Consider the following 55293-nt stretch of genomic DNA (forward strand, 5'->3'; position numbering starts at 1 on the left):
CCGACTCCGCGTGGCCGACTGAATGCCCGCATAAAGTAAGCCATCCTTAGTGACTTTGACGCTTATGAGCTAAAACTGGCCGTATGCCGGCTTGACCTCCTATGGGGGTCATGTTTCTTGATCTGAGGCCTATAGTGGGTCATGGTTGCTTGCACGCGCCCCCTCATCCCCGTACTGACCGCCTGTGCACTGCTGCTGCCCCCCTCGACCAGCAGCAGCGAGAGCGTGCTGGTCAGCTTGGAAAAGTCCAGCACCGAGTTAGAACTCCGCATCATCATCCCTCAGTTCATACGCGTGCTGGAAAACAGCCACCCCGTGGTGCTGGACGCCGATGCCGATGGTGACTGGAGCGCCCAGCAGCGGCTGGTGGTGGTGTCCAACATGAAGCGCGGCTTCTGCGTCACCTTGCGCATGAGCGCTCCCGAGGTCGACGCCTGGCGCCTGCACACGCCGCAAAGCGGCGGCATCACGCTCGATGCGATGCACGACGGCTACCGCCTGTGCACGCCGCGCCCGGGTCGCTACACGCTGGTGCTGCAACACGAGTTCGAGGCGACGGCGCAAAGGTCCACCACCGGCGCGCTGCGTTGGCCGGTGCGGACCGACATCACGGCACTCTGAGCATCGAACTGTCGCGCGAGCTTCCGAGTTCCGAGTAGAAATTCATGATCGGAATGCGGCTCATGGATGGGGATGAAGCAGGAACGCCGAACCCCTCAGTACACAACGAGGCTTGAGGATGTGCCGGTGGCGAGGGCGTGATCAAGGACAATTCGCATACCCCAACCCGTATGACGCCCACCGTGAACTTTCCTCCAGGGCATCCGACGCTGCTACGACACCCAGTGCCGGATGGGATTCCATTCCCGGTGGAGACCGTGCTCGAACTGCCTGCGGTAGCCTATGAAGTGGAGCAGCGAGACGACTGGTGGATTGTGAGGGTCGTGGTCACCGGTGAAGCCGTTTACCAAGGTCCGGGTCCGGTTGATGTTTTCGTATCCGAAGCGCCATTTTGATGACTGAACATCCGACGTTACTGTGGCATCCCAAACCTGATGGCGTGAACAGCTACCGCGAGACGCCCCTACCGCTGGAGCCTCACGAATACCACGTCATCGAGGTGCACGACTGGTGGATTGTGATCGTGATTGTCAACGGTGAGATGGTGTACGAAGGCGCGGGTCCAGTGAAGGTTTATCGTTCACCAACGCCCTTTTAGAGCAGGGGCTAGAGGGATCATCCGTAGTTCGAACGCCCTTCACCTCTTGGCGGGGATGATGATGTCCTGCACGTTCTTCTCCACCACCGAGCACGCCGAGCAACCACCCCAAACTTTTGAGAATCAAACCAGTAACCGTCCACTGAAGTGGGTCAACTCCAATACACGTCAGGGACGGAGAATCGGCCTGGGGAAATGCTGATCATTCGGCGTCGGCGGGCACGGCCGGTGCATGCGTGAATTGCCCGAGGTTTGGCTTTCGGCGAGTTGACGGCGGTATGCCTAAACGGACATAATTGAGGCGATGTTGAAGCAAGCGCGCAAACCCATCAAATGGGTCAGCTCCGCCAAGCGCGATCTGGATGCCATGCCAGAGGATGTCAAAGACGTCTTCGGCCATGCCATCGACTTGGCGCAAGCCGGCGGCAAGCACCAGGATGCCAAGGCCATGACGGGTTTCGGCTCGGCCGGTGTGCTGGAGGTGGTCGAGGACCACCAGGGAGACACCTACCGGGCTGTCTACACCGTCAAGTTCGCCGGCTGGGTCTATGTTCTGCACTGCTTCCAGAAGAAATCCAAAAGCGGCATCGCAACGCCCAAGCCAGATATGGACCTGATCAATATCCGCCTGAAGGCCGCAAAGCAAGATTTCGAGGTATGGTTGGCACAGCAAGGAGTACGCAAATGAATGCACACAACGACATCACCATTGAAGAAGGTGGCACGAATGTCTACGCCGACCTGGGTTACACCGACGCGGCCGAGATGGCGCGCAAATCCCAGCTGGCCGGTGAGATCGCGCGCGCGATCAAGGCACGCCGCCTGACGCAAGAGGATGCTGCGACGCTGCTGGGCATCGATCAATCCAAGGTCTCGCGCATCACACGCGGCCAATTCCGCGGCGTCAGCGAAGCCAAGCTGCTGGAACTGGTGGCCAGGCTGGGTCACGATGTGAAGATCGTGGTCGGCCCGGTGCGCCGCCGCGCCGGCAAGATCGAGTTGCAGTTTGCCTGAGCTCGCCCCGCAGCATCAGGCTCAACCCAATTTGCGACACGCTTGCCTGTCAGCTGTTGCTCGCATGTGGACCGGTGAGCTGCTGTTGGCGTCGGCGGTGCCCGATGCGATGGCCGCTGCCGTCATAACATCGGTCGACGCCAATCCTCCTGACGGGAAAGCAGCCTGACGACCGTCACATGACCCGTGTTGCCCAATACATCGAGGCCGCCGAGCGCGACAACACGCGCAGGAGTTACGCCTCCGCAATTCGCCATTTCGAGATCGAGTGGAAGGGCCTACTGCCTTCCACGGCCGACGCCATCTCCCGCTACTTGGCCGACCATGCGGCGACCCTGGCCATCAACACGCTGCGCCAGCGGCTGGCCGCGCTGTCCCGCTGGCATACCGATCAAGGTTTCCCCGACCCCACGAAGTCGCCGCTGGTACGCCAGGTACTCAAAGGCATCCGCTCCGTCCACTCCGCGCCAGAAAAGCGCGCGCGCCCGCTGGAACTGGCGGTGCTCCAGCAGATCGATCAGTGGCTCGACGCTGCCATCAGCAATGCCCAGCGCTCCGGTGACCAGCCGGCTTTGCTTCGCCACGCGCGCAACCGCAGTCTGATGCTGCTGGGGTTCTGGCGCGGATTCCGCTCCGACGAACTGGTCAACCTGCGCGTTGAGAACACCGAGGTCACCCCCGGCCAGGGCATGGCCTGCTTCCTGGGCCGCAGCAAAGGCGACAGGCAGTTGCAGGGCCGCGTTTTCAGATGCCCGGCCTTGTCCCGCCTGTGTCCCGTGACCGCCTTCAATGTCTGGGTCGACTTGGCCGGTTTGACCGAGGGCCCGGTGTTCCGCAAGATCGACCGCTGGGGCCATGTCGCCGATGAAAGCCTGCATGCCAACAGCCTGATCCCCTTGCTGCGCAGCCTGTTCGCTGAAGCCGGCGTCGAGTCGCCCGAGGAATACAGCAGCCACTCCATGCGCCGCGGCTTTGCCGGCTGGGCACGTGCCAGCGGCTGGGACATCAAGGAGCTGATGGAATACGTCGGCTGGAAGGATGTCAAGTCGGCCATGCGCTACCTCGATGCGTCGGATTCCAGCCTGCAAGCCCGGTTCGAGCAAGGCCTGACAGCCCTGGCGCCGGCAACTCTGCAGCCAGCGCCGCCTTTGTTGTTGACAGAACAGGCCGACGCTCTGCGCCTGCCGGCCGCAGGAACGACGCCTGTGGCAGTCTTGCGTGTCACGATGGTGCTGACCCGCTTCAGCAAGCAGTCGCGCGGCTTGGCGCTGGGCCACCGGCTGATCGAGCAGACCTGCTTTGAGCGTTTCGCCATGCAGCGCCTGAACGCGAAGGGCACACGCTACGAACTGGCGATTCCCTACCTGTCCCGCGACGTGCTGGATGAGGTGATCGCCACGCTGCTGGATGATATGTACCGCATCGCCGAGGACAACCAGTGCCTGTTGGAGACCTCGTTTCACGAACCCGCCACCGATTCACACTGGGACTGAGGCGATGGGCAGACAGGCAGCCTGGCGGGGTAGTCCCCGCAAATGACAACACTCCATGAGACGGCCTATCCCAGCCTGAAACTCGATCCGACCGCCCGTGAGTTGGCGGAGCAAGATGGTCCGGGCTCAGTTGCTCAACTGCAACGGCATCGCGCCTCCCAAGGCTTGCAGCGAGGACCAGGTGGTGGAGCAGCTGATTGAAGCCCTTTACAAGCTGCGCGACAAGCGCACGGACAGCCTTGCTTCGCTGATGTCGCGGAATTGGCGTGCCCGGTGGTCGGTGGCAACGGCCTCTGAACGGTGAGAAGAGAAGTTTTCCTTGGCAACCATGGGGGAGATCATCGGACAAGATGGCGCTCGCTGCTTAGGAAGCCACGGGTTTACCCTCGCATCCTAACCGGGTCATTTGCACCGAATCTGAGATCACCCCCGACAGCGGCACCAAACAGGATTTTCGGTTCTTGGTGATGCTGCGAGGCAGATCGAGGTAACCATCGGCCAAATTTGTGTGCCACCACTGCAGCTTGAGCATCTCGCCCCGTCCCATGGCGGTCTCAATGGCGAAGCTGGCCAAGGACCAGATGAGCCGACCAGGCCGCAGTTTCGCTTTGATGGGCGCAGCCACGGCGCGCTGGGCCCGCGCTTTGAGGGTACGTTTGGAAAAACTGGCCATGAATGAACTCCAGGAACATGCCTTTCGGCGGTGATGGAGTTCATTGGCGCGAAATTGGCGCGAAACCTCAAGGGCTCGGTCCAAGCGGGTCGTCATGGGATTCGCCGGGAACCTGCGGGCAAGAAAAAACCCCGCAAAGTCAAGGACTTAGCGGGGTTTGGTCTTGGTGGGCGGTGCAGGGTTCGAACCTGCGACCCCTGCCGTGTGAAGGCAGTGCTCTACCACTGAGCTAACCGCCCGAATGATGAATCCGATCTCTCGGAAGCCTCAAATTATAGCGTGGTTTTTTGTCGATTCTGAAAGCTGGAAAACTTTTTAAGAAAAAGTTGGTCTCTATCGCGCAGGCTCAGGCGGCGTGCGACTGTCGCCACACCGTTTTCCCCTTGCATGCCTTGTCCAGATCAAGCAGCACCGCTTCATGCGCCTGCGCTTCTTGTTCGCTGGCCTGGATCACAGGCAACACAATGCAGCTCAGGTCGATCAGAACGATCTCACCACCCTCGGTGTCCGGCTTCTCCAGATCCATCAACAGGGCGTCCTGCCCGCGGGTCATGTTGATGTAGACATCCGCCAGCAGCTCGGCGTCCAGCAAGGCGCCGTGCAAAGTACGACCGGAGTTGTCCACCTCGAGGCGGTCACACAAGGCATCCAGTCCGTTGCGTTTGCCAGGGAACATTTCCTTGGCCATGACCAAGCTGTCGGTCACCTGGCCAATGACGGTTTTCAGCGGCGGTCGACCCAGTCGGTCCAGCTCTTTGTTCAAAAAGCTGATGTCGAACGGTGCGTTGTGGATGATCAGCTCTGCGTCGCGCAGGTACTCCAGCAACTCATCGACGATTTGTCCAAACTTGGGCTTGTCGCGCAAAAATTCGTTGCTGATGCCGTGCACCTTGAGCGCGTCTTCATGGCTGTCGCGCTCCGGGTTGACGTAAAAGTGCAAGTTGTTGCCGGTGAGCTTGCGGTTGAACAGCTCCACACAACCGATTTCAATGATCCGGTCGCCGTTTTCGGCAGACAGGCCCGTGGTTTCGGTGTCAAGGACGATTTGGCGCATGGGCTTTTCTCGTGTGAATCAGACCGAAAGCAGGTCAATGACCTTCTTTGGCGTGGTTGATTGAGTACTTGGGAATCTCAATCGTCACATCTTGCTGCGCCAGAATGGCTTGGCAAGACAGCCGGGACTGCGGCTCCAGACCCCAGGCGCGATCGAGCAAGTCTTCTTCGTTCTCATCCAGTTCGTTGAGGCTGTTGAAACCGTCGCGAACGATCACGTGGCAGGTGGTGCAAGCACACACCATGTCGCAGGCGTGTTCGATGTTGATGTGGTTGTCCAGCAGGGCTTCGCAAATGGAGGTGCCGGCTGGGGCGCTGACTTGCGCGCCCTGAGGACAGTATTCGGGATGGGGCAGTATTTTGATGATCGGCATGGGTTTTCCTGTGCGTCGGCGCTTGGGCGCGGTTCAGACTTCTTCGAGTTTTTTGCCGGCCAGGGCTTGCTGAATACCCCGGTTCATGCGCATGGCAGCAAAGGCCTCGGTGCCTTTGGCCAGCGCGTCGGTGGCGGCTTCAATCACGGCAGCCTCGGTGCTGGTCAGGCTCTGGGCGAGTTGATCCATGAGCGAATCGATGGCTTTGCGTTCGGAGGGTTCCAGCAGATCGGCGTCGGCCGCCAATGCGCTGCGGGTGGCGACGATCATGCGGTCGGCGTCCACACGGGCTTCGACCAGGGCACGCGCCGCAATGTCTTGCTGGGCGGTCGCAAAGCTGTCTTGCAACATGGCGGCGATCTGTTCGTCGGACAGGCCGTAGGCGGGCTTCACATCGACCCGCGCCTCCACGCCACTGCCCTGCTCTTTCGCAGCCACCGACAGCAAGCCGTCCGCATCGACGGTGAAACTGACGCGAATGCGGGCCGCACCAGCGGCCATGGGCGGAATACCGCGCAGGACAAAACGTGCCAGGCTGCGGCAGTCGGCCACCAGGTCGCGTTCGCCCTGCACCACGTGCAAGGCCAGTGCGGTCTGACCGTCCTGGTAGGTGGTGAAGTCTTGCGCCAGCGCGGTCGGAATGGGGCTGTTGCGCGGCACGATGCGCTCGACCAACCCGCCCATGGTCTCGATGCCGAGCGAGAGTGGGATCACGTCGAGTAACAGCAGGTCGCCATCGCGGCTGTTGCCGGCCAGCGCGTTGGCCTGTATGGCTGCACCCAGCGCCACCACCTCATCGGGATTCAGGTTGGTCAGCGGCTCTTGGCCAAAGAACGCCCCCACCGCGTTGCGAATCACCGGCATGCGGGTGGAACCACCCACCATGACGACGCCCTTGACGTCGTCTTTGGTGATACCCGCGTCGCGCAGCACCTTGCGCACCGCCGCCATGGTGCGGGCCGTAAGCGGTGCCGTGCAGGCCTCAAACTGCGCCTTCGTCACCGACTGGTGCAGCGGCTGGCCCGCAATGTGCGCGGTGAACGCCACACTGCCGGCGGGCTCCACCGCTGAAAGCGCTTCTTTGCATCGACGGGCCTCGGCATGCAGTGCAGCGCGTTCGGACGCTGTCAGCGCACCCTCCACGCCTTGCTGTTCCAGCACCCAGGTGGCCAGTGCCTGGTCGTAGTCGTCGCCACCCAGTGCCGAGTCACCGCCGGTGGCCATGACCTGAAACACCCCTTGCGTCAGCCGCAGAATGGAAATGTCGAAGGTGCCCCCGCCGAGATCGTAGATGGCGTAGATGCCTTCAGACGCGTTGTCCAGGCCGTACGCAATGGCGGCGGCCGTGGGTTCGTTGATGAGGCGCAGCACGTTGATGCCGGCGAGCTGGGCGGCGTCTTTCGTGGCCTGCCGCTGGGCGTCGTCAAAGTAGGCGGGCACGGTGATGACGGCGCCGTACAGCTCGTCATCAAAGCTGTCTTCGGCACGGAAGCGCAGCGTGGCCAAAATTTCGGCGCTGACTTCCATGGGCGTTTTGCGGCCTGCTGTGGTTTGCACAACCGCCATGCCCTGATCGTCCACCACGGTGTAGGGCAGTTTGTCTGCGTCCACCACCTGCGCGCGGGTGCGGCCCATAAGCCGTTTCACCGAACTGATGGTGTTGGCCGGGTCAGCCACCTGCGCGGCCAGGGCATCAAAACCAATTTGTCGGCCCGAGCCACCCTGGGCCGGGTCGAGGTAACGCACCACGCTGGGCAAAATGACCTGGCCCTGGGCGTCTGGCAAACACTCGGACACACCATGGCGCACCGCGGCCACCAGCGAATGCGTGGTGCCCAGGTCAATGCCCACCGCCACACGGCGCTGGTGCGGGTCGAGGGACTGGCCGGGTTCTGAAATCTGCAAAAGCGCCATGGGATCGTGTTCTTGTAGGTACTGAAAATCGGGACTGGCATGCTGGGCATAGCGCCAGCATCAGCGGGGTCTATTGTCCCAGTTGATCGAGCCGGTTCTCGACGTCGCGCGTAAAGCGCTCAACAAACATAAGGGCTCTGACCTGCTGGGCCAGTTCAAGAAAGTTGCGCTTTTCATCTGCGGTGCGCTGCAAACCCAGCAGCATCTCCCGGCGCGCCTGTGCCACGTCATCGGCCATGCGCTCCAGATCGTCAACGCCGCTCGCCTCGTCCAGGTCTTCGCGCCATTGCATTTGCTGCATCAAAAACGCAGCGGGCATGGCCGTGTTGTTTTCGGCCTGTATCGGCGCGCCATTCATTTCGCACAGATAGGCCGCTCGTTTGAGCGGATCCTTGAGCCGCTGGTAGGCCTCGTTGATACGCACCGACCACTGCATCGCCTGGCGCTGTGCCAGCGCATCGGCGGTGGTGAATCGGTCCGGATGTGCTTCGCGTTGCAGATCTTTCCAACGCGCATCCAGCGTAGCACTGTCCTGTGCAAACTGCACCGGCACGCCAAAAATCTCAAAATCGTTGGACAACAGGTTCATGGCATGGCGAAAAACGGGGTGGAACCGCTTCGCGGCGGGCCGCAAAGCGAAAAGCCGCCGGCGCACACGGCGCAGGCGGCTTGAGGGGGCTTGCGAAACGGATCAAATCCGGAAGCTCTCGCCGCAGCCGCAGCGGTCACGCTCATTGGGGTTGTTGAAACGGAAACCTTCATTCAAGCCTTCGCGCACAAAATCGAGCTGGGTGCCATCGATATAGGCCAGGCTTTTTGGATCCACCAACACCTTGACGCCGTTGTCCTCAAACACCACATCTTCCGGCGCGATTTCGTCGGCGTATTCCAGCTTGTAAGCCAAGCCAGAACAGCCGGTGGTTTTGACGCCCAGGCGCACGCCAACGCCTTTGCCGCGCTTGGTTATGTAGCGGGTGACGTGCCTTGCAGCAGCTTCAGAAATCGATATGGACATGTGGGTTGCGCCTTGGGTGGGCGTTCAGCGTTGTGCGTGACTGGAACGGTGGCGTTCGGGCGAGGTGGTGCGCGTCAACACGCCACACACCCGCCCGCGCGCCCGACCTCAAACGAGGTGCTTCTTGCGGTAGTCGTCCACCGCCGCCTTGATGGCGTCTTCGGCCAGGATCGAGCAGTGAATCTTGACAGGCGGCAGCGCCAGTTCTTCGGCGATTTCGCTGTTTTTCAGCGCAGCGGCCTGGTCCAGCGTTTTGCCTTTGACCCACTCGGTCACCAGCGACGAAGAGGCAATGGCTGAACCACAGCCGTAGGTTTTGAACCTGGCGTCCTCAATGACACCCGTGCTTGGGTTCACCTTGATCTGCAGCTTCATCACGTCGCCACAAGCTGGTGCGCCGACCATGCCCGTGCCCACCGATTCGTCGCCCTTGTCGAACGAGCCCACGTTGCGCGGGTTTTCGTAGTGGTCAACAACTTTTTCTGAATATGCCATGGTATTTCTCCTTCAATGTGCTGCCCACTGGATGGTGGACAAGTCAACGCCGTCTTTGAACATTTCCCACAGGGGGGACAACTCGCGAAGCTTGGCCACGTTTTCCTTGATGGTGGCGATCGCGTAGTCAATTTCTTCTTCGGTGGTCCAGCGACCAATCGTCATGCGCAAGCTGCTGTGGGCCAACTCGTCGCTGCGGCCCAGGGCACGCAGCACGTAGCTGGGCTCCAGACTGGCTGAGGTGCAGGCCGAACCCGACGACACAGCCAGACCCTTGATGCCCATGATCAGCGACTCGCCTTCGACATAGTTGAAGCTCATGTTCAGGTTGTGTGGCACGCGCTGGGTTTCGTGGCCGTTGATGAACACCTCTTCGATGTCCTTGAGCCCGGCCACCATGCGGTCGTGCAGAGCACGGATGCGCTGGTTTTCCGCATGCATTTCTTCCTTGGCGATGCGGTAGGCCTCGCCCATGCCCACACACTGGTGGGTTGGCAACGTACCCGAACGCATGCCGCGCTCGTGGCCACCGCCGTGCATTTGCGCCTCAATGCGCACGCGGGGTTTGCGGCGCACAAACAGCGCGCCAATGCCCTTGGGCCCGTAGGTTTTGTGGCTGGTCAAGCTCATCAAATCCACCGGCAGGTTCTTGATGTCAATGTCCACACGGCCCGTGGCCTGCGCGGCGTCGGTGTGAAAGATCACGCCTTTTTCGCGGCAAACAGCACCCAGCGCAGCGATGTCTTGAATCACGCCAATTTCGTTGTTCACGAACATGACGGAAGCGAGAATGGTGTCAGGGCGGATCGCGGCTTTGAACGTATCCATGTTCACCAGGCCATCGGCTTGCACGTCCAGATACGTCACCTCAAAACCCTGGCGCTCCAGCTCACGGCAGGTGTCGAGCACAGCCTTGTGCTCGGTTTTCACCGTGATGATGTGCTTGCCCTTGGTCTTGTAGAAGTGCGCTGCGCCCTTCAAAGCCAGGTTGTTGGACTCGGTGGCACCACTGGTCCAGACGATTTCGCGGGGATCGGCACCGATCAGGTCGGCGACCTGATCGCGGGCGGTTTCTACCGCCTTTTCAGCTTCCCAGCCCCAGGCGTGGCTGCGCGAAGCCGGGTTGCCGAAGTGCTCGCGCAACCAGGGAATCATGGCATCCACCACCCGCGGGTCGCAGGGGTTGGTCGCGCTGTAGTCCATGTAAATGGGAAAGTGTGGCGTAGTCATGGCTGGCTCTGTGAAATGGCTGGCGTTGTGAATAGGTCCGGCGCTTTGGCTTTGGCAATGTCGGGCACTCGGCTGACCGCTCGGGTCATCCGGTTGCCTGCCAACAGCCCAGGTGCTTACTTCGAAAAAGCTGCGCCGAGGGCAAACACGGAATTGGGTGCATTGACCCGGATCGGCTTGACCACCGACGGGCTGGAAATGGCCCGCTTGATCATGGGGATGTTTTCAACCACCAGACCCTTGGCCAGCTGATCGTCCACCAGGGATTGCAGCGACACCGAGTCGAGAAAGTCGACCATCTTCGAATTCAAAGCGGCCCACAGCTCGTGCGTCATGCAGCGGTTGCCTTCACCAAGGCAGTTTTCTTTGCCACCGCACTGGGTGGCGTCAATCGGCTCGTCCACCGACACAATGATGTCGGCCACGGTGATTTCTGCTGCCTTGCGGCCCAGTGTGTAGCCGCCGCCCGGACCACGCGTGGACTCGACCAGCTCGTGTCGGCGCAGTTTGCCGAACAGCTGCTCCAGGTAGGACAGCGAAATTTGCTGGCGCTGGCTGATAGCCGCCAGCGTGACAGGACCATTGTTCTGGCGCAGAGCCAGGTCAATCATCGCGGTGACCGCAAAGCGGCCTTTTGTCGTGAGGCGCATTTTCAAGCTCCTTAAATGTTGGCTTGACCGTCGTTGGTTGATTCACGGGAAGAACGCCCCGTGAACCTCTGCTCCGCCCACACTGCCCATGCTCTGGGCCGATACATCGAAGGCTTTCCCGACTGTTTTCGTCGAGTATACAGTAAAACCTAGTGATTTGATCGACATTGTAACGCACTGACGCAGTTTGTCCAAGACAAAATTGGTTTGTCTAGGCCAACTTGTCCAACCAGCGCGGAGCCCCACAGCCAGCGATTCAGCGGCTGGCCGATGGCTCGGGCTCTGTGCCGGCCGCGAAACTGAAGGCCACGCAGGTGCCCGGCCATGCCCATGAAAACGTCACGTCGGCGCCAATTTCGGAAGCACGCAACCGAATGTTGCTGATGCCCCGCCCACCCGATGAAAACGCGTGGTCGGGCGTATCCCCCAGGCCCACACCGTTGTCGGTCACGCTCAGGTGAACGCGCCCCCCAGCAGACCAGGTGCGCACGGTCACGCGGCTGGCACGGGCATGCTTCACCACGTTGGCAAACACCTCTTGCAGGCAGCGAAACAGATGCATCACGCCACGCGCCTCCAGCCCCGGTACGGCCGGCACTTCCTCCACCTGCCAGACCAGCTCGATGTGTGCGGCCTGCAGCGCGGGTCCGATGCGCTGGCGCAGCGTGCCCAGAATGGTGGGCAAATCACCGTCCATGGGCTCCAGGGAATCGAGGGTCATGCGCAGCTCTTCAAGGGCGTGGTTGAGCATGGCCGCCACCGACGCGCTGTCGATGTTTTCACCGCTGCTGCGCACCAGATTGAGTGTTTGAACGAGCTGGCTACCCAGGCCATCGTGCATGTCGCGCGTCAGGCGCCGGCGCTCGGCCTCCAGCACCCGCTGGTTTTCCACCGTACGCAGGCGCTCAAAAACCGCATGAAACTCTTGCTCCCGCTCGCCCACCTGCCGCGCCAGCTCTGCGTTCTGGCGCCCCACGTTTTCCATCGACAGCGCGGTGCGTTGCAACAAGACACTGCCCATGGCAAACATCATGACCAGGCTGCCGGGGGTCATCCAGCGAATGTCCACGTCCCCGGGCAGCCCCATCTGCACCACCAAAAAGTCGCGCAAGCCGGTCACCATGGTGGCCAGCCCCACCACCACCATCAGGCGCTGTTGCACGTCCATACCCCAGCGCGCGCGGTGTATCACCATGAGCAAAGACAACACGCAGACCAGCACAATCACGCCCGTCCAGAGCCGGTACAGCTGGTAGTTCTGCGTCCAGGCCAGCACACCCAGCCAGGCCGGGCCCAGCATCATCATCAGCACCACCAGCTTGCGCACCATGCTCTGGCGGAAATTGAACAACTCTGACATGAACAAATAGGTGAAGCCGCAATAGAGCGTGAAGGTCAGCTTGTGCGCATAGTCCCACCACAAAAAAGGACCCGGCAAAAACACCGGCGTGGACAGCCACAACCGAACCGCCAACACCAGCAGGCCGCCCGCCAGCAGGCCAAACAAGCGCTCTGCAGACTTGGTCCATATCAGCAACGACAGCAAGCCCAACATGAAGGCCGAAGCCGCCACCATCCAGGTCAGGCTCACCTGCCACCAGTGCAGCCATTGGTGGCGCTGCCACAGCGCGTCACGAGGCCCCACCCACACGGGCGACAGGCCACTGATGCGCAAGGCTTGCCCCTTCAACTGAATTTCCAGGCGGTTGTCCGCCCCATCGGCGGCCATCATGTTGGGCCGCAAGGCGATGAAATGGGCCTGGACGCCGGTGTCGACATAGCCTTCGCCACGGGTCCAGGCCTGGGAGGCCACCTCTTCCCCGTTGAACAACACCCGAAAGCGCACACCCACGCGCGGCAGCAGCAAGCCCAAGCCCTGGGTTTCAGCACCGGCCACGTTTTTGAGCGACTCGGGCAGCGCCAGTCGGTAGTGCGCTTCGCCTGCCCAGCGGCGCTGCGCGTCGTCCCACACATGGGGCAGCTGCACCGTTTTTGCGGTATCCCAGGCTTCTCCAGCCAGCACCACCTGCGCCTGCTTGATGGCTTGGGCACCGGGCACACCGCTCACACGCGTCACCAGGGCCAGTCCCACCAGCAAGAGGGTCATCAACACCGCCGCCCACCCATAAGGCGGAATACCCAGCACCAACTGCGCGAGCCAGCGCGGGGGCTTCACAGCAGGCCCCGCTCCTGCGCAATGCGCACCACTTGCACGCGGCTGTGGGCGGCCAGCTTGCGATACAGATTTTTAACGTGGGTGCCCACCGTGGCCGGGGCAATGGCCAATTTCGACGCAATTTCCTTGTTCACGTACCCCTGGGCCAGCAGCTTGAGCACGTCGCTCTCACGCTCGGACAGCAGCACGGCGTCAACCTGTAGCGCGGAAGGCGCCTCTGGCAACGCCGCCTGCACCGAGCGAAATTGCTTCAACAGCATGCGGGCCAGCAGCGGTGAAATGGGCGCACCCCCTTCACGGATTTGCTCAATCGCCAATACCAGTTCTTCAGGCGTGCAACCCTTGAGCACGTAGCCCGTCGCACCTGCCTCCAGCGCGCCCACCAACCGGGATTCTTCGCCAAACACAGTGAACACCAGCAACTCGGCATCGGGCTTGTAGCGTGCCAGCAGCCGCAGCACTTCTTCGCCGCGGCCATCGGGTAGACCCAGGTCGACCAAAAACACGTTGGCGCTGGACGAGAGCGCGTGCCCGCATGCGTGGGCCAGACTGGCCGAATGCCCCAACAGCCGCCACGATGGCCGCTGCAGCAACGTTTGACGCACAAACTGCAGGATCGTCGGGTCGTCTTCGATCAGGTAAATGCGCGTGTCGTCTGCCTGGCTCACACGCTGGGGCGGGGACGTGTCGGTTTCCATAGGATCAGGGCTTGATCGCTCAGACTTTTTGGGCGGGCTTGGGCAAAAGCCTCTCAAGCCACGTTGTCCATGCCTGCGGCGCCAAACAACTGCGTCTTCAGCCGGCTCAACTGGTCGCGCACGGTGGCAGCTTTTTCAAATTCGAGGTTGCGCGCATGCTCCAGCATGAGCTTTTCCAGCCGCTTGATTTCCCGCGCCACGTCTTTCTCGCTCATGTCTTCTATGCTGGCCCGGTGGGCGCTCTCGGCGGCCAGGCGGTCCGCTTCTTTGCCCGCCTTTTCGCTGTACACGCCGTCAATCAGGTCTTTGATGCGCTTGTTGAGCGCCTTGGGTGTGATGCCCATGGCCAGGTTGTGCGCGATCTGTTTGGCACGGCGCCGGTTGGTTTCGTCCATCGCCTTGCGCATCGACTCGGTCACGCGGTCGGCGTAGAGAATCGCGCGCCCGTTGAGGTTGCGCGCGGCGCGGCCAATGGTCTGGATCAGGCTGCGCTCAGAGCGCAGAAAGCCTTCCTTGTCAGCGTCCAAAATGGCCACCAGCGACACCTCGGGAATGTCAATACCCTCACGCAGCAGGTTGATGCCCACCAACACGTCAAACGCGCCCAGGCGCAGGTCGCGCAAGATTTCCACCCGTTCCACCGTGTCCACATCGCTGTGCACATAGCGCACCTTGACGCCGTTTTCGGTCAGGTAGTCGGTCAGCTGCTCGGCCATGCGCTTGGTCAGCGTGGTGATGAGCACCCGCTCGTTTTTCTCCACCCGGATGCGGATTTCCTGCAACACATCGTCCACCTGGTGGGTGGCGGGTCGCACTTCCAGTTCGGGGTCTACCAGCCCGGTGGGGCGCACCAGCTGCTCCACCACCTGGCCGGCGTGGGTTTTTTCGTAGTCGGCCGGCGTGGCCGACACAAACACCACCTGGCGCATGCGCTGCTCGAACTCGTCAAATTTGAGCGGACGGTTGTCCAGCGCGCTGGGCAGACGAAAGCCGTATTCGACCAGCGTGGTCTTGCGGGCGCGGTCGCCGTTGTACATGCCGCCAAACTGGCCGATCAGCACATGGCTCTCGTCCAAGAACATCATGGCGTCTTTGGGCAGGTAGTCGGTGAGCGTGCTTGGGGGCTCGCCGGGCGCGCTGCCCGAGAGGTGGCGCGAGTAATTTTCAATGCCTTTGCAGTGGCCCACCTCGGCCAGCATTTCCAGGTCAAACCGGGTTCGCTGCTCCAGCCGCTGGGCTTCCACCAGCTTGCCCATGCCCACCAGCTCTTTCACCCGGTCGCGCAGCTCTTCCTTGATGGCCTCCACCGCGCTGAGCACCTGCTCGCGCGGCGTCACATAGTGGCTGCTCGGGTACACCGTGAAACGCGGGATTTTCTGCCGCACTTTGCCGGTGAGCGGATCGAATAACTGAAGGGTTTCGATCTCATCGTCAAAAAGCTCGATGCGGATCGCCATCTCAGAGTGTTCGGCCGGGAACACATCGATGGTGTCGCCACGCACGCGGAACTTGCCGCGCGAAAAATCGGCCTCGTTGCGGGCGTATTGCATGCGCACCAGTTGGGCGATCAGGTCGCGCTGGCCCATCTTGTCACCCACCCGCAGCAGCATCACCATCTGGTGGTAACTCTCGGGCTTGCCGATGCCGTAGATGGCCGACACCGTGGCCACCACGACCACGTCGCGCCGCTCCAGGATGCTCTTGGTGCAACTCAGCCGCATCTGCTCGATGTGCTCGTTGATCGCGCTGTCCTTTTCAATGAACAGGTCGCGCTGCGGCACGTAGGCCTCGGGCTGGTAGTAGTCGTAGTAACTGACGAAGTACTCCACCGCGTTTTTGGGAAAGAACTCGCGGAACTCGCTGTAGAGCTGCGCGGCCAGCGTCTTGTTGGGCGCAAACACAATGGCCGGGCGCCCCAGGCGGGCGATCACGTTGGCCATGGTGAAGGTCTTGCCCGAGCCGGTCACGCCCAGCAGGGTTTGAAACACCTCGCCGTCGTTCACGCCTTCCACCAGCTGGCGAATGGCCTCGGGCTGGTCGCCCGCGGGTGGGTACGGCGAAAACAGCTCAAAGGGCGAGCCAGGGAACCGCTGGAACTCACCCTCCAGCGGCGTGGTCGGCGTCAGGGGCATGGGTGTCGGGTTCGTCGGCAGCGGGTGCCGGTTGTTGAGCCACATCGTTGGCAGGGCCCTGGCCGGCAGCGCGGCGCTCCCACACGGCGGGCTTGGCCAGCAATTCCACGTAGCACTGTTCGCCACCGGCCTGGGCGAGAGCATCCAGCGCGGCGGTGAGCGTGGCCGGCGCAAGGGTGGCCGCGGTGTCTTTGTCCGGGCCGAACTTGCAGTCAAAGTCCCAGAAATCGGCGCCTTCGGGCAAGTCGCGGCGACGCTCGCGCTTGATGTATTTGCGAATCTCGTGCTTGACGGCTTCGAGCACGCGGTCCGGGTGTTTGCCCTCGGCGCGCAAGGGGAATGTTTTTCTCATGGAAAGGTCCTTCAAAGGGAATGAGCGCCCTGGGAGGACGAAATCAACCTTCGATTATCGGTGAATCAAGGCCTTGCCAACATGCCGCCTACTCAGTCTGGCAGCACGATCTCGTAACTGCCTTCGTCCAGGCTGCGGTAAGGGCCCCAAACCGCCGCCAACGCGGCAGCCTCGGCCAGTTGCCAGTGCTCAAACAGCATGCGCTCGTCCACCGTGAGCGCCTCCACGTCGGGGGTTTCGCCGTACAAGGCTGCAATGCGCTGGTAGGCCGCATACACAGGCGCCACCAGGGCCGCGTCGCCCAGCGTGGTTTCCAGCGCTTGGCGAAACAGCCGCTCGGCCGCCTGGCACTGCTGGGGCGAGGTGTCATCCGACACGAAGAGTTTGAGGGTGTAGGTCATGGAGCCCAAGGTGGCCCGGCGGGCGCGTTGCACAATGGGTTCATTATCGATGCCGCCCCAACCCATGAACACCACCCGCCCCACGCCCAGCAAAGACGAGATTGCCCTGTTGCCCGAATTTGGCCGCCTGGGCCTGGACCGCATCACACTGGTAGACACGGCTCGGCAGGCCGCAGAGGCCGCTGCTGCGCTGCGCGACCACCCGATCTGGGGTTTTGACACCGAGTCCAAACCGACTTTTTTGAAGGAACAGGTGTCTGATGGGCCGCACATCGTGCAGCTGTCCACGCTGCACCACGCCTGGGTGTTTCAGCTGACAGACCCCGGCTGCCGCGAGCAAGTGGCCAAACTGCTGGCGCACCCCGGCCACACCAAGGCGGGGTTTGGGCTGGGCGATGACACCAAGCGCATTGTGGCCAAGCTGGCCGTGGCACCCGCAGCGGTGCTGGAACTCAACCATGTGTTTCGCGAACGCGGCTATCGCAAAGACATGGGGGTCAAAGGCGCGGTGGCGGTGCTGTTCAACCAGCGCTTCATCAAGTCCAAAAAAGCCGCCACGTCCAACTGGGCCAACCCGCAACTGAGCGAAGGCCAGTTGATTTACGCCGCCAACGACGCCTACGCGGCCGCTCGGGTGTTCCAAGCGCTGGGTCTGCCGGGCTGAACAGAGCTTCAGCGCCGCCGCAGTGGCGTGAGCAGATCGCTCAAGCCGTTGTGGTCAATCTCGTGCATCAGTTGCAGCAGACGGCCCACCTCGCTTTTGGGAAAACCCTCGCGGGCAAACCAGTTCAGGTAGTTGCCGGGCAGGTCGGCAATGGGCGTGCCCTTGTGTTTTCCAAACGGCATTTCCACCGTCAGCAGCCGTTCCAGGTCTTCGGGTTTCATGGCGCGCCCTGCGCCTTGTGGGCCGTGGCCTGGTCCAGCCAGTTGCGCACACTGGCGTTGAACAGCGCGGGCTTCTGGCGCATCAGCCAGTGGCCTGCGTCAAAACCCTGCACGCCACAGCCGGGCGTGGTGCCCAGGGCCGCCAGCCAGCGTGGTGAATGGAACATGAACGGCTTGCGCTTGCCAAAGAAAAACAGCGTGGGCAATTTCGGCCCCAGCACCTGCCCTACCCGCGCCACACCGCGCAAGCCGCCAAAAGAGCCAAACCACTGCATCGCATAAGGGTAGTTCATCTGCCAGCCCATGCGCTCGGGCGCTGTGCGGCAGCCGATGGTGCGCGCCATGAAGCGCGTCATGCGATCGGCCACACCCGGCAACAGCCCGCCCAGCTTCCAGGCCAGCGCCAGCCACAGCTGGTAGCCCGCAATCATGAGTTTTTCTTTCCATTTGAGCGACTTCAAATAAGCGCCCGAATTGGTGTCGCCAATGTCCACCCCCACCACCCGCGCCACCCGGCTGGTGTGGCGCGCGGCGTATTCATAGCCAAAGAAACAGCCCCAATCGTGCAGTAGCAGCGTCACCGGCTCGTTGGGGCTCACCGCATCCACCACAGCGCCCACCAGCGCACACATTTCGTCCACCGACACCGGGCGCGGCGGCTGGCTCAGGTCGAACCCAGGCAGGGCAAAGCGCACGCAGCGGTAGCCGTCGCGCAAACTGGCTACGGTGACGTCCCACAGCGCCGGCGTGTCGGGCCAGCCGTGCAGCATCACCACCGTGGGGCCGGTGCCCTCAATGGTCACGTCCAGGCCTTGTATGGTGCGGCGGTCTTGCATGGTGGGGGTTCCAGGTGTGCGGGGGTGCCGGCGATGGTAGCGCGCATGGGCACGGGGGCAAGGTATTGGCAGTCACCTCGGGCGCTTCAGCGATACTCGCAAGCCATGCACCGCACCATCTTCACCACACCAGTTGTCAACACATTGCTGCGCGGCTTCTCGGTCGCGTTTCTCAGGCTCACCGGGTGGAAAGTCGAGGGTGCCCTGCCCCCCGAGGCTGCCAAAAGCGTGTTCATTGCCGCGCCGCACACCAGCAACTGGGACCTGCCCTACACGCTCATGGTGGCCTTTGCACTGCGCCTCAACCCGTATTGGATGGGCAAGCACAGCATTTTCAAGGCGCCCTTTGGCGGCATCATGCAATGGCTGGGTGGCATCCCGGTCAACCGGGAGCAGTCCAACAACCTGGTGGCTGCCTCGGCCGACGCCATCCGCGCAGCGGACGGACCGGTGCAACTCATCGTGCCACCGGAGGGAACGCGCAGCAAAACCCGCTATTGGAAGACGGGCTTTTATTACATCGCCCTGGGCGCACAGGTGCCCATCGTGATGGCCTACATGGACTACAGCACCAAGCGCAGCGGCTTGGGCCCACTCTTCCAACCCACCGGCAACATGGAAGCCGACATGGCCGCCATCAAAGCCTTTTATGCGCCCTTCAAGGGCAAAAACGCCACCCAGTTCGAAGCCGGCTCAAACTGAGCCGCTGATTTGCGTCGCAGCCTGACCGCTTTATGCACCTGCCCGCACGCCGCCGCCCAAAATTCGAACAAGCGCGAACCTACGAATACCCCGACCACCTGCGCTCAGCCATCAGCGACCTGCCCGCAGCCCCGGGTGTGTACGTGTTTCACGGCCACGAAAACGACCTGCCGCTTTACATCGGCAAGAGCGTCAACCTGCGCCAGCGCGTCCTGTCCCACTTGCGCAACCCCGACGAAGACCGTCTGCTGCGCCAGACACAGCGCATCAGCCACACACGCACGGCCGGCGAAATTGGCGCGCTGCTGCTGGAAGCGAGCCTCATCAAACAGCAGCAACCGCTGTTGAACCAGAAGCTGCGACGAAACCGCCAGCTGTGCTCACTGCGCATCGTAGAAGGCAAGCCGGAGGTGGTTTACTCAAAAGATCTGAATTTCGCGACTGAGACCCAACTCTACGGCCTGTACGCCAGCCGCCACGCCGCGCTGGAAAGCCTGCGAGCGTTGGCCGATCAGCACCAGCTGTGCTACGGCGCCCTCGGTCTGGAAAAGCTGGCGGCTGGCCGCGCCTGCTTCCGCGCCATGCTGCATCAGTGCGCGGGCGTCTGCCGAGGCGACGAAAGCCCCGAAGCACACCGTGCCCGTTTGTTCACCAGCCTAGACGGCCTGCGCGTGGCCTGCTGGCCTTACCCCGGCGCTATTGGCCTGGTGGAGCGCCATGAGGCAATGGTCCAGATCCACGTCATCCGAAACTGGTGCTACCTGGGCAGCGTGACCGACGCAGGACAAGCCGCAGCCCTGGACCGTGTGGCCACCGCTTTTGATGCCGACGGCTACAAGATCCTGTGCAAACCCCTGCTGGGTGGAACAGCCGAGATCCTGCGGCTGTAAGCGGCAGCACATGGCGGTGGTGGACTGGGGATGTTCTACAAAACCCCCAGAAACGAAAAAGCCCGGCATGGAACCGGGCTTTTTACTTGAATGATTTGGGGTGGCTGATGGGGCTCGAACCCACGACAACAGGAATCACAATCCTGGACTCTACCAACTGAGCTACAGCCACCGCAAGCCTTGAATTATAGCGTGAAGAAAACCGGATTTTGGGCTCTCCTCGCAGATTCCTTGCTCAACGGGCTGGCGCTTCTGCCGGTTTGGGTGCTGGCACCTTGATTTGCACCTTGAACCGCTCTTTCAACGTGTCGTAGTAAGCCAGGCTTTCAGCAGAAGACCACCACTGGCTGTATTGCTCCGTTTCTTGCACCAAGGCTTGTGCATCACGCGGTTGGCGCGGCAGCACTTTGTCCACCTTGACAACGGCATAGCCTTGCTCACCCAAGCCGACGCCAACCCAGGCGGGCAGCTGCTTGGGGTCGGCACTAAGGGCGGCGTTCAACACGGGGCCAGCAAGGCCTTGGGCGTTGTCGCGCGACACCACCAGGGCAGCGGACAGGCCTGCAGCGTCCGTACCGGTTTTCCAGGCTTCCAGCTGTTTTGCACCGGTTTCGCGAGCCAGTTCGGCTGAGCGCTGGGCCAGCAGGCGCTGGCGCACGCCTTCGCTCACTTCGGCCAGCGGCCGTGTGCGAGCGGGTGTGTAGTTAACCATGCGGGCCGAAACCAGCTGACCGGACGCCGTCTCGATGGCTTCGGTGTTGCGTTTTTTCTCGATCGAGTCGGCTGCAAACACGGCGTTGATCAAACGTTCGTTGGTCCACGGACCAGCGCCGCCTTGAGGCTGGCGGGTCAGACCCTTAACGGTTTGCAGGTCGAGCTTGAAACGCTCAGCCGCAGCGGTCAGGTTGTCGCCTTGCTCGTAAACGAAGTTGCTGAATGCTTCGGCGCTGTCGGCAAAGAGCTTCTGGGCCTGCTGCTTTTTCAAATCGGCTTCAATTTCAGCGCGCATGCTTTCAAAGCTGCGCTGCGGTGGCGCTTTGATGTCGGTCAGCTGGATGATGTGGAACCCGAACTCGGTTTCCACCAGGTCTGAAATGGCGCCTTTTTGTAGCGCAAAGGCAGCATCTTCAAAGGCCTTGACCATCGAACCGCGGGCAAAGAAATCCAGATCGCCACCGTTGACGGCAGAGCCTGGGTCTTGCGAGTTGGCCTTGGCCACGTCGGCGAAGGTTTGGGGTGCGGCCTTCACCTGTGCCAGCAGGGCTGCGGCTTTCTCACGCACGGCGGCTTTGTCCGCTGCAGAGGTGCCGGGCGCCAAGGTCAACAGAATGTGGCTGGCACGGCGCTCTTCGTTGCCCGACAACCGCGAGGCGTTTTGGTCGTAGTACGCACGCACCTCCGCCTCGGCGAGCGCGACGTTCTTTTGCAGCGTGGCGGTGTCCAGCACGAGGTATTCCACATCGGCCTGCTCTTGTGACTGGAACAAGGCGGGGTTGGCGTTGTAGAAGGTCTCAATGTCGGCATCGGACAATTCGACACGTGCGGCAAAGTCGCTGGGGGCAAACCGCGCCACCTGGACCTCGCGCTGTTCGAAAAAGGCGTCTAGCGCCACTTTGGCCAGGCCCTGGGGGGCAAAGCCCGAGCCCTGAATGCCCTGGGCGACCTGGCGCTGGGAGAGGTCGGCACGCACCTGGGCTTCGAACATCTCGGGCGTCATGCCTTGGCGGCCCACCAGCTGCCGGTAGGCTTCAACATCGAGCGTACCGTCGGGACGGCGCAGGGATGCGATGACTTCGTTGTCCTGAAGGTCGCGGGCCAGGCGCTGGTCGCTGGTGTACAGGTTGAGCTTTTGAGCGGCCACAGCCAGAACGCGCTGGCGCACCAAGCGCTCCAGCGTCGCGTAGCGCGCTTCCTCGCTGTCCAGCAGTTTGGCGTCCAGCGTGGGCATGGCTTCGCGCAGCCGCTGCGACTCGGCCTGGTGGGCCTGGTCCCACTCCAGCTGGGTGATTTCTTCACCATCCACCGTGGCCACCACGGCACCGCGTTGATCCGATTCGTTGAAGCCCTGGACACCGAACAAGATGAACGAAGGAATGATCAGAATCAACAAAAAGCCCATGAGGTACTTTTTGTGGGTGCGGATGGTATCGAACATGCCTTGAAACCCTGAAACAACAAACAGACGGCAGCCTTGGTGCGCTGAACCGCAAAAAAAAAGGCGAACCCGGGTTCGCCTTTTCGATGGTGTGGTGGGTGCTGACGGGGTCGAACCGCCGACCTACTCCGTGTAAAGGAGCCGCTCTGCCAACTGAGCTAAGCACCCCACCGAAAACGGGGGACGCGCTTCAGTTCAGCGCGTCCTTCAATGCCTTGCCCGGACGAAACTTCGGGACTTTGGCGGCCTTGATTTTAATCTCTTCGCCGGTGCGGGGATTGCGACCCTTGCGAGCGGGACGTTTTGTGACAGCAAAAGAACCAAAACCCACCAGAGAAACGGTACCGCCTTTTTTCAGCGTGGTACGGATTGCGGTGATGGTGGAGTCCAGTGCACGCGTGGCAGCCGCCTTGGATATATCGGCATGCTTGGCGATGTGCTCGACGAGTTCTGTTTTATTCACAAAAAGCCCCTCTTGAAATGAATGAAAAATCCGTGTGAACGGCTGGCTGGCGAAGAGCGGCGCGGTGGCCGAAGGCTCAAACCAGGTCGTTTCTGCCGCGTTGCTGCAGCACACCGACTGCAACAAACGTCTAGCGATTAGACCCATGGGCCAAGAGCCCTGTCAATATGCCTTGGGCAATGGAAACGGCTGTCAGCGCGGAAGGCGAGATTCTAGACGTATTTGAACCTCGGACCTGTCGCGCAGCGTGAAATATGCCGCGAAACCTGAGCAAGACCGGCGCCTGCGTGTGCGCCCAAGAGCGCACGCATCACGGTCAAGCCAGCAAGGCTTCGGCGATGGCGCGGCCAACGTCGGCGGTGCTGGCGGTGCCACCCAGGTCAGGCGTGCGTGGCCCACCCGAGGCGGGCTGCAAGACCGACTCAATCGCCTGCATCACCGCATCGTGCGCGCTGCGGTAGCCGAGGTAATCAAGCATCATGGCACCACACCAGATCTGGCCAATCGGGTTGGCAATGCCTTTGCCGGCAATGTCGGGCGCCGAGCCGTGCACCGGCTCAAACAGCGACGGGTACTTTCGCGTCGGGTTCAGGTTGGCGCTGGGCGCAATGCCAATGGTGCCGGTGCAGGCAGGACCCAGGTCCGACAAGATGTCACCAAACAGGTTGCTGCCCACCACCACGTCAAAGAAATCGGGGCGCTGCACAAAGTGGGCGGTCAGGATGTCGATGTGGAACTTGTCCACCGTCACGTCCGGGTATTCCTTGGCCATCTCAGCGACGCGTTCGTCCCAGTAGGGCATGGTGATGGCAATGCCATTGCTCTTGGTGGCGCTGGTAAGGTGTTTCTTCGGGCGCGAACGGGCGACTTCAAACGCGTAGCGCAGCACGCGGTCCACCCCAATGCGCGACATCACCGTTTCCTGCACCACGATCTCGCGTTCGGTGCCGGGGTACATGCGCCCGCCGATGCTGGAGTACTCGCCCTCGGTGTTTTCGCGCACGATCACCATGTCGATCTCGCCGGCCTGGCGAGGGCTGCCGTCGCGGCGCACCACCGGCGCGGTCACGCCGGGCATGAGCTTGGCGGGGCGGATGTTGACGTATTGGTCAAACTCGCGGCGAAACAGCAGCAGGGAGCCCCAAAGCGAAATGTGGTCGGGCACCTTGTCGGGCCAGCCCACGGCGCCGAAGTAAATGGCGTCGTGCCCGCCGATTTGTGCCTTCCAGTCGTCCGGCAGCATCTTGCCGTGCTTCTCGTAGTAGTCGCAGCTCGAAAAATCAAAATGATCGAACTGCAGTGCGATGTTGAATTTGGACGCGGCGGCCTCCAGCACACGAAGGCCCTCGGGCATGACTTCGGTGCCGATGCCGTCTCCGGCGATGACTGCGATGCGGTGGGGGGTGCTCATGGGGATGTCCTGTCAATCAAACGGGGAAGCCTGCACAAACCGGTGCGAGGCGGTGAGCACGAGCTTAAGCCGCACTGAGGCAATAATCCAGCAATTGATTCATTCCAAAAAGAGAACAATTGGACCGCCCTGACCTCGAACTGGTGATCGCCGTGCGCCAGCATGGCAGCCTGGCCGCTGCGGCCAAGGTGTTGCAAGTGGCGCCCTCGGCCGTGACCAAACGCCTGGCCGCGTTGGAAGCCCAACTCGGCCTGCGCCTGTTCCAGCGCACCACGCGCCGCGTCAGCCCGACCGCCGAAGGGGAAACGCTGTGTGAGCGCGCAGCCGATTTGCTGCGCGGCTTCGAAGCGGTGGAAGCCGAGTTGCGTGAACGACAGACCGAACCGGCCGGCCCGATTCGGCTCGCCGCCACGTTTGGCTTTGGCCGCTTGTGGTTGGGCCCTGCCCTGGCACATTTTCAGGCCAGGTACCCGGCGGTGGACCTGCAGCTGCAACTGACCGAGCAATTGCCCGATCTCGCGGTGGAGGGTTTTGATGGCGCCATCTGGCTGTGGAACGCGCCGGGTGACCGGGCAGCCGAGTGGGTTTCGCGTCGGCTCGCCTTCAACCAGCGGGTGCTGGTGGCTGCGCCCCGCTACCTGAACGCCCACGGCACACCCCGATCGCTGCAAGACCTGAGCCGCCACGCTTGCTTGCTGGTGCGCGAAAACGGTGGTGCGCCGGGGCAGCGGTTTGACCACTGGCGGCTACAGCGCGAGGGCGAAGCCGTGGTGCACCACACGCTGGTGCGCGGGCCGCTGTCCAGCAATTCGGGTGAAATGGTGCGCGACTGGTGCCTGGCAGGCCACGGCATCATGCTGCGCAGCCTGTGGGACATTGCGCCCCAGCTGCAAAGCGGTGCGCTGGTCCGGGTGCTGCCCGCCTACGCCATGCCCGACGCCGACATCCACTGGCTCGCGCCTTACCGGGCGCAGGTGCCGCGGCGCATCCGGCTGCTGGTGGACTTTTTGGCCGACAACTTCAGCCGTGAGCCCTGGAAGCTCAAGCCGGCTTGGCCGGCCGAACCACCAGGCTGACGCCGAAGGCCGTGAGAGCGATGCCCGCCACCGTGACGGCGGTGATGGGTTCGTCAAACAGGCCCCAGGCGATCAACGCTGTGCAGGGCGGCACCAGATACATAAGGCTGGTGACCGAGGCTGCCGCACCGCGCTGGATCAGCATGTAGAGCAACGAGCTGCCACCCACCGTGAGCCCCAGCACAGACCAGGCCATGGCGCCGGTGAGTTGCCAGTTCAACCCCGCAGAGGCATCCATCCAGCGCATGGCCTCCAGCTCCAGCAGCGCCAGCGGCAAGGTGACCAGCAGCGCGGCCAGCAGCTGCACGGCATTGGCGGTGCGCACGTCGCAGGTAGTCACAAAGCGCTTTTGGTACAGCGCGCCCACGGTGATGGCAAACAAAGCCATCACCGCGAAGGACAGATTGAGCCAGCTGGCCTGGTCACCCGGGCCACCTGCGCCAAACTTGCGGGAAACCACCAGCACAAGGCCCGCAAAGCCCAGCAACAGCCCCAGCCACTGCCGCCGCGACACCTTGGATCCGGTACCCGAGAGCCAGATGGCGGTGAGCACCGGCTGGATGCCAACAATGAGCGCCGACAGCCCAGAACCCATGCCCGCCTTGACTGCCGCCCAGACGCCACCCAGATAACCCGCGTGCATCAGCACACCGGTCACGGCCAGGTGCATCCACTGTGTGCGGTTCACGGGCCACTTCACGCCTGAAAACCAGATCCAGGGCAGGAAACACAGGATGGACAGCGCGTAGCGCACGGCCAGAAATTTCATGGGCGGTGCGTGCGGCATGCCGTAGCGGGCGACGATGAAACCGGTGCTCCAGATCAGCACAAACACCCAGGGCATGGCGCGCAGCCAGGCGTTGTCTTTGGCGGGAACGGTCATGTTTGAAGCGGTGAGGCGCAGCCGAGCCGGGTGCAGCGCATCAGCGCGACCGGGCGCGGATCTCGGGCAAGGCTTTTTGCAGGTAGTACACCATGGACCAGACGGTCAGCACGGCCGAAATCCAGATCAGCCAGGTGCCCCAGACATGGGTGTCGATGAAGCCCAGCAGATGGCCGTCAAACAGCAAAAAGGGAATCGCCGTCATCTGCACCGCGGTCTTGAGCTTGCCCACCATGTGCACAGCCACACTTTTGGTGGCGCCGATGATGGCCATCCATTCGCGCAGCGACGAAATGGCGATCTCGCGGCCGATGATAATGAGCGCCACAAACACGTCGGCGCGGTCCAGGTGCACCAGCACCAGCAGGCTGGCGCAAACCAGAAACTTGTCGGCCACCGGGTCCAGAAACGCGCCAAAGGCCGAGGTCTGGTTGAGCTTGCGGGCCAGGTAACCGTCGGCCCAGTCGGTGGCGGCAAACACCACAAACAGCACCGTGGCGATCAGGTTTTGCTGCGCCGTGCTCACCCCTTCCAGGTAGAACACCCCGACGATGAGTGGTATGGCGACAATGCGCGCCCAGGTCAGCAGGGTGGGAAGGTTGAAAAACATGGCGTGATTATGGGGGAGCTTTGAATGCGCAAGCCTTGCAGCCGCTCAGTGCAGCGCCCGGTAAATGGTGTCGGCCAGTTCGCTGGAAATACCTTCGACCGTGCACAGGTCTTCCACGCTGGCCGAAGCCACCCCGCGCACACCGCCAAAACGCTGCAACAGGCGGGCGCGTTTCTTGGGGCCCACACCGGGTATGTCTTCAAGCTTGCTGCCGCCGGTGCGCACCTTGGCGCGCTGGGCGCGCATGCCGGTGATGGCAAAACGGTGTGCTTCATCGCGAATCTGCGCCACCAGCATGAGCGCGGCAGAGTCAAAACCCAGATAGACCTTGTCGCGGCCGTCGGCAAACACCAGTTCTTCGAGGCCCACCTTGCGGCCCTCGCCTTTCTCCACGCCGACGATGAGCGACAGGTCCAGGCCGAGCTGCTGGAACACCTCGCGCGCCATGCTCACCTGGCCTTTGCCGCCATCAATCAGCACCAGGTCGGGCATGCGCGGGCCGGTGGGCAGGCCAGTCTGGGCATCGGGTGGCGTTGCGGTTTCGTCGGCGTCGACCACACCTTCGGCCAGCGCCGGGGCCTGGGCCGCGCCGCCTGCTGCGGCAGCTTCTTCGCGCAACGCCTCGGAAATCTTGCCGTAGCGGCGCAGCAGCACCTGGCGCATGGCGGCGTAGTCGTCGCCACCGGTGATGCCTTCGATCTTGTAGCGCCGGTACTGGCTGTTCTGCATCTTGTGGTCTTCAAACACCACGCAGGACGCCTGTGTGGACTCGCCGGCCGTGTGCGAAATGTCAAAACACTCGACGCGCAGCGCGCCCAGATCGTCGTCGGGCAAGCCCAGGGCCTCGGCCAACGCACGGGTGCGGGCCTGCTGCGAGCCCTCTTCGGCCAGCAAGCGCGCCAAAGCAATGTCGGCGTTGGTTTGTGCCATGTCGAGCCAGATTCGGCGGTGCTCACGCGGGTGGTGCACCGCGTTGATCTTGGCGCCGGTCTGTTCGGTCAGCGCGTCCAGCAGCGGCTTGCCCACCGGGTGGCTGGTCACCAGAATGTGCGGCATGGCCGTGCCCAGGTAGTGCTGGGCAATGAAGGCTTCGAGCACCTGCACCGCCACGCGCTCGGCTGGGTCGGTTGCCGCGTCACTGGCCGGTGTGTCTTCCGACATCAGACGCTCGATCTGGGTGGCGTCTTCCACATGGGCCGGGAAATACGGCCGGTCACCGAGGTGGCGGCCGCCACGGATCATGGCCAGGTTCACACAGGCGCGCCCGCCCAGCACCTTGACCGCGAGCACATCCACGTCTTTGTCCGACACGTTGTCCACCGCCTGCTGGTGCAGCACGCGCGATAAGGCCGCCATCTGGTTGCGAATCTCGGCGGCCTGCTCAAACTCCAGTTTCTCAGCGTGCGCCATCATCCGTTGCTCCAGCGCGTCCAGCACGGCCTGGGTTTCGCCGCGCAAAAAGCGCTCGGCATCGGTCACGTCGCGGCCATAGGCTTCCATGTCGATCAGGTCCACACAAGGGCCGGTGCAGCGCTTGATCTGGTACAGCAAACACGGCCGCGTGCGGTTGGCAAACACGGTGTCTTCGCAGGTGCGCAAGCGAAACACCTTTTGCAACAGCGTGATGGACTCCTTCACCGCCCAGGCGCTGGGGTATGGGCCGTAATAGCTGTGGCGCTTGTCCACCACGCCGCGGTAATAGGCCATGCGCGGGAACGCCAGCGAGGGCACGGGCAAACGGCCTGCCGTGCGAAAGGTTTCGCGCGTGCCGGTGATCTTCAAATAAGGGTAGCTTTTGTCGTCGCGAAACAGGATGTTGAACTTGGGGTTCAACGTCTTGATGAGGTTGTTTTCCAGCAGCAGCGCCTCGGCCTCGGAACGCACCACCGTGGTTTCCATGCGCACGATCTTGCTGACCATGTGGCCAATGCGCGTGCCGTCATGGTTTTTCTGAAAGTAGCTGCTGACGCGCTTCTTCAGGTTGCGCGCCTTGCCCACATAGAGCAACTGGCCCTGCGCGTCGAAATAGCGGTACACGCCGGGCAAGCCCGGCAAGGCCGCCACTTCGGACAGCAGGGCGGCGCTGTGGGGCGATGGGGCGTGGCCCGGGGCCGCGTCGGGCGCGGCGGGCGTGTGGTCTTCGGTCATGCGGGGTTCAGGTTGGGCGCGGCTGCAGGCGTTCGCGCAGCCATTGGGCAAAGGCATCTTCCGACAGGTCGCCGGCGGCCAGGGCGAGCGTGGTCAACACGCAATCGGCGTCATCCGCCACGAGCTGGTGTCCGTTGAGCCAGAGAAACAACTCAACCGCCACGAACGCGGTGCGTTTGTTGCCATCCACAAACGGGTGGTTGCGGGCCAAACCGTAGCCATAAGACGCCGCCAGGGCCGCCACATCGGGCTCGCCATACGATGCCAGGTTGTGCGGTCGGCTCAGCGCTGAATCGAACAGGCCTTCGTCCCGGACGCCAGGGGCGCCACCGTGCTCGGCGAGCTGCTCCTCATGCACAGCCAGCATCGCCAGGCGATCCAGCCAGATCCAGTGCTCGGTCATTTGGCCAGCTCGCGCAATACTTGCCGACGCTCCTTCATGATTTTTCGCGCGGCATCCATCTGGGTTTCAAAATCAGCGTTGTACGGCGACAGGTTGACCCCGTGAGCCGCTTCGGTCACAAACACCGTGTCGCCCTTTTCCAGCTTGAGCCGCGCCAGCAGTTCCTTGGGCAAGATCAGGCCAACCGAGTTGCCGATCTGGGTGAGTTTGAGTGTGGTCATGGTGAAACCCCTGCGTTGTAACGGTTGTTATATTAACGGTTTCAGCACCGCAACACCATGCCCCCAGCCAACAACGCACCCACCAACGAGGTCACAGCCCAGCGCCCTGCGAACGCGCTGAACTGGGACGTGTTTTGCCACGTCGTGGACAACCTCGGTGACATCGGCGTGTGCTGGCGCTTGTGCGCCGACCTGGCCGCACGCGGGCAAACCGTGCGGCTTTGGATCGACGCGCCCGACGCCCTGCGCTGGATGGCCCCCGGCGCAATGCAGGGTCGCGTCCAGGGCGTGCGGGTACTGCACTGGACAGACCCACTGGCGCCGGAACTGCTGCCCGCTTTGCCGCTGGCAGACGTCTGGGTAGAAACCTTCGGCTGCCGCCCGCCACCCGAAGCCCAGGCGCACCGGGCTGCCGCCATGGCTGCTGGTGGCTGCGCGCCGGTGTGGATCAACCTCGAATACCTGAGTGCCGAGGCCTATGTGGAGCGCTCGCACCGCCTGCCGTCCATGGTCTCCAGCGGGCCGCTGCGTGGCGTGAGCCAGTGGTTTTTCTACCCCGGTTTCACGGCGGCCACCGGTGGCTTGCTGCGCGAGGCCGACCTGGCCACGCGGCAAACTGCTTTCAGAGCCCCTCAGTGGCTGGCGGCCCAGGGCCTGGCGCCTGGCAAGCAACGCCGCGCCAGCCTGTTTTGCTACGAACCCGCGGCCCTGCCCGTGCTGCTGCAACAAGCCGGCCAAGACACCGCCAGCGACTGGCTGGTGACCACCGGGCGCGCCACCGAAGCCGTGAGCGCCGCGCTGGCAACAGGCCTGGACACGGGGCACGCCGCCCTGCACCACTTGCCACGCCTGACCCAGCGCGACTTTGACCACCTGCTCTGGGCCTGCGATCTGAATTTCGTGCGCGGCGAAGACTCGCTGGTGCGCGCCCTGTGGGCTGGCCAGCCCTTTGTGTGGCACATCTACCCGCAACACGACGACGCCCACCACGCCAAGCTGGAAGCGTTTTTGGACTGGCTGCAAGCACCCGATTCGCTGCGCGCCTTGCACCGCATCTGGAACGGCATGACCCCAGCGCACAGCGTGTGGCCGGGCTGGGAAGTGGTGGACAGCTGGCGCCCCTGCGTGCTGGCTGCGCGCGCTCGGCTGCTGGCTCAGCCCGACCTCACCAGCCAGTTGCTCGAATTCGTGGCCGAAAAGCGATAAAATTCAAGGCTTTGCAGAAAACTGGAGCGCCAGACCCCGGCGCCCGCTTTCTGACTGCCATCTGCTTAGCCGCACAGATCGCCCCTATCAGCACAGTTCCCGGGTTTGAGCCCATACAAGGAACACGCGGCCCAACTGTTGGAAACCTTATGAAAATCGCTCAAGAACTCCGCGCCGGCAACGTCATCATGCACGGCAAGGACCCGATGATCGTTCTGAAAACCGAATACGCCCGCGGCGGCCGCGGTGCAGCCACCGTGCGCCTGAAGCTCAAGGCCTTGCTGAACAACATGGCCACCGAAGTGGTGTGCCGCGCCGACGACAAGATGGACCAGATCATTCTGGACAAGAAGGAGTGCACCTACTCTTACTTCGCCGATCCAATGTATGTGTGCATGGATGCTGACTACAACCAGTACGAAGTCGAAGCCGAAAACATGGGCGACGCGCTGAACTACCTGGAAGACGGCATGACCGTTGAAGTGGTGTTCTACGACGGCAAGGCCATCTCGGTCGAACTGCCCACCAGCGTTGAGCGCGTGGTCACCTGGACCGAACCCGCTGTCAAAGGCGACACGTCCGGCAAGGTGCTCAAGCCCGCCAAGATCGCTACCGGTTTTGAAGTGGCTGTGCCGCTGTTTGTGGCACAAGACGACAAAATCGAGATCGACACCCGCACCGGTGAATACCGCAAGCGCGTCTGATCCCATTGCGGTTTTCTGCGATCCGTTAAAAAGGCTCCCTTGGGAGCCTTTTTGCATTTTTTCAACACCCGTTCACCCGGCTTTGCTGCGTGAACCCACAAGGACCTCGCATGGAAAATACCCAAAACCTAACCGAACGCCGCCTGGCCGACGCCTGGGCCGAACTGCAAGCACAGGCCAACAACGGCACGACTCTACAAGCCGACGCCTACCGCCTGGCCTTTGCCGACCCCGAATTTTTGCTGCGCCGCGAAACACGCGGACTGCGCTTTCAGCTGGAAATGCTCAAGCCCGATCTGGCGCAGCAAGAGCTGGGCATTGAAAACACGATCGTGGTGTTTGGCAGCGCCCGATTTCGGGAAACCAGCGAAGCACAAGCCTTGCTGGACCAGGCGGAGGCTTCGGGCGATGCCCTGGCCATTGACCGCGCCAAGAAGTTGCTGCGCAATGCGCCCTACTACGACCAAGCCCGTGAATTCGCGCGTACCGTGGCGCGATACAGCGCCCGCTGTGAAAAGGCGGGTGTGCCCGAAGACCGTTTGTTCATCTGCACCGGCGGCGGCCCGGGCATCATGGAAGCGGCCAACCGCGGGGCGCACGACGAGGGCGCGCTCAACGTGGGCCTGAACATCGCCCTGCCCCACGAGCAATCGGCCAACCCGTACATCTCACCCGAGCTGAGCTTCAAGTTTCACTACTTCGCGCTGCGCAAAATGCATTTCATGATGCGCGCCAAAGCGCTGGTGGCCTTCCCTGGCGGCTTTGGCACGCTGGACGAACTGTTTGAGGTGATCACCCTGGTGCAGTGCAAAAAAGCCAAGCCAGTGCCCATCGTGCTGTTTGGCACCGACTACTGGAAGCGCCTGCTCAACCTCGATCTGCTGGTCGAGGAAGGCACGATTTCTGAAGAAGACCTGAAGCTGTTCGTGTTTCTGGACGACCCGCAATTGGCCTGGGAACACATCATGAAGTTCTACGATCTGCCCCAGGTCTGACACCGCGTCCCAACACCCAGAGCGGACAGTCAATCGCTCCAGCCACCGCCCAGCGCCTTGTAGAGCGCCACCTGGTTTTGCTGTTGGGCCAGGCGGGTCTGGGTCAGGCCTTGCTGGGTGACAAACAAAGACCGCTGGGCATCCAGCACGTCGAGAAAACTCGACACACCATTGCGGTAACGCAGCTCGGCCAGCCGGAAACGCTCGGCTTCGGCGGTGGCCTGGGCTTGCTGGGCGCGCAACTGCTCGCCCAGCGTGGCGCGGCCCGCCAGTGCGTCGGCCACTTCGCGGAACGCGCTCTGAATGGCTTTTTCGTACTGCGCCACGGCCACCGCACGGGCAGCATTGGCGCCGTCCAGACCCGCCTGGTTGCGCCCCGCATCAAAAATGGGCAGTAGCGCCTGCGGCGACAGCGTAAAGCCCCAAGAGCCGTCTTTGAACAGGCCCGACAGGTCGCTGCTGGCGGTGCCCACGCTGGCCGTGAGGGCGATGCGCGGGAAAAACGCAGCGCGCGCCGCGCCAATGCTGGCGTTGGCCGCCATCAGTTGCTGCTCGGCCTGGCGAATGTCGGCCCGGCGGGTGAGCAGGTCTGAAGGGAGGCCGGCGGGCACGTCGCGAAACAGCGGCCGGGTGGTCACTTCTCTGGCAGCGGGCGCAACCAGCGCCGTGGGCAGCGCTTGCCCCACCAGCAGCGTGAGGGCATTGAGGTCGAGCGCACGCTGGCGCGATTGCTGGGCCAGCGCGGCCTGCGCAGCGGCGGTCAGCGACTCGGCCTGGCGCAGGTCCAGCGCCGACGTAGCGCCGTTGTCAAACCGCAGCTGTGTGAGCCGCAACGAGTCGCTGCGCGTGGCCAGCGTGCGCTGTGTCAGCACCAGCAACTCGTCGTTGGCCTGCAGGCTGAGCCAGGTGCTGGCCACCGCGGCCACCAGGCTGGTTTGGGCCGCGTCCCGGGCGGCTTCGCTGGCCAGGTATTGCGCCAGCGCCGCTTCTTTCAGGCTGGCGATGCGCCCAAAAAAGTCAATTTCCCAGCTGCTCATGGCCAGGCCCACGCTGTAGCTGCTGCTGATGCCACCACCGCTGGCTGGCTGGCGGTTGCCACCGGCGGCCAGGTTGAGGTTGGGCACCTGGTCGGCCTGGCGTATCTGGTACTGGGCGCGCACCTGGTCGATGTTCAGCGTGGCCATGCGCAGGTCGCGGTTGTTTTGCAAGGCCATCGCGATCAGCTCGCGCAGGCGCGGGTCGGTCACGAAGTCGGCCCACGCCAACGGGGTGGCAGCCGCAGCCCCGGGGGCTGCGCCGGGCCAGTCGGTGGCCACCGGCGCGGCCGGTCGCTCGTAGACCGGCATCAGTGAGCAACCGGCCAGCACAGCGGCCGCAGCCAGCGCTGTCAGCAGGCTCGCCGGGCGGGTGCGGCTCGGGGTTTTGTTATCGGTCATCGGTATGCACTCCCATGTGGGCCGCCTGTTCCGCGTGTATGCGGCGCTGCCGTTCACTGTCTTTGAAGATCGTTCGCACCACCACGAAGAAGATGGGCACAAACACCACCGCCAGCACCGTGCCGGTCAGCATGCCGCCGATCACCCCGGTGCCGATGGCACGCTGGCTGGCGGAACCGGCGCCACTGGCCAGGGCCAGCGGCAGCACGCCCAGCGTGAACGCCATCGAGGTCATGACGATGGGGCGAAAACGCAGGTGGGCCGCAGCCAGCGCCGCTTCCACCACGCTCTTGCCCTGGGCTTGCAGGTCTTTGGCGAACTCGATGATCAGGATCGCGTTTTTCGCCGAGAGCCCGATGATCGTGATCAGCCCGACCTGGAAATACACGTCGTTCGAATACCCGCGCAGCAGCGTGGCCAGCAGCACACCCAGCACGCCCAGCGGCACCACCAGAATGACCGAGAGCGGTATCGTCCAGCTCTCGTAGAGCGCCGCGAGGCACAGGAACACCGCCAGGATGGCGAACGCGTACAAGATGATGGCCTGCGAACCCGCCAGCTTTTCTTCGCGCGACTGACCGGTCCACTCGTAGCCAAAGCCCTGGGGCAGCTGGGCCGCCAGCTTTTCCATTTCGGCAATGGCCGCGCCGGTGCTGAAACCGGGGGCGGCGCTGCCGCTGATGCGCATGGACGGGTAGCCGTTGTAGCGCACGGTTTGCATGGGTCCGGTCACCCAGCGGGTGGTGGCAAAGGCCGACAGGGGAACGGCCTGTGCGCGGTTGTTCAGCACCGTCAGGCGCAGCAAGTCGTCGGGCTGCATGCGGGCGGGCGCGTCGGCCTGCACCACCACGCGCTGCAGGCGTCCAGCATTGGGAAAGTCGTTCACATAGCTCGACCCCAGCGAGGTGCCAATGGCGCTGCTGATGGCGTCAAAGCCCACCCCCAGCGCATTGGCCTTGTCGCGGTCAATGTCCAGCTGCAGCTGCGGCGCGTCTTCCAGCCCTTCCGGGCGCACCTGGGCCAGCACCTTGCTTTGCGAGGCCATACCCAGCAGCTGGCCGCGCGCGGCCACCAAAGCGTCGCGGCCCAAACCGGCGCGGTCTTGCAGGCGGAAGCTGAAACCCGACGACGACCCCAGTTCGGGAATGGGCGGCGGACTGAGCGGGAAGATGAACGCGTCGCGGATACCAGCCAGGCCGCCAAAGGCGCGGCCCGCCAGGGCTTCGGCCGAACTGCCCGGGCCGGTGCGCTCGGACCAGTCTTTCAGCGTGACGAACGCCAGCGCGGCGTTTTGGCCTTGGCCCGAGAAGCTGAAGCCCAGCACGCTGACCATGCTCTGCACTTCGGGCTGCTTGAGCATGAACCCTTCCACCTGCTGCATCACGTCGAGCGTGCGCTCGCGCGTGGCGCCGGGTGGCAACTGCACGTTCACCAGCATCGTGCCTTGGTCTTCACCGGGCAAAAAGGACGTGGGCAGGCGCATGTAGACCACCACAGCGGCGGCCACGATGGCCAGGTAAATGACCAGGGTGCGCCCAGCGCGCGGCAGCAGCTTGGCCACGCCGCCTTCATAGCCCTTGGCGGTGCGCGCAAAGGCGCGGTTGAACCAGCCAAAGAAACCCTTTTTCTCGTGGTGGTGGCCCGCTTGCACCGGCTTGAGCAAGGTGGCGCACAAGGCCGGCGTGAGCGACAGCGCCATGAAGGCCGAAAACGCAATCGACACGCCCATGACGGTGGCGAACTGTCGGTAGATGTTGCCCACCGAGCCGCTGAAAAACGCCAGTGGCACAAACACCGAAATCAGCACCACCGTCACGCCAATGATGGCGCCCGAAATCTGCCCCATGGCCTTGCGCGTGGCCTCCAGTGGCGGCAAACCTTCTTCGCTCATGATGCGCTCGACGTTTTCCACCACCACAATGGCGTCGTCCACCACGATGCCGATCACCAGCACCATGCCGAACATGGTCAGCACGTTGATGGAAAAACCCAGCGCGAGCAGCACCGCAAACGTGCCCAACAGCGCCACCGGCACCACGATGGTGGGAATGATGGTGTAACGGAAGTTCTGCAAAAACAGGAACATCACCAGGAACACCAGCAGCACGGCTTCGGCCAGGGTGATGACCACCTTCTCGATGGAAATCTTGACGAAGCGCGAACTGTCGTAAGGAATGGCCCAGCTCATGCCTTGGGGAAAGAAGCGTTCCAGCTCGGTCATCTTGGCGCGCACCGCGTCGGCTGTGGCCAGCGCGTTGCCGCTGGGCGAGAGCTGCACGCCGATACCGGTGGACGGCTTGCCGTTGAGGCGCGCCGAGGTGGCGTAGGCCTGTGCGCCCAGCTCGATGCGGGCCACGTCTTTCAGCCGCACCTGAGAACCGTCGGCATTGGCACGCAGCACCACGTTGCCAAACTGCTCCACCGTGCCCAGCTGGCCATTGACCACCACGGTGGCCGCAATGCCCTGCCCCGCCACATTGGGCAGCGCCCCGATTTCACCGGCGGACACCTGCGCGTTTTGCGCGCGAATGGCCGCGGTCACGTCGGCAGCACTGAGGTTGAAACCGAGCAGTTTGGTGGGATCGATCCAGACGCGCATGGCGCGCTCGGTGCCAAACAGCTGGGCCTGGCCCACGCCGGGCAGGCGTTGCAGCTCAGGCAGTACGCTGCGCGAAGCGTAGTCGCCCAGGGCCACGGGGTCCCAGGCCGGGTCGTCGCTGGACAAAATGGCGAACAGCAGGAAGTTGCTGCGCGCCTTGTCCACCCGCACGCCCTGCTGCGTCACCGCCGAGGGCAGGCGCGGTGTGGCACGCGAGAGGCGGTTTTGCACGTCCACCTGTGCCAGGTCGGCGTTGGTGCCAGCCTCAAAACTCAGCGTGATCGCACCGGTGCCGTTGGCCTGGGCCACGGCTTCCATGTAGATCAGACCGGGCGAGCCGTTCATTTCCTGTTCGATCACGGACAACACGCTGTCTTCCAGCGTTTTGGCCGATGCGCCGGGGTAGGACGCGTTGATGACGATGGCGGGCGGCGCCACCGGCGGGTACTGCGCAATGGGCAGCTGGGTGATGGACACCGCGCCCAACACCATGATGAAGAGTGCAATGACCCAAGCAAAGATGGGTCGGTCAATAAAAAATTTGGCCATGTCAGTTTCCGCCGAGCCGCCGCAAGGCCGCTGAAGCCCCCATGGGGGGCAGTGAACAAAGTGAACGTGGGGGCGCGATCATTGGGCGCTCCTCATTTGGCTGGAGCGGCTGGCGCTGCCACGGCACTGCCGGGCGCCACCCACGGCACAGCCTTCACCGGCGCATCGCCGCGCAGCTTCTGGAAACCGTCCACCATCACCTGCTCACCGGCTTGCAAACCGTCCAGCACGACCCACTGGCCGCCCTGCTGGCCGCTCACCTTGACCGGGCGCGGGCTCACCTTGCCATCGGCGCCCACCACCATCACCGAGTCGCCCTGGGCGGACCGCGTGACCGCTTGCTGCGGCAGGGTGAGTGCGTTGCCGGCTGTGGCCTGCTCCAGGCGCACGCGCACATACAAACCGGGCAACAGCATGCCGGTGGGGTTGGGCACCTCGGCGCGCAGCGTCACCTGGCCGGTGGTGGCGTCCACGGTCAGGTCGGAAAACAGCAGGCGGCCCGCGCGTGCGTATTCGCTGCCGTCGTCCAGCACCACCTTGACACTGGCTGCACCGGCGCCAGCGCCTTTGAGCTGACCGCTTTCCAGTGCGCGCTTGAGCTTCATGGCCTCGGCCGCCGACTGGGTGAAGTTCACGTACATCGGGTCCACCTGCTGGATCACCGCGAGCTGGGTGGCTTCGCCCTGCCCCACCAGTGCGCCCTCGGTCACCAGCGCCCGGCCAATGCGGCCTGAAATGGGCGCGGTCACATTGGCGTAGTTCACGTTGATGCTGGCCGTCTGCACGGCCGCTTTCGCCACCGCCACATCGGCTTCAGCCGCTTTTTGGGCCGCCACCGCGTTGGCATATTCCTGCTGGCTGATGGCGTTTTCAGCCATCAGCGGCTTGTAGCGCTCGGCCAGCGCCGTGGCCTGGGCCAGGTTGGCCTGGGCCCGGGCCTGGCTGGCCTGGGCGCTTTGCAGCGTGGCCTGGTAGGGCGCGGCGTCAATGCGAAACAGCGACTGACCGGCCTTCACATCGCTGCCTTCGCTGAACAGGCGCTGCTGCAAAATGCCGGCCGCCCGTGCCCGGACCTGCGCCACGCGTGAGGCCTCCAGTCGGCCGGGCAACTCGGTCACCAGGCCCACGTCGCCCGGTGCCACGGTGACCACCCCCACTTCGGCCGGCGGCATGCCGCCTCCGGGTGCACCCGGGCCCGCGGGCGGCGTGCTCTTGCCGCATGCGGCCAGCAGCGTTAGAGCCACCACCGCAACCGCAGAAAGACGCCACAGAGAATGTGCGCCTGCGCGCACGGTTGAAACGGAAGGTGCGTCGGCGGCCAACGCAATGGGGCTCAAGGCGGACATGGGATTCCTTGGACGGAGAAAAATGGGGGGTGCACGCAGTGGACAACGAGGGGAAACCATGTTTCACAAAACGCGAAGCTGCGCAGTATACATACATCCTTGAATGTATGTATAGTTCATGCTGTTGACCCGATGCCCACACAGGAGATAGACCATGGTTCGCCGCACCAAAGCCGACGCGCAGGCCACGCGCAGCAGCCTGCTGGATGCCGCCGAGCACCTGTTTCAGGCTCAGGGGGTTTCACGCACGTCGCTCAACGACATCGCCACCGCCGCAGGCACCACGCGGGGCGCCATCTACTGGCACTTCAAGGACAAGGCCGATCTGTTCAACGCCATGATGGAACGCGTGTCGCTGCCGATCGAAGAAACCCTGGCCTGCAGCGCACGGACCCACCAGGCACAACCCAACTCGCTGGGCGCTCTGCGCAATTCGCTGGTGAACGCACTCGAAAAAACCGCCCACGACGAACAAACACGCCGGGTGTTTGAAGTCGCCACGCACAAAGTGGAATACGTGGCCGAGATGCAAGCGGTGCGCAACCGCCACCTGCTGGTGCGCAACACCTGCATGGCCATGACCCAGCAAGCCCTGGAACAGGCCGGCCTGCAAGCCCGCCTAACTCTGGCCGTGCCGCTGCACAGCGCAGCGCTGGGGCTGCATGTGTTGGTAGACGGTCTGATCCAGAACTGGTTGCTGGACCCGCAGGCCTTTGACCTCGTGGTCTTTGGCCAGCAGGCCATCGATACCTACCTGCGGGGGCTGGGCTTCAGCCTGGACGGCGCTCTGGCACCGCGTCTTTCGGCACCGGCGCCCGCGATGCCAGCTTGAGGTGAAGCGCCGCCTGGGCCATGAGGTTGGCCGAAACGGGTGCCGTGACGAACACAAACAGCGTGATCAACAGCTCGGCGATGCCGGGCCGGCCCTGGCTGAAAGCCATGATCATGGACGCAATCAGCACACCGCCCACACCCAGCGTGGATGCTTTGGTGGGCGCATGCAAACGCATAAAAAAGTCGGGCAAGCGGGCCAGCCCGATGGAGCCCACCAACAGGAAGAACGCCGCGATCACAATCAGCACAGCCGCAGTCCATTCGATCAGGGGATGCATGTTCACTCCTTCATTCCACCACGTCGCCGCGGCTCAGGTAGCGCGCCAGCGCCACGGTAGAGGCAAAGCCCAACATGGCCACCAGCAAGGCCGCTTCAAACAGCAGCGCGGTGTTCCAGCGAATACCCAGCATCACAATCAGCGCCACCGCATTCATGTACAGCGTGTCCAGTGCCAGCAGGCGGTCGGTCATTTCGGGCCCGCGCAACAGGCGCCAGCCACACAACACCACGGCCACGGTCACCGCCGCCACGCCAATGTTCAGTGCAATGTCCAGTACGTTCATGCGGCTCTCCCGGCGTTGGTACCTGCGCCCTGCCCTGCGTCGCGGGGCTTCTGGCCAAATATTTGAAGCAAAGGCGCTTCGTAACGCGTTTTCATGTCGTCGATCATGGCCTGGGCGTCGTCACAGGTCAGTGCGTGCACCAGGATTTCCCGCCGCTGCTCGTCCACCACACACGACACGGTGCCGGGCGTGGTCGTGATGATGGTGGCCAACAGCGCATTCACGCGCGGGTGGTCGCAGGCCAGCGGCACCGGCAGCCAGGCGGGCTGCATGCGGGGCAAGGGGCCGAGCACCAGCTTGGCCACGGTGATGTTCGACAACACGATGTCCTTGAGCACCACTGCGGTGAGCCGCACCGCAGCCCACCAGTCGATCCGGGCGTGTTCATCCAGGAAAGGGTGCAACAGGCGCGGCACGATGAGGGCAATCAGCAAGGCCGACAGCAGGTGCACCGGCTCCAGGCTGTGCGAGAGCGCGAGCCAGCTGGCGCCCAGCAGCAACGAGAGCAAGGGATGGCTCAACCAGCCGGGCTTGCGCCGGGGTGCGTGGGGTGACGAGGGGTTCGGGTTCATCGGGTCTCCTCGGTGCCGGGGGTGGTTTCAGCGGGCGCGGGCACAGCGGCGGGCGAGCGGGTGCCGTCATAAGGCCGGGTGGTGGACGCGGGCGCACCGTCGGTCACGCCCAGCACCGCGCGGGCGTAAGCGGCCTGGTCGACCAGCTGGCTGGCGGCTGCGTCGGTGTAGCGCTTCACGGGTGAAGCCAGCACCGCCATGGCCAGCGTCAGCGCCATGAAGGCCCACACGGCCGACAGCAGCTTCAGGCTGGAGCCAGAGCTGGGGTTGCCCGTGCCTTCGTCGGGCTGCACATGCCAGAACACAATGACCCCGGCGCGCGCCAAACCCACAATGGTGAAGAAACCGACCGTGAGCACCACCGTCCAGACCCAGGCCTGCGCAGGCAGGCCCGAGGTGCTTTCCAGAATCATCAGCTTGCCCAGGAAGCCCGGCAAAGGTGGCAGGCCTGCAACCGACGCGGCGCCAAAAATCATCATCAGCCCCAGCAACACCGGCTCACGCACGGCTGCGGCGGGCCGCAACTTGTCCAGCGCGTCACCGCGCTGGGCAGCCATGAGCTCAACCAAGAGGAACAGGCCGGCGATCACCACCGTGCTGTGAAGCGTGTAGTACAGCGCAGCTGAGAGGGTTTCGGTCGAATACAAACCCACACCCGCCAGGATGGTGCCCACCGATGAAACGGTGAGGTAAGCCACCAGACGGCCCATGCTGTGCGCGGCCAGCGCGCCCAGCACACCCAGCACGCTGGTGGTCAGGGCCAGCGGCAGCAGCCAGGCTTCAGCGGCAAAGGCAGCCTCGCCGGCTTCGGCACCAAAAATACTCCAGTGCACGCGGATGATGCTGTACACCCCCACCTTGGTCATGATGGCAAACAGCGCCGCCACCGGCGCGCTGGCCGATGCGTAGGTGCCAGGCAACCAGAAGTACAGCGGCACCAGCGCCGCTTTCAGGCCAAACACCACCAGCAGAATCAACGCTGCGGCCCGCGCCAGCACGGCGTTTTCGCCCGTGAGCTGGCCCACACGCAGGGCCACGTCGGCCATGTTGAGCGTGCCGGTCACGGCGTACACCAGGGCCAGCCCGATCAAAAACAGCCCCGAAGCCGCCAGGTTGAGCACCACGTAGTGAATACCCATGCGAAACCGCTCGCGCCCCTGGCCGTGCACCAGCAGCACATAAGAGGCGATCAGCAGCACCTCGAAAAACACAAACAGGTTGAACAGGTCACCCGTCAGGAAGGCGCCACACAGCCCCATCAGCTGGAACTGGAACAGCGCGTGAAAGTGCCGACCCCGGGTGTCCCAACCGCCCGTGGCGTACCAAAGCACCGGTACGGCCACCAGGTAGGTCAGCAGCACCATGAGCGCTGAGAGGCGGTCCAGTACAAGCACGATGCCAAACGGCGCCGGCCATTCGCCCAGCTGGTACACCAGCAGCTCGCCGCCGCTGGCGTGGCGCACCAGGTTGATCGCCATGAACAGGCCCAGCAGCACGGACGCCATGGCCAGCCTGCGGCCCCAGCGTTGGCGGCTGTTCGCCTCGCTGCCGCCAGTGCCAGCCGGATCGCCGAGCAACAACAGGGCCACAGCCATGAACACCGGCAGCAACACCGACAGCACGGGGGCGTGCTGCAGCCAGAAAGCAGAAATCACGTCAAACATCAGGACTGACCTCCGCGCTTGGAGGCCGGTGCCGGCGTCGAACCACGGTAGCCCGGCGCGTGGCCAGGCTCGTGCCCGTCCACATGGTCGCTGCCACTTTCATGGCGGCTGCGCAGGGCCAGCTCGATCACAAAACCGGTGGTGGCAAAGCCGATCACGATGGCGGTGAGCACCAGGGCTTGCGGCAACGGGTCGGCCACCGGCCCTTCGCCCACCAAGATGGGCTGCGCGTTGGACCACAGGCGGCCCATGGCGAAAATGAACACGTTCACCGCGTAGCCAAACAGCGACAAGCCCAGCACCACGGGAAAGGTGCGGCCGCGCAACATCAGGTAAATGGCGCAGGCGGTGACAAAGCCGATGCCGGTGGCCAGCAAAAATTCCATGCTCATGTGGGTTCCTTGGTGTGTCTCACGGCCGTGCAAGGGAATGGTGAATACCGTCGGATGGCGTCGTTCATGCGGCAGACTCCGGCTGGCGTGGGCTGGCGGGCTGAGCGCCTTCGCGGCTCACGGTGCCCAGCACCGAGATGGTCAGCAGCGTGGCGCCCACCACCACGAGGTAGACGCCCAAGTCAAACAGCGCGGCAGACGCCAGCGGCAGGTCGCCCAGCAAAGGCACATGCGGGTGGCCGTGGGCGCTGGTGAGGAACGGACGCCCCCACACAAACGCGCCCACACCGGTGAGCCCGGCAATGCCCAGGCCGGCACCGATCCATTTCACAAACCGGCGTCCGGCCTGGCCGCGCAGCAGCGACTCGGCCTTGGCCTGCCCCATGGACATGAACTGCAGCACCAGCGCCACGGCCGTGATCAGGCCGGCGATGAAACCACCGCCCGGCAGGTTGTGGCCACGCATGAAGATGTAGATGGTGAACACCAGCGCCACTGGCAGCACCACCGCGGCCGCCACGCGCAACAGCAGGGGCTGCTCGGCAAAGGTCCAGCTGCGGCCATCGGTGTCGGCCAGAGGGCGGCGCGTGCGCATGCCTTCCATGAGCGCCAGCACGCCAATGGCGGCAATGCCCAGCACGGTGATTTCACCGAACGTGTCGTAACCCCGGAAGTCCACCAGGATCACGTTGACGACGTTGGTGCCGCCGCCCACGGGCATGGACTTTTCCAGGAAATACCAGGAAATGGAGTCGTGGTCGCGGGTCAACAGCACCCAGGCCAGCCACGACATGCCCGCACCACCCGCCAGCGCCAGGGCGCCGTCGCGCACGCGGCGCAGGCTGCTGGACTCGCGCGGCGAGTGCTGGGGCAGCAAAGCCAGGCCCATCAGCAGCAGCACGGTGGACACCACCTCCACCGACAACTGGGTCAGCGCCAGATCGGGAGCCGACAGGCTCACAAAGGTCAGCGAGGTGACCAGACCCACCACGCCCACCAGCACCACCGACTGGAACCGCAGGTGGTGCGTCAGCACCAGGGTCACGGTGGTGGCCGCCAGCAGCAGCCAGATGGCCATGGCCAGGGGCGAAGCCGGCAACAGCTCGCGCGGGCCGGTGCCCATGGCCGAGCCGCTGCCCAGCACGGTCACGGCCACCACGGCGATGGCAGCACCCACCGTCCAGGCCAGGTAGTGCTGCAAAGAGCCGCTTTCCAGCCGCAGCGAAATGCGCCCGGCCATGGAAAACAGGCCATCGATCAAACCGTCAAATATCTGCCGCCCGGTGGCGGGGCCAAACCAGGCTTCGGACTCGATGCGGTGCAGCCGCTTGCCCTTGGCCAGCAGCAGGTAAAGGCCCACGCCCGCCACGAGTGCGATGGCACTCATGAGCAGCGGCAGGTTGAAGCCATGCCAGATGGACAGGTGGTATTCGGGCAGCGGTTTGCCGGCCAGGGCCGTGGCCGCCACGTCGACCAGCGGGCCAAAGGTGATGGCCGGGAGCAAGCCCACCACAATGCACATGGCCACCAGCAGCATGGCCGGCAGCTTCATGCCCAGCGGGGGCTCGTGCGGGTGTGTGTTGGGCACGTCGCCCAGGGGCCCGTTGAAATACGTGTCGTGCACAAAGCGCAGCGAATACGCCACGCTGCAAATGCCGGCCAATGTCACGGCAGCCGGCACCAGCCAGGCCCAGACGCCCGCTGTACCCACCACCGCCTCGGTGAAGAACATCTCTTTGGACAGGAAGCCGTTGGTCAGCGGCACACCGGCCATCGAAGCGGCCGCCACCATGGACAGGGTGGCCGTCCACGGCATCAGCGCCCACAAGCCACCGAGCTTGCGCATGTCGCGGCTGTGGGTTTCGTGGTCCACGATGCCGGCGATCATAAACAACGAGGCCTTGAAGGTGGCATGGTTCAGCACATGGAACACCGCCGCCACAGCAGCCAGCGGCGAGCCTAGACCCACCAGAAAGGTGATGAGCCCGAGGTGGCTCACGGTGGAGTACGCGAGCAGGCCTTTCAGGTCGTGTTTGAAGATGGCGATGAAGGCCGCGAACAGCACCGTGATCAGGCCCACGGTGGTCACGATCACCTCAAACCAGCCCGATCCCGCCAGCACCGGGTACATGCGCATGAGCAGGAAAACGCCCGCTTTCACCATGGTGGCCGAGTGCAGGTAGGCCGACACCGGCGTGGGTGCGGCCATGGCGTCGGGCAGCCAGAAATGGAACGGAAACTGCGCGCTCTTGGTGAAGGCGCCGATCAGAATCAGCAACAAGGCGGGCACAAACATCGGGTCGGCCTGGATGGCGGCCACGTTGCCCAGCATGGCGCTGAGTTCGTAGGTGCCCGCAATCTGCCCCAGCAGCACAAAGCCACCGAGCATGGCCAGGCCGCCGCCACCGGTCACGGCCAACGCCTGGCGTGCGCCGGCGCGGGCATCGGGCCGGTGGCTCCAGTAGCCCACCAGCAAGAACGAAGACAGGCTGGTGAGTTCCCAGAACACCACCAGCAGCAACAAGTTGTCGGACAGCACCACGCCCAGCATGGCGGCCATGAACAGCATCATCTCGCTGTAGAACTTACCCACCGAGTCTTTGGGGCTCAGGTAGAAGTGCGCGTAGATGACAATCATCAACCCGATGAACAAGATCAGGCCAGCGAACATCATGGACAGGCCGTCCAGCCTGAAGGTGAGGTTCAGTCCGATCTCGGGCACCCAGGCCCAGGCGTTCATGATGACGTCGCCCGCCATCACCGCTGGCGCCTGGCTCAGCAGCAGGCCCAGGCTCGTCGCGGTCACGGCGCCAGCCGCCAGGGCGGTGAGCAAACGCGACCTCGATCCGAGCCAGAAGGTGGCGGCGGTACCCAGCAAGAGCGGAAGTAAAACGATCAATAACAGCACGGCGCTTCCTTCAAGTTGGGCTGGATTCTAAAAGATGTGGGACGCCATTCGGTGCATACCCTGAAATGAGTGCCTGTTTATCGCTGAGCTACCGTCAGGGAGAACCTGCTGCTTCGGCACGCAGCGTCCAGGCCAGGCGTGAACCCAGTCCCACCACCGCGCCCACCACCCAAAACACACCGGCAACGCCCACCACCACCCCCGCCGAGCCAAACAGCAACGGCATGACGACGCTTGACCCGTTGATGGCCATGGCCCGCAAACCGAGCGCATCGCCGTGCCGGTGCCGCGGTGTGATCTGGTGCAGCGTGCTCATGATCATGGGCTGCACCGAACCCAGCGCCAGCCCCAGCAGCACCGACAGCACCCCCATGGCCCAGGCCGCCTGCACCAGTGGGTACACCGCAAACAGCAGCGCGGTGCACACCATGGCCGTGCCGATCACCACCGACTCGCGCAGGTGCGCGGCCAGCCACGGCATGGCCAGCCGAATGGCGGTGGCCGCCAGCGCAAAGGCGCCCAGGATGGCGCCGATCACCGTGGCGCTCAGGTCGCGCTCGTGGCCGATCACCGGCACCAGAAAGGTGTGCACATCCCAGCACGACGACAGCATCCAGTTGATGAGCATGAGGCGGCGAAACCCGGCGTCGCGCAGCAGGTTCCACGACGAGCCGCTGGCGTTGCGGTGCTCGGGCGCCACCGGCTCCAGCTCGACCGTGCCACGCACCCAGAACCAGGCCAGCGAAGGCAACAGCGCCAGCAGCAGAAAAGCGGCCCGAAAGCCATAGGCGTCGATCAGCAAGCCCGCCGCAAAGGGGCCGATGAAATTGGAAATGGACGGCCCGATGGCCATCCAGCTGAACACTTGTTTGAGCTCGGTCGGGTTGCTGGCCAGGCGCCCCACATGGCGCTGCAGCGCAATCATGGCCAGGCCCGTGGCCGCGCCGCAGGTGAGCGCGGTGATGCACAGCACGCCAAACACTGGAAACGCCACCGCCAGCGCTGCACCGGCGGTGGCCACGCCCACGGCCAGCACCACCGGCTTTTTCAGCCCCCGGCGGTCGGCGTAGCGCCCGGCCGGCAGCGCCAAAAACACCTGCGCCAACGCAAACAGCGCCAGCAGCATGCCCACCGCTACCGGGCTGTGACCCTCGCGCAGCGCCATCAGCGGCGCGGCCATGCGAAAGCCGGTCATGCAGGCGTGCAGGCTGATCTGGGCCGCAATCAGCCGCGACAGGCCAGCGCGCAACGTGGGGTTCACACGTCGGCGGCGTCAGAAGGGTCGAGCGGCAGCAGCGCGCTGGCTTTGTCTTGCGGCAGCGCCTCCACCGCCTTCAGCGCGCGGCCCATGGCGCGGCTGCGGGTTTCGGCGCTGTCCAGCGTGTTCAGCACGGTCTGGGTCTGGCTCTTCACCTTGGCCAGCACATCGCCAAACTTGCCAAACTCGGTCTTCACCGCGCCCAGCACCTGCCACACCTCGCTGCTGCGCTTTTCCAGCGCCAGCGTGCGAAAGCCCATTTGCAACGAGTTGAGCATGGCCATGAGCGTGGTGGGCCCGGCCAGCGTGACGCGGTATTCGCGCTGCAACACCTCCATGAGCCCAGGCCGGCGCAGCACCTCGGCGTACAGGCCTTCGGTGGGCAGAAAGAGAATGGCGAAGTCGGTGGTGTGCGGCGGCTCCAGGTACTTGTCGGCCATGCTCTTGGCTTCGAGCTTGATCCGCTGTTCCAGCCCGCGCGCGGCCAGCTCGGCGCCCTCGGCGTCGGCCCGCTGCTGCGCATCCAGCAAGCGCTCGTAGTCTTCGTTGGGAAACTTCGCGTCAATGGGCAGCCAGCACGGCGCGCCGTCGTCGCCTCGGCCGGGCAGCTTGATGGCGAAGTCCACCACGTTGCGGCTGCCGGGCTTGGTGGTGACCTGGGTGGCGTACTGGTCGGGTGCAAACACCTGCTCCAGCAGCGCGGCCAGTTGCGCCTCGCCGAACATGCCACGGGTTTTGACGTTGGTCAGCAGGTGCTTGAGGTCGCCCACGCCCTGGGCCAAGGTTTGCATTTCTCCCAGGCCTTTGTGCACCTGCTCCAACCGGTCGGCCACTTGCTTGAAGCTCTCGCCCAGGCGGGCCTGCAGCGTGCTCTGCAGTTTTTCGTCCACGGTGGCGCGCATTTCGTCGAGCTTGGCCGCGTTGCTTTGCTGCAGCTGGGCCAGCTGGCCGTCGAGCGTGGTGCGAATCTCGGCGAGGCGGCGCGCGTTGCCCTCGCTCATGTCTTGCAGCTGGCGGGTCAGCGTGTCGCCCAGCGTGCCGCGCAGCTGCACCAGCTGCTGGGCAAAAGCGTCGATCTGGGCATTTTGCGTGCGGGTGGCCTCAGATGCCTGGCTGTTCATGGCCAGGCCCAGCGCCTGCAGCTGCGCCGTGAGCGTGTCGCCCAGCGTGCCCCGCAACTGCAGCAGTTGCTGGGCAAAGGCGTCGAGCTGGGTGTTTTGCGTGCGGGTGGCTTCGGCGTCTTGGCGCGTGAGCGTTTCTTGAAAAGTGGCCAGCGTCTGCTGGATTTCCTGGCGCCCGCCCCGTGCGTTTTCGGCTATTTCTCGGCGCAGCTCGCTTTCGACCCGCTCCACCCGCTGGCCCATTTGCAGGCTGTGCTGCTGCAGCAGACCCAGCAGCTGCTGGCGGTGGGCCACTTCGTCGGCATCCACCGGGCGGCGGCGCAGCAACATCCAGAAACCCAGCAACAGGTTCAACACCACCAGCACCAGCAGTGCCCACACCAACCAGTCGTTTGTCATGCGTTCAACACTTTCGGCAGCACTTCGGGGTTCAGAGGGGTCAGGGGCTGGCCTTGGGTCAGGAAGGCAATCACGTTGTCGGCGGCCAGGTTGGCCATGGCCTTGCGGGTGGCGATGGTGGCGCTGGCAATGTGCGGCGTGAGCACCACGTTGGGTACGGTGAGCAGATCGGGGTGCACCTTGGGCTCGCCCTCAAACACGTCGAGCCCGGCCGCAGCAATGCGCCGCTCGCGCAGCGCAAGGGCCAGCGCCGCGTCGTCCACAATGCCGCCGCGGGCAATGTTGATCAGCGTGGCGGTGGGTTTCATCTGCGCCAACTCGGCCGCACCGATGGCGTGGTGCGACTCGGCGCTGTAAGGCAGCACCAGCACCAGGTGGTCCACCCGCTGCAGCAGTTCGGCCTTGCTCACATACGTGGCCTGGCAGGCGGCCTCGCTGGCAGCATCGAGCTTTGAGCGGTTGTGGTAGATCACCTTCATGCCGAAGCCATGCGCCCCGCGCCGAGCAATGCCTTGGCCGATGCGGCCCATGCCCAGAATGCCCAGCGTGCTGCCGTGCACCTCGGCGCCCGCAAACATGTCCAGCGCCCATTTGGTCCACAAACCGGCGCGCAAAAAGTGTTCGCTCTCGGTCACGCGCCGTGCCGTGGCCATGAGCAAGGCAAAGCCAAAGTCGGCCGTGGTCTCGGTCAGCACATCGGGCGTGTTGGTGCCCAGCACGCCGGCCGCTGTCATGGCCGACACGTCAAAATTGTTGTAACCCACCGCAATGTTGGCCACCAACTTGAGCTGCGGGCAAGCCGCCAGCAGCGCGGCGTCCACCCGTTCGCTGCCGGTAGTCAGCACGCCCACCTTGCCCTGCAGACGCTCGGCCAATTGCTGGGGCGTGAAGGGTGCGTCGGTGTGATTGGTTTCGACGTCAAAGTGCTCTCGAAGGCGAGCAACCACGTCGGGGAAGATGGCGCGGGCCACCAGAATGGAGGGGCGTTGGGTCATGTCATGTGCTCCGGTAGAACTGTTTCATCAGGAAGAAACCGCGAAGCGGCGCACGGGGGAATCTCAAGCAACCTCACACAGAGCGCGTGTCCCAGCCCAGCAACCACCGTGGAACCGGCTTGCCGGGCCACAGGTGGTGTCCCCCTTGGGGGGAAGCCGCGAAGCGGCTCAGGGGGAAACTTATACAGCCAGCAAATCCACCTCAAACAGCAGCGTGGCGTTGGGCGGAATCACACCACCCGCGCCGCGTGCACCGTAGCCCAGCGCGGCCGGGATGACCAGGCGGCGTGTGCCACCCACGGCCATGCCCTGCACCCCCTCGTCCCAGCCCTTGATGACCTGGCCACCACCGAGGTGGAATTCAAACGGCTGGCCGCGGTCTTTGCTCGAATCGAACTTGGCGCCCTGGGTGCCGTTGTTGAACAGCCAGCCGGTGTAGTGCACCTGCACGGGGCCGCCAGCCTGGGCGATCTCGCCGTTACCGACCACGGTGTCTTCGTATTGCAGGCCGCTGGGGGTGGTGATCATGGTGTTTCCTTGTGTTTGAAAAAGAGAAAAGGGCTCGATTATTCCAGCCAATGCGTGAAGCTCGCCACGGGCTCGCGCGGGGTGTGAAAACCGTTGACCGGATCGGCCGGGTCGGCATAGCCCAGGGCCATACCGCACACCAGCATTTCGCTCTCGCCAGCGCCAATGTGCGGCAGGATGATTTTGGCAAAGCCGTTCCAGGCCGCCTGCGGGCAGGTATGCAAACCTTGGCCGCGCGCGGCCACCATGATGTTTTGCAAAAACATGCCGTAGTCCACCAGCGAGCCCCGGCCCATCACGCGGTCCAGCGTGAACATGAGGCCCACCGGCGCATCAAAAAACCGGTAGTTGCGCTGGTGCTGCGCATGCATCTTGTCCTTGTCACCCTTGGTGATGCCCAGCAAGCCGTACAGGCTCCAACCGTTTTCACGCCGGCGGTCAATGTACGGGCTGACCCATTTTTCGGGGTAGTAGTCGTATTCCTCGCGGTACTGCTCGGCCAGCGACGGGTCGGCGCGCATGGCGTCGTGGGCAGCGCAGACCTTGTCAACCAGCGTGTCGCGGCTCGCGCCCTGCATCACATACACCTTCCAGGGCTGGGTGTTGGTGCCGGATGGCGCGCGGCTGGCCACCTGCAAAATGTGCTCCAGCGTGGCGCGTGGTACGGGCTGCGGCAAAAATGCGCGCGCCGACATGCGGCTGGTGATGGCCGCGTCCACGCTGGTGGCGTCGATCACAGGGGTGGCTACGGGGTTTTGGGTCATCGCAGGGTCTCCAGGGTTTTTTTCAGGGGTTCGGGCAGTGGCACCGGGCGACGCGTGTCGCGATCCACATACACATGCACAAAATGACCGTAGGCGGCGGCGGTGTCACTGTCTTCGGCAAACAGGCCCACCTCGTAACGCACGCTGGACGTGCCCAAGTGCGCCACACGCAGGCCGGCGTGCACCGTTTGGGGGAAAGCCAGCGGTGCAAAGTAGTTGCACTGCGTCTCGATCACCAACCCGATCACCGACCCGCCGTGGATGTCCAGCGCGCCCTGCTCGATCAGGTGGGCGTTGACCGCGGTGTCAAACCAGCTGTAGAACACCACGTTGTTCACGTGGCCATAGACGTCGTTGTCGGCCCAGCGGGTGCCGATGCTGCGGAACACGCGGTAGTGGCTGCGCGGGTGGGCTTGCGGGCGGGTGGTGGGTGCGGCTTGGCTCATGGCGCGGCATTGTGCCAGTGCGCGGCGCGGGTGGCTGTCGCCTGCGCGGGCGGCGGCGCCTGCCAGCGCTGGTGGTAGGCCAGCGCGGTGCGGTAGGTGTGCATTTGCACCTGTACGGTGGTTTCCATGTCGTGGCCGTAGCCGCCCGCCATGGTTAAGGCCAGCGGCACCCGGCGCTGCCAGGCCCAGTCCATCACGCGGCGGTCGCGCGCCTCCAGGCCGTCGTAGCTGAGTTTCAGCCGCCCCAGGCGGTCCCCTTCGTGGGGGTCTGCACCGGCCAGGTAAATCACGAGGCCTGGCTCGAACCGCTGGGTCAGCTCGTCCAGCGCCCGTTCCAGCGCCTCCATATAAAAAGCATCGTCGCAGCCATCGGGCAACTCCACGTCCAGGTCGCTCGGCTCCTTGCGAAACGGAAAGTTCTTGGCTCCGTGCAGCGAGAGCGTGAAGACCGACGGGTCGTTGGCAAAAATGCGCGCCGTGCCGTTGCCCTGGTGCACGTCCAGGTCCACGATGGCCACCTGCAACGGCCCACGCGCCCGATGGCTGCGTGCGTGCTCGGCCTGCATGAGCCTGGCCGCCACGGCGGCGTCGTTGAACACACAAAAGCCGCTGCCTTTGTCGGCGTAGGCGTGGTGGGTGCCACCGGCCAGGTTGGCCGCCAGGCCCGCGCCACCCATGGCGCTGCGGCAGGCCTGCAGCGTGGCCCCCACGGAGCGGCGTGCCCGCTCGGCCATCGCCGGGCTCCACGGAAATCCAATCTCGCGCTGGGCAGCGGCACCCAGCGTGCCCTGCGCCACCGCTGCAATGTAGTCGGGCGTGTGCACCAGGGCCAGCTCGCCATCGCTGGCGGCCAAGGCCTCGTGCATGTCTACCTGGGGCAGCTCGGCGCTCAGGCGCTCGCGCAGGCGGGCGTACTTGGCCATGGGAAAGCGGTGCCCGTCTGGCAACGGCAGGACAAAATGATCGGCGTAAAAAGCGTGCACAGGTGGGTCAAACGGCGAGAAACAAGGCCCTCGATTGTGTCAACCCTTCGAAACCAGGGCGGAGAACCCCGGTTTTAGAAGGAAAGGCCTAATATGCTGCAGCGCAGCAAAAAATGCTTGCGTGGTTTGGGGTAATCCCTATAATAGAAACTATGTTGCAGCGCAGCAAAGCGAACAATAACAAAAGCGTACAGACAGCGCGAAGTTCCCAGCAGCCTTCAACTAAACCTTTTTTCAAAGTTTAGGAGTATGAATATGTTGACCGCAGAACAAATCGTTGCAGCCCAAAAAGCCAACATCGAGACCATTTTTGGTCTGACCCAAAAAGCATTCGAAGGCGTGGAAAAGCTGGTCGAACTCAACGTGCAAGCCACCAAGGCTGCTCTGTCTGAGTCCGCCAACAGCACCCAAGCCATGCTGAGCGTGAAAGACGCCCAAGAGCTGCTGACGCTGCAAGCCAGCCTGATGCAGCCTTTGGCTGAAAAGACCGTGGCCTACAGCCGCCACCTGTACGACATCGCTTCGGGCACCAGCGCCGAATTTGGCAAGGCTGCTGAAGCCCAGGCCACCGACGCACAGAAGAAATTCATGTCGGTTGTGGACAACGCTTCCAAGAACGCACCAGCCGGTTCCGAAACCGCTGTGGCCGTGATGAAGAGCGCCGTGTCTGCGGCCAACAACGCCATGGAATCGGTTCAAAAAGCTGTCAAGCAAGCCACCGAAATGGCCGAAGCCAACTTCAACTCCGTGACCTCTTCGGCTGTGAACGCATCGAAGACGGCCACCAAGAAGCGCTGAATTGAGCCGCCATGGTGTGGCTGATCCGGCCGCTTGACTTCGGTCAATGCGTTGATACTGGATCCACTGCACCATGCGCTTGACCTCAAAAGGCGGCGCTTGAACATCAAGACTGTTTTTTCTGGTTGTCTCCTCGGGTCCTTTTCGAAATTCGATTTCATCGGACCCCTTAAGCCCTCGCTGCAAAGCGGGGGCTTTTTTTTTGACCTGTCGCCTGCAGACTACTGCGGCCTCAGCTTGGCCAGCTCGGCCCTCAAACGGGGCATGGCAGCGAGCATGGCTGCGCGGCCCGCTTCGATGGAGCGCTGGCGCGCCGTGAAGTCGGCACTGCCCACACCCGACAACGCAGGCCGCAACACCACGTCGGCGCTGGCCAGTTCGTGCCGGTTGATCGTCTGACCCATGATGGCCGTGGTTTGCAGCAGCAATTTCAACAGCCCGTTGGCGTCGTTGCCTTGTGGGTCGCTTGAAATGTCCACCGCCAACACCACCTCGGCCCCCATGGCACGCGCCTGGCTCACCGGCACCGGTGCCACCAGCCCGCCGTCCACATAGTCGCGCCCTGAAATGTTGACCGGCGTAAACACCCCCGGCACAGCGCTGGAAGCCCGCACGGCCTGCGCCGCGTCACCGCGTCGAAACAGCACGCCCTGCCCCGTGCTCAGGTCGGTGGCCAGAATGCCCAGCGGCAGGCTCATGTTCTCAATCAGCCGGCCGTCCACCGCTTGCCGCACATAGCGCGCCAGCGCCTCGCCTCGCAGCATGCCGCGCCCCATGATGGGCAGCGACCAGTCGGTCAGGGTGGCTTCTTCCATCGTCATGGCCACCCGCTCCAGCTCGGCGGCATTTTTGCCACTGGCATACAGGGTGGCCACCAGGCTGCCCGCCGACGTGCCCACCACCACCTGCGGCCGAATGCCGTGCTGCTCCAACACCTGAATGACCCCCACATGCGCGAAACCCCGCGCAGCCCCACCGCCCAGGGCCAAACCCAGCCTAGGCGGCCTAAGGGCTGGCGCCACCACAGTCGGCGGGCTCACGGGGCCCGTGGCACCGGGCGGCAGTTCGGGCGGCGCTGTTGGCACGGCTGAACAGCCCGCCAAGGCCAGTACAAGCCAGGCGTTGATCCAGATCAACGTTTTCTTACTGAGAACCATTCGTGTTTGTGTTAGCATCAAGCTCAGTTTAGTCGGATCCGCTGAACCGGTCATCTCAACGGCTCAGTGGGTATTTGCCCATTCATCGAAGGCTTCAACATGCGCACCCTCTACAAGCTCCCTATTGTCATCGCCGCCACCGTTGCCGCACTGGGCGTCCAGTCGCAGGCCTTAGCACAAGAAAAAGTGCTCAATCTGTACTCGGCACGTCATTACCAGACCGACGAGGTGATGTACGACACCTTCACCAAAACCACCGGCATCAAGATCAACCGCGTGGATGCGGACGACGCTGGCATCGTGGCGCGCCTGCGCGCCGAAGGCGCCGCATCCCCGGCCGACGTGATCTTGCTGGTGGACGCGGCCCGCATGGCCTCGGCCGACAGCCTGGGCCTGTTCCAGCCGTTCAAATCGGCCAAGCTGGACGCCGCCATTCCGGCCAACCTGCGGGCCACCCCCACCGCTGAGGGCGTGACCTGGACCGGTTTCTCCACCCGTGCCCGCGTCATCATTTACGACCCGCTGCGCGTGAAAGCCGCTGACGTGGCCACCTACGACCAACTGGCCGACCCCAAGCTCAAGGGCTTGGTGTGCACCCGCTCGGGCTCGCATCCGTACAACCTCTCGCTGTTTGCGACCGTGGTCGAGCGCCTGGGCGATGCGCAAGGTGAGGCATGGCTCAAGGGCGTGGTGAGCAACATGGCCCGCGCTCCCAAAGGTGGCGACACGGATCAGATCAAGGCCGTGGCCTCTGGCGAATGCGGCGTGGCACTGAGCAACACCTATTACGTGGCCCGCCTGCTCAAATCCACCAAGCCCGAAGACCGCGCCGTGATGGAAAAAGTTCGGGTGGTGTTCCCCAACCAGGGCACCAGTGGCACCCACGTCAACATAGCCGGTGCCGCCGTGGCCAAGCATGCCAAAAACCGCGACAACGCCATCCAGTTCATGGAATTTTTGGCCAGCCCGTTTGCACAGGACTACTTTGCCAACGGCAACAACGAGTTTCCTGCCGTGAAAGGTCTGAAGATCGCCAATCCCGCCATCAAGGCCATGGGCGGTGACAACTTCAAGGCCGAAACCATTCCATTGGGTGTGGTGGCGAAAAACATGACCAAGGTGCAGCAGATGCTGGACCGAGTGGGGTACAAGTAAGCCCACCCTGCGGCGGTTCAGCGCTGCCCTGGACCGAATGCCCCCTTGCCCAACCAGCCCGCTGTTCGCGGGCTTTTTTGTGCCGCATAATTGACGTTTACGTCAACGTCAATCAACCCACAAAGGAGCAACACATGGACATCGCAGGCAAGGTATTTATCGTCACCGGCGGCGCATCGGGACTCGGTGAAGGCACGGCGCGCATGCTGGCGGCCAACGGCGCTACTGTGGTCATCGCCGACATGCAGGTCGAAAAAGGCGAAGCCGTGGCCAAGGACATTGGCGGCGCGTTTGTGAAATGCGACGTGAGCAGCGAGGCCGACAGTCAGGCGGTGGTGGCCCAGGCCA

The 55293-nt window shown here is 63.5% G+C and carries 58 protein-coding genes and 3 tRNA genes (1 of these 61 only partly in view); 17 read left to right on the forward strand and 44 right to left on the reverse strand.

The annotated features are described in order from the left end of the window. The first annotated feature begins 141 nt into the window (after positions 1 to 141). The 6 genes from AC0GNR_RS13975 to AC0GNR_RS14000 all read left to right on the forward strand — a co-directional run bounded on the left by AC0GNR_RS13975 (position 142) and on the right by AC0GNR_RS14000 (position 3726). Positions 142 to 621: a hypothetical protein gene (locus AC0GNR_RS13975; RefSeq protein WP_439609129.1), complete on the forward strand. Its 480-nt coding sequence runs from the start codon at positions 142 to 144 to the stop codon at positions 619 to 621. Positions 622 to 693: 72 nt separating this feature from the next. Continuing rightward, complete coding sequence (locus AC0GNR_RS13980) at positions 694 to 762, forward strand: DUF4113 domain-containing protein (protein ID WP_300651537.1); 69 nt, start codon at positions 694 to 696, stop codon at positions 760 to 762. 253 nt (positions 763 to 1015) lie between these two features. Further along, a complete protein-coding gene (locus AC0GNR_RS13985; protein WP_472901542.1) occupies positions 1016 to 1219 on the forward strand; it encodes a hypothetical protein in 204 nt (67 codons plus the stop codon). Between the two features lie 304 nt (positions 1220 to 1523). Further along, a complete protein-coding gene (locus AC0GNR_RS13990) occupies positions 1524 to 1907 on the forward strand; it encodes a type II toxin-antitoxin system RelE/ParE family toxin (protein WP_300651532.1) in 384 nt (127 codons plus the stop codon). Beyond that, a complete protein-coding gene (locus tag AC0GNR_RS13995) occupies positions 1904 to 2233 on the forward strand; it encodes a helix-turn-helix domain-containing protein (RefSeq protein ID WP_300651534.1) in 330 nt (109 codons plus the stop codon). Before AC0GNR_RS13990 ends, AC0GNR_RS13995 begins: the two co-directional genes overlap by 4 nt. Positions 2234 to 2412: 179 nt before the next feature. Beyond that, on the forward strand, positions 2413 to 3726 hold the full coding sequence (locus AC0GNR_RS14000; protein ID WP_439609131.1) for a site-specific integrase: 1314 nt from the start codon (positions 2413 to 2415) through the stop codon (positions 3724 to 3726). Between the two features lie 364 nt (positions 3727 to 4090). Here the strand turns inward: AC0GNR_RS14000 and AC0GNR_RS14005 are convergent, their stop codons facing one another. From AC0GNR_RS14005 to AC0GNR_RS14075, 15 genes are all read right to left on the reverse strand, one after another. Beyond that, the gene (locus AC0GNR_RS14005) at positions 4091 to 4399 is read right to left on the reverse strand and encodes a hypothetical protein (protein ID WP_472901543.1); all 309 of its coding nucleotides are present in this window, start codon (positions 4397 to 4399) and stop codon (positions 4091 to 4093) included. Positions 4400 to 4563: 164 nt separating this feature from the next. Next, positions 4564 to 4638 (reverse strand) — tRNA-Val (locus tag AC0GNR_RS14010). Between the two features lie 107 nt (positions 4639 to 4745). After that, positions 4746 to 5453, reverse strand: a complete 708-nt coding sequence (dnaQ, locus tag AC0GNR_RS14015; protein WP_472901544.1) for a DNA polymerase III subunit epsilon — start codon at positions 5451 to 5453, stop codon at positions 4746 to 4748. Positions 5454 to 5487: 34 nt separating this feature from the next. After that, positions 5488 to 5826, reverse strand: coding sequence for an ISC system 2Fe-2S type ferredoxin (gene fdx / locus AC0GNR_RS14020; RefSeq protein ID WP_472901545.1), 339 nt, complete (start codon positions 5824 to 5826; stop codon positions 5488 to 5490). Between the two features lie 33 nt (positions 5827 to 5859). After that, a complete protein-coding gene (gene hscA / locus AC0GNR_RS14025) occupies positions 5860 to 7740 on the reverse strand; it encodes a Fe-S protein assembly chaperone HscA (RefSeq protein WP_472901546.1) in 1881 nt (626 codons plus the stop codon). 70 nt (positions 7741 to 7810) lie between these two features. Beyond that, complete coding sequence (hscB, locus tag AC0GNR_RS14030; protein ID WP_472901547.1) at positions 7811 to 8329, reverse strand: Fe-S protein assembly co-chaperone HscB; 519 nt, start codon at positions 8327 to 8329, stop codon at positions 7811 to 7813. A 102-nt stretch (positions 8330 to 8431) separates the two neighbouring features. After that, positions 8432 to 8755 (reverse strand): iron-sulfur cluster assembly protein IscA, encoded by a 324-nt coding sequence (iscA, locus tag AC0GNR_RS14035; RefSeq protein ID WP_066090558.1) that lies wholly within the window; start codon positions 8753 to 8755, stop codon positions 8432 to 8434. A 108-nt stretch (positions 8756 to 8863) separates the two neighbouring features. Further along, a complete protein-coding gene (iscU, locus tag AC0GNR_RS14040; RefSeq protein WP_304834529.1) occupies positions 8864 to 9250 on the reverse strand; it encodes a Fe-S cluster assembly scaffold IscU in 387 nt (128 codons plus the stop codon). Positions 9251 to 9262: 12 nt separating this feature from the next. Continuing rightward, positions 9263 to 10480, reverse strand: a complete 1218-nt coding sequence (locus tag AC0GNR_RS14045) for an IscS subfamily cysteine desulfurase (RefSeq protein ID WP_472901548.1) — start codon at positions 10478 to 10480, stop codon at positions 9263 to 9265. Positions 10481 to 10596: 116 nt separating this feature from the next. Beyond that, a complete protein-coding gene (iscR, locus tag AC0GNR_RS14050) occupies positions 10597 to 11130 on the reverse strand; it encodes a Fe-S cluster assembly transcriptional regulator IscR (protein WP_472901549.1) in 534 nt (177 codons plus the stop codon). 256 nt (positions 11131 to 11386) lie between these two features. Next, the gene (locus tag AC0GNR_RS14055) at positions 11387 to 13306 is read right to left on the reverse strand and encodes a sensor histidine kinase (protein WP_472901550.1); all 1920 of its coding nucleotides are present in this window, start codon (positions 13304 to 13306) and stop codon (positions 11387 to 11389) included. Next, positions 13303 to 14004 carry a LuxR C-terminal-related transcriptional regulator gene (locus AC0GNR_RS14060; protein ID WP_472901551.1) on the reverse strand — a complete coding sequence of 234 codons (702 nt, stop codon included), beginning with the start codon at positions 14002 to 14004 and terminating at the stop codon, positions 13303 to 13305. The genes AC0GNR_RS14055 and AC0GNR_RS14060 overlap by 4 nt, the downstream gene beginning before the upstream one ends. 53 nt (positions 14005 to 14057) lie before the next feature. Then, positions 14058 to 16136, reverse strand: a complete 2079-nt coding sequence (uvrB, locus tag AC0GNR_RS14065; protein WP_472901552.1) for an excinuclease ABC subunit UvrB — start codon at positions 16134 to 16136, stop codon at positions 14058 to 14060. Then, complete coding sequence (locus tag AC0GNR_RS14070) at positions 16102 to 16488, reverse strand: DUF6172 family protein (RefSeq protein WP_472901553.1); 387 nt, start codon at positions 16486 to 16488, stop codon at positions 16102 to 16104. The genes uvrB and AC0GNR_RS14070 overlap by 35 nt, the downstream gene beginning before the upstream one ends. 92 nt (positions 16489 to 16580) lie before the next feature. Further along, complete coding sequence (locus AC0GNR_RS14075) at positions 16581 to 16922, reverse strand: hypothetical protein (protein WP_472901554.1); 342 nt, start codon at positions 16920 to 16922, stop codon at positions 16581 to 16583. A 31-nt stretch (positions 16923 to 16953) separates the two neighbouring features. Between AC0GNR_RS14075 and AC0GNR_RS14080 the strand changes: the two genes are divergently transcribed. Beyond that, on the forward strand, positions 16954 to 17553 hold the full coding sequence (locus AC0GNR_RS14080; RefSeq protein ID WP_472901555.1) for a 3'-5' exonuclease: 600 nt from the start codon (positions 16954 to 16956) through the stop codon (positions 17551 to 17553). Between the two features lie 8 nt (positions 17554 to 17561). Here AC0GNR_RS14080 and AC0GNR_RS14085 read toward each other — a convergent pair whose 3' ends face one another. Further along, positions 17562 to 17774: a DUF3820 family protein gene (locus AC0GNR_RS14085; RefSeq protein ID WP_439113367.1), complete on the reverse strand. Its 213-nt coding sequence runs from the start codon at positions 17772 to 17774 to the stop codon at positions 17562 to 17564. Continuing rightward, complete coding sequence (locus AC0GNR_RS14090; protein ID WP_472901556.1) at positions 17771 to 18610, reverse strand: alpha/beta fold hydrolase; 840 nt, start codon at positions 18608 to 18610, stop codon at positions 17771 to 17773. The genes AC0GNR_RS14085 and AC0GNR_RS14090 overlap by 4 nt, the downstream gene beginning before the upstream one ends. A 105-nt stretch (positions 18611 to 18715) precedes the next feature. On the opposite strand from AC0GNR_RS14090, the gene AC0GNR_RS14095 reads away from it, so the two are divergent. Together AC0GNR_RS14095 and cho are read left to right on the forward strand one after the other, a co-directional pair. Further along, entirely contained in the window at positions 18716 to 19312 is a 597-nt protein-coding gene (locus AC0GNR_RS14095) for a lysophospholipid acyltransferase family protein (protein ID WP_472901557.1), read from the forward strand. A 32-nt stretch (positions 19313 to 19344) separates the two neighbouring features. After that, positions 19345 to 20202 carry an excinuclease Cho gene (cho, locus tag AC0GNR_RS14100; protein ID WP_472901558.1) on the forward strand — a complete coding sequence of 286 codons (858 nt, stop codon included), beginning with the start codon at positions 19345 to 19347 and terminating at the stop codon, positions 20200 to 20202. Positions 20203 to 20298: 96 nt separating this feature from the next. Here cho and AC0GNR_RS14105 read toward each other — a convergent pair. The 5 genes from AC0GNR_RS14105 to AC0GNR_RS14125 all read right to left on the reverse strand — a co-directional run bounded on the left by AC0GNR_RS14105 (position 20299) and on the right by AC0GNR_RS14125 (position 24231). Next, positions 20299 to 20374, reverse strand: a tRNA-His gene (locus AC0GNR_RS14105). 63 nt (positions 20375 to 20437) lie between these two features. Then, positions 20438 to 22357 carry a SurA N-terminal domain-containing protein gene (locus AC0GNR_RS14110; RefSeq protein ID WP_472901559.1) on the reverse strand — a complete coding sequence of 640 codons (1920 nt, stop codon included), beginning with the start codon at positions 22355 to 22357 and terminating at the stop codon, positions 20438 to 20440. Between the two features lie 92 nt (positions 22358 to 22449). Next, a tRNA-Val gene (locus AC0GNR_RS14115) sits at positions 22450 to 22525 on the reverse strand. 22 nt (positions 22526 to 22547) lie between these two features. Further along, on the reverse strand, positions 22548 to 22820 hold the full coding sequence (locus tag AC0GNR_RS14120) for an HU family DNA-binding protein (protein WP_077330314.1): 273 nt from the start codon (positions 22818 to 22820) through the stop codon (positions 22548 to 22550). A gap of 316 nt (positions 22821 to 23136) precedes the next feature. Continuing rightward, the gene (locus AC0GNR_RS14125) at positions 23137 to 24231 is read right to left on the reverse strand and encodes a tartrate dehydrogenase (RefSeq protein WP_472901560.1); all 1095 of its coding nucleotides are present in this window, start codon (positions 24229 to 24231) and stop codon (positions 23137 to 23139) included. A 119-nt stretch (positions 24232 to 24350) separates the two neighbouring features. Here AC0GNR_RS14125 and AC0GNR_RS14130 point away from each other — a divergent pair, with 119 nt between their 5' ends. Continuing rightward, positions 24351 to 25307: a LysR family transcriptional regulator gene (locus AC0GNR_RS14130; protein WP_472901561.1), complete on the forward strand. Its 957-nt coding sequence runs from the start codon at positions 24351 to 24353 to the stop codon at positions 25305 to 25307. Here AC0GNR_RS14130 and AC0GNR_RS14135 read toward each other — a convergent pair. The 5 genes from AC0GNR_RS14135 to AC0GNR_RS14155 are packed head-to-tail and all read right to left on the reverse strand — an operon-like array spanning position 25273 to position 29572. After that, positions 25273 to 26190, reverse strand: a complete 918-nt coding sequence (locus AC0GNR_RS14135; protein ID WP_472901562.1) for a DMT family transporter — start codon at positions 26188 to 26190, stop codon at positions 25273 to 25275. The two genes, AC0GNR_RS14130 and AC0GNR_RS14135, sit on opposite strands and share 35 nt — an antisense overlap. Positions 26191 to 26230: 40 nt before the next feature. After that, complete coding sequence (pgsA, locus tag AC0GNR_RS14140; protein ID WP_472901563.1) at positions 26231 to 26800, reverse strand: CDP-diacylglycerol--glycerol-3-phosphate 3-phosphatidyltransferase; 570 nt, start codon at positions 26798 to 26800, stop codon at positions 26231 to 26233. 45 nt (positions 26801 to 26845) lie between these two features. Then, positions 26846 to 28948 (reverse strand): excinuclease ABC subunit UvrC, encoded by a 2103-nt coding sequence (gene uvrC, locus AC0GNR_RS14145; protein ID WP_472901564.1) that lies wholly within the window; start codon positions 28946 to 28948, stop codon positions 26846 to 26848. A 7-nt stretch (positions 28949 to 28955) separates the two neighbouring features. Then, complete coding sequence (locus AC0GNR_RS14150; protein WP_472901565.1) at positions 28956 to 29351, reverse strand: type II toxin-antitoxin system death-on-curing family toxin; 396 nt, start codon at positions 29349 to 29351, stop codon at positions 28956 to 28958. After that, positions 29348 to 29572, reverse strand: coding sequence for an AbrB/MazE/SpoVT family DNA-binding domain-containing protein (locus tag AC0GNR_RS14155; RefSeq protein WP_291067047.1), 225 nt, complete (start codon positions 29570 to 29572; stop codon positions 29348 to 29350). The genes AC0GNR_RS14150 and AC0GNR_RS14155 overlap by 4 nt, the downstream gene beginning before the upstream one ends. Before the next feature lie 57 nt (positions 29573 to 29629). On the opposite strand from AC0GNR_RS14155, the gene earP reads away from it, so the two are divergent. The 3 genes from earP to AC0GNR_RS14170 all read left to right on the forward strand — a co-directional run bounded on the left by earP (position 29630) and on the right by AC0GNR_RS14170 (position 32477). Beyond that, a complete protein-coding gene (gene earP / locus AC0GNR_RS14160) occupies positions 29630 to 30778 on the forward strand; it encodes an elongation factor P maturation arginine rhamnosyltransferase EarP (protein ID WP_472901566.1) in 1149 nt (382 codons plus the stop codon). A gap of 149 nt (positions 30779 to 30927) precedes the next feature. Next, positions 30928 to 31482: an elongation factor P gene (gene efp / locus AC0GNR_RS14165; RefSeq protein WP_304830694.1), complete on the forward strand. Its 555-nt coding sequence runs from the start codon at positions 30928 to 30930 to the stop codon at positions 31480 to 31482. A gap of 110 nt (positions 31483 to 31592) precedes the next feature. Next, positions 31593 to 32477: an LOG family protein gene (locus tag AC0GNR_RS14170; RefSeq protein WP_472901567.1), complete on the forward strand. Its 885-nt coding sequence runs from the start codon at positions 31593 to 31595 to the stop codon at positions 32475 to 32477. Positions 32478 to 32506: 29 nt separating this feature from the next. Here AC0GNR_RS14170 and AC0GNR_RS14175 read toward each other — a convergent pair whose 3' ends face one another. From AC0GNR_RS14175 to AC0GNR_RS14185, 3 genes are all read right to left on the reverse strand, one after another. After that, entirely contained in the window at positions 32507 to 33913 is a 1407-nt protein-coding gene (locus AC0GNR_RS14175) for an efflux transporter outer membrane subunit (RefSeq protein WP_472901568.1), read from the reverse strand. Continuing rightward, positions 33903 to 37061, reverse strand: a complete 3159-nt coding sequence (locus AC0GNR_RS14180; RefSeq protein WP_472901569.1) for an efflux RND transporter permease subunit — start codon at positions 37059 to 37061, stop codon at positions 33903 to 33905. The genes AC0GNR_RS14175 and AC0GNR_RS14180 overlap by 11 nt, the downstream gene beginning before the upstream one ends. A 92-nt stretch (positions 37062 to 37153) precedes the next feature. Continuing rightward, the gene (locus tag AC0GNR_RS14185) at positions 37154 to 38407 is read right to left on the reverse strand and encodes an efflux RND transporter periplasmic adaptor subunit (RefSeq protein WP_472901570.1); all 1254 of its coding nucleotides are present in this window, start codon (positions 38405 to 38407) and stop codon (positions 37154 to 37156) included. A 154-nt stretch (positions 38408 to 38561) separates the two neighbouring features. Between AC0GNR_RS14185 and AC0GNR_RS14190 the strand changes: the two genes are divergently transcribed. After that, entirely contained in the window at positions 38562 to 39239 is a 678-nt protein-coding gene (locus AC0GNR_RS14190; protein WP_472901571.1) for a TetR family transcriptional regulator, read from the forward strand. Here AC0GNR_RS14190 and AC0GNR_RS14195 read toward each other — a convergent pair. The 13 genes from AC0GNR_RS14195 to AC0GNR_RS14255 all read right to left on the reverse strand — a co-directional run bounded on the left by AC0GNR_RS14195 (position 39178) and on the right by AC0GNR_RS14255 (position 51835). After that, on the reverse strand, positions 39178 to 39519 hold the full coding sequence (locus AC0GNR_RS14195; RefSeq protein WP_472901572.1) for a Na+/H+ antiporter subunit G: 342 nt from the start codon (positions 39517 to 39519) through the stop codon (positions 39178 to 39180). The two genes, AC0GNR_RS14190 and AC0GNR_RS14195, sit on opposite strands and share 62 nt — an antisense overlap. A gap of 10 nt (positions 39520 to 39529) precedes the next feature. Then, positions 39530 to 39805: a K+/H+ antiporter subunit F gene (locus AC0GNR_RS14200; protein WP_472901573.1), complete on the reverse strand. Its 276-nt coding sequence runs from the start codon at positions 39803 to 39805 to the stop codon at positions 39530 to 39532. Further along, positions 39802 to 40377, reverse strand: a complete 576-nt coding sequence (locus AC0GNR_RS14205; protein ID WP_472901574.1) for a Na+/H+ antiporter subunit E — start codon at positions 40375 to 40377, stop codon at positions 39802 to 39804. Before AC0GNR_RS14205 ends, AC0GNR_RS14200 begins: the two co-directional genes overlap by 4 nt. Then, a complete protein-coding gene (locus AC0GNR_RS14210) occupies positions 40374 to 42041 on the reverse strand; it encodes a monovalent cation/H+ antiporter subunit D (protein ID WP_472901575.1) in 1668 nt (555 codons plus the stop codon). The genes AC0GNR_RS14205 and AC0GNR_RS14210 overlap by 4 nt, the downstream gene beginning before the upstream one ends. Continuing rightward, complete coding sequence (locus AC0GNR_RS14215) at positions 42041 to 42427, reverse strand: Na+/H+ antiporter subunit C (protein WP_472901590.1); 387 nt, start codon at positions 42425 to 42427, stop codon at positions 42041 to 42043. The genes AC0GNR_RS14210 and AC0GNR_RS14215 overlap by 1 nt, the downstream gene beginning before the upstream one ends. Before the next feature lie 70 nt (positions 42428 to 42497). Continuing rightward, positions 42498 to 45341, reverse strand: coding sequence for a monovalent cation/H+ antiporter subunit A (locus AC0GNR_RS14220; protein ID WP_472901576.1), 2844 nt, complete (start codon positions 45339 to 45341; stop codon positions 42498 to 42500). Between the two features lie 94 nt (positions 45342 to 45435). After that, the gene (locus tag AC0GNR_RS14225; RefSeq protein WP_472901591.1) at positions 45436 to 46590 is read right to left on the reverse strand and encodes an MFS transporter; all 1155 of its coding nucleotides are present in this window, start codon (positions 46588 to 46590) and stop codon (positions 45436 to 45438) included. 8 nt (positions 46591 to 46598) lie between these two features. Further along, the gene (locus tag AC0GNR_RS14230) at positions 46599 to 48119 is read right to left on the reverse strand and encodes a DNA recombination protein RmuC (RefSeq protein ID WP_472901577.1); all 1521 of its coding nucleotides are present in this window, start codon (positions 48117 to 48119) and stop codon (positions 46599 to 46601) included. Continuing rightward, complete coding sequence (locus AC0GNR_RS14235) at positions 48116 to 49114, reverse strand: 2-hydroxyacid dehydrogenase (RefSeq protein WP_472901578.1); 999 nt, start codon at positions 49112 to 49114, stop codon at positions 48116 to 48118. The genes AC0GNR_RS14230 and AC0GNR_RS14235 overlap by 4 nt, the downstream gene beginning before the upstream one ends. A gap of 180 nt (positions 49115 to 49294) precedes the next feature. Continuing rightward, a complete protein-coding gene (locus tag AC0GNR_RS14240; RefSeq protein ID WP_439113391.1) occupies positions 49295 to 49642 on the reverse strand; it encodes an FKBP-type peptidyl-prolyl cis-trans isomerase in 348 nt (115 codons plus the stop codon). A gap of 38 nt (positions 49643 to 49680) precedes the next feature. Next, entirely contained in the window at positions 49681 to 50406 is a 726-nt protein-coding gene (locus AC0GNR_RS14245) for a nitroreductase (protein WP_472901579.1), read from the reverse strand. Then, positions 50403 to 50852 carry an acyl-CoA thioesterase gene (locus AC0GNR_RS14250; protein ID WP_472901580.1) on the reverse strand — a complete coding sequence of 150 codons (450 nt, stop codon included), beginning with the start codon at positions 50850 to 50852 and terminating at the stop codon, positions 50403 to 50405. The genes AC0GNR_RS14245 and AC0GNR_RS14250 overlap by 4 nt, the downstream gene beginning before the upstream one ends. Further along, positions 50849 to 51835: a histone deacetylase family protein gene (locus AC0GNR_RS14255; RefSeq protein ID WP_472901581.1), complete on the reverse strand. Its 987-nt coding sequence runs from the start codon at positions 51833 to 51835 to the stop codon at positions 50849 to 50851. Before AC0GNR_RS14255 ends, AC0GNR_RS14250 begins: the two co-directional genes overlap by 4 nt. A gap of 255 nt (positions 51836 to 52090) precedes the next feature. Between AC0GNR_RS14255 and phaP the strand changes: the two genes are divergently transcribed. Next, positions 52091 to 52633, forward strand: coding sequence for a TIGR01841 family phasin (gene phaP / locus AC0GNR_RS14260; RefSeq protein WP_472901582.1), 543 nt, complete (start codon positions 52091 to 52093; stop codon positions 52631 to 52633). Between the two features lie 221 nt (positions 52634 to 52854). Here phaP and AC0GNR_RS14265 read toward each other — a convergent pair whose 3' ends face one another. Further along, positions 52855 to 53790, reverse strand: coding sequence for a patatin-like phospholipase family protein (locus AC0GNR_RS14265; protein WP_472901583.1), 936 nt, complete (start codon positions 53788 to 53790; stop codon positions 52855 to 52857). A gap of 99 nt (positions 53791 to 53889) precedes the next feature. On the opposite strand from AC0GNR_RS14265, the gene AC0GNR_RS14270 reads away from it, so the two are divergent. Both AC0GNR_RS14270 and AC0GNR_RS14275 read left to right on the forward strand, forming a co-directional pair. Then, a complete protein-coding gene (locus tag AC0GNR_RS14270; protein WP_472901584.1) occupies positions 53890 to 54945 on the forward strand; it encodes an extracellular solute-binding protein in 1056 nt (351 codons plus the stop codon). Between the two features lie 134 nt (positions 54946 to 55079). Continuing rightward, positions 55080 to 55293 carry the start of a 3-hydroxyacyl-CoA dehydrogenase gene (locus tag AC0GNR_RS14275; RefSeq protein WP_472901585.1) on the forward strand. Its footprint extends 545 nt past the window's final position, so the window shows 214 of its 759 coding nt (coding positions 1–214); it begins with the start codon at positions 55080 to 55082; its stop codon lies off the right edge, out of view.

The organism is Hydrogenophaga sp. LT287 (assembly GCF_055702805.1).

Bases quoted from the DNA above. Each gene is read 5' to 3' on its own strand.
- AC0GNR_RS13975 (WP_439609129.1), top strand. From the start codon at position 142: ATGGTTGCTTGCACGCGCCCCCTCATCCCCGTACTGACCGCCTGTGCA.
- AC0GNR_RS13985 (WP_472901542.1), top strand. From the start codon at position 1,016: ATGACTGAACATCCGACGTTACTGTGGCATCCCAAACCTGATGGCGTG.
- AC0GNR_RS13990 (WP_300651532.1), top strand. From the start codon at position 1,524: ATGTTGAAGCAAGCGCGCAAACCCATCAAATGGGTCAGCTCCGCCAAG.
- AC0GNR_RS13995 (WP_300651534.1), top strand. From the start codon at position 1,904: ATGAATGCACACAACGACATCACCATTGAAGAAGGTGGCACGAATGTC.
- AC0GNR_RS14000 (WP_439609131.1), top strand. From the start codon at position 2,413: ATGACCCGTGTTGCCCAATACATCGAGGCCGCCGAGCGCGACAACACG.
- AC0GNR_RS14005 (WP_472901543.1), bottom strand. From the start codon at position 4,399: ATGGCCAGTTTTTCCAAACGTACCCTCAAAGCGCGGGCCCAGCGCGCC.
- dnaQ (WP_472901544.1), bottom strand. From the start codon at position 5,453: ATGCGCCAAATCGTCCTTGACACCGAAACCACGGGCCTGTCTGCCGAA.
- fdx (WP_472901545.1), bottom strand. From the start codon at position 5,826: ATGCCGATCATCAAAATACTGCCCCATCCCGAATACTGTCCTCAGGGC.
- hscA (WP_472901546.1), bottom strand. From the start codon at position 7,740: ATGGCGCTTTTGCAGATTTCAGAACCCGGCCAGTCCCTCGACCCGCAC.
- hscB (WP_472901547.1), bottom strand. From the start codon at position 8,329: ATGAACCTGTTGTCCAACGATTTTGAGATTTTTGGCGTGCCGGTGCAG.
- iscA (WP_066090558.1), bottom strand. From the start codon at position 8,755: ATGTCCATATCGATTTCTGAAGCTGCTGCAAGGCACGTCACCCGCTAC.
- iscU (WP_304834529.1), bottom strand. From the start codon at position 9,250: ATGGCATATTCAGAAAAAGTTGTTGACCACTACGAAAACCCGCGCAAC.
- AC0GNR_RS14045 (WP_472901548.1), bottom strand. From the start codon at position 10,480: ATGACTACGCCACACTTTCCCATTTACATGGACTACAGCGCGACCAAC.
- iscR (WP_472901549.1), bottom strand. From the start codon at position 11,130: ATGCGCCTCACGACAAAAGGCCGCTTTGCGGTCACCGCGATGATTGAC.
- AC0GNR_RS14060 (WP_472901551.1), bottom strand. From the start codon at position 14,004: ATGGAAACCGACACGTCCCCGCCCCAGCGTGTGAGCCAGGCAGACGAC.
- uvrB (WP_472901552.1), bottom strand. From the start codon at position 16,136: ATGCCCCTGACGCCGACCACGCCGCTGGAGGGTGAGTTCCAGCGGTTC.
- AC0GNR_RS14070 (WP_472901553.1), bottom strand. From the start codon at position 16,488: ATGAGAAAAACATTCCCCTTGCGCGCCGAGGGCAAACACCCGGACCGC.
- AC0GNR_RS14080 (WP_472901555.1), top strand. From the start codon at position 16,954: ATGAACACCACCCGCCCCACGCCCAGCAAAGACGAGATTGCCCTGTTG.
- AC0GNR_RS14085 (WP_439113367.1), bottom strand. From the start codon at position 17,774: ATGAAACCCGAAGACCTGGAACGGCTGCTGACGGTGGAAATGCCGTTT.
- AC0GNR_RS14090 (WP_472901556.1), bottom strand. From the start codon at position 18,610: ATGCAAGACCGCCGCACCATACAAGGCCTGGACGTGACCATTGAGGGC.
- AC0GNR_RS14095 (WP_472901557.1), top strand. From the start codon at position 18,716: ATGCACCGCACCATCTTCACCACACCAGTTGTCAACACATTGCTGCGC.
- cho (WP_472901558.1), top strand. From the start codon at position 19,345: ATGCACCTGCCCGCACGCCGCCGCCCAAAATTCGAACAAGCGCGAACC.
- AC0GNR_RS14110 (WP_472901559.1), bottom strand. From the start codon at position 22,357: ATGTTCGATACCATCCGCACCCACAAAAAGTACCTCATGGGCTTTTTG.
- AC0GNR_RS14125 (WP_472901560.1), bottom strand. From the start codon at position 24,231: ATGAGCACCCCCCACCGCATCGCAGTCATCGCCGGAGACGGCATCGGC.
- AC0GNR_RS14135 (WP_472901562.1), bottom strand. From the start codon at position 26,190: ATGACCGTTCCCGCCAAAGACAACGCCTGGCTGCGCGCCATGCCCTGG.
- pgsA (WP_472901563.1), bottom strand. From the start codon at position 26,800: ATGTTTTTCAACCTTCCCACCCTGCTGACCTGGGCGCGCATTGTCGCC.
- uvrC (WP_472901564.1), bottom strand. From the start codon at position 28,948: ATGACCGAAGACCACACGCCCGCCGCGCCCGACGCGGCCCCGGGCCAC.
- AC0GNR_RS14150 (WP_472901565.1), bottom strand. From the start codon at position 29,351: ATGACCGAGCACTGGATCTGGCTGGATCGCCTGGCGATGCTGGCTGTG.
- AC0GNR_RS14155 (WP_291067047.1), bottom strand. From the start codon at position 29,572: ATGACCACACTCAAACTCACCCAGATCGGCAACTCGGTTGGCCTGATC.
- earP (WP_472901566.1), top strand. From the start codon at position 29,630: ATGCCCCCAGCCAACAACGCACCCACCAACGAGGTCACAGCCCAGCGC.
- efp (WP_304830694.1), top strand. From the start codon at position 30,928: ATGAAAATCGCTCAAGAACTCCGCGCCGGCAACGTCATCATGCACGGC.
- AC0GNR_RS14170 (WP_472901567.1), top strand. From the start codon at position 31,593: ATGGAAAATACCCAAAACCTAACCGAACGCCGCCTGGCCGACGCCTGG.
- AC0GNR_RS14175 (WP_472901568.1), bottom strand. From the start codon at position 33,913: ATGACCGATAACAAAACCCCGAGCCGCACCCGCCCGGCGAGCCTGCTG.
- AC0GNR_RS14180 (WP_472901569.1), bottom strand. From the start codon at position 37,061: ATGGCCAAATTTTTTATTGACCGACCCATCTTTGCTTGGGTCATTGCA.
- AC0GNR_RS14185 (WP_472901570.1), bottom strand. From the start codon at position 38,407: ATGTCCGCCTTGAGCCCCATTGCGTTGGCCGCCGACGCACCTTCCGTT.
- AC0GNR_RS14190 (WP_472901571.1), top strand. From the start codon at position 38,562: ATGGTTCGCCGCACCAAAGCCGACGCGCAGGCCACGCGCAGCAGCCTG.
- AC0GNR_RS14195 (WP_472901572.1), bottom strand. From the start codon at position 39,519: ATGCATCCCCTGATCGAATGGACTGCGGCTGTGCTGATTGTGATCGCG.
- AC0GNR_RS14200 (WP_472901573.1), bottom strand. From the start codon at position 39,805: ATGAACGTACTGGACATTGCACTGAACATTGGCGTGGCGGCGGTGACC.
- AC0GNR_RS14205 (WP_472901574.1), bottom strand. From the start codon at position 40,377: ATGAACCCGAACCCCTCGTCACCCCACGCACCCCGGCGCAAGCCCGGC.
- AC0GNR_RS14210 (WP_472901575.1), bottom strand. From the start codon at position 42,041: ATGTTTGACGTGATTTCTGCTTTCTGGCTGCAGCACGCCCCCGTGCTG.
- AC0GNR_RS14215 (WP_472901590.1), bottom strand. From the start codon at position 42,427: ATGGAATTTTTGCTGGCCACCGGCATCGGCTTTGTCACCGCCTGCGCC.
- AC0GNR_RS14230 (WP_472901577.1), bottom strand. From the start codon at position 48,119: ATGACAAACGACTGGTTGGTGTGGGCACTGCTGGTGCTGGTGGTGTTG.
- AC0GNR_RS14235 (WP_472901578.1), bottom strand. From the start codon at position 49,114: ATGACCCAACGCCCCTCCATTCTGGTGGCCCGCGCCATCTTCCCCGAC.
- AC0GNR_RS14240 (WP_439113391.1), bottom strand. From the start codon at position 49,642: ATGATCACCACCCCCAGCGGCCTGCAATACGAAGACACCGTGGTCGGT.
- AC0GNR_RS14245 (WP_472901579.1), bottom strand. From the start codon at position 50,406: ATGACCCAAAACCCCGTAGCCACCCCTGTGATCGACGCCACCAGCGTG.
- AC0GNR_RS14250 (WP_472901580.1), bottom strand. From the start codon at position 50,852: ATGAGCCAAGCCGCACCCACCACCCGCCCGCAAGCCCACCCGCGCAGC.
- phaP (WP_472901582.1), top strand. From the start codon at position 52,091: ATGTTGACCGCAGAACAAATCGTTGCAGCCCAAAAAGCCAACATCGAG.
- AC0GNR_RS14265 (WP_472901583.1), bottom strand. From the start codon at position 53,790: ATGGTTCTCAGTAAGAAAACGTTGATCTGGATCAACGCCTGGCTTGTA.
- AC0GNR_RS14270 (WP_472901584.1), top strand. From the start codon at position 53,890: ATGCGCACCCTCTACAAGCTCCCTATTGTCATCGCCGCCACCGTTGCC.